The organism is Mesorhizobium loti CJ3sym (genome assembly GCF_000472785.1).
GTDB classification, from domain to species: Bacteria; Pseudomonadota; Alphaproteobacteria; order Rhizobiales; family Rhizobiaceae; genus Mesorhizobium; species Mesorhizobium loti_E.
This window is the reverse complement of record NZ_AXAL01000027.1, coordinates 1-57,671: the sequence shown is the minus strand read 5'-3', so window position 1 is coordinate 57,671 and position 57,671 is coordinate 1. Positions and strand designations below refer to the sequence as shown.

49 protein-coding genes (1 of these 49 running past the window's edge) are annotated in these 57,671 nt (G+C 63.2%); 24 read left to right on the top strand and 25 right to left on the bottom strand.

Going from position 1 to position 57,671, the window contains the following annotated elements; genetic code table 11:
* From A3A9_RS0129545 to A3A9_RS0129525, 5 genes are all read right to left on the bottom strand, one after another.
* A protein-coding gene (locus A3A9_RS0129545; RefSeq protein ID WP_027061855.1) for a sarcosine oxidase subunit alpha family protein crosses the window boundary here: on the bottom strand, positions 1-2,287 show its 5' portion. The gene continues 599 nt to the left of window position 1, outside the view; only the first 2,287 of its 2,886 coding nucleotides appear in the window; the start codon lies at positions 2,285-2,287; its stop codon lies beyond the left edge, outside the window.
* Positions 2,284-2,550: a sarcosine oxidase subunit delta gene (locus A3A9_RS0129540; RefSeq protein ID WP_027061854.1), complete on the bottom strand. Its 267-nt coding sequence runs from the start codon at positions 2,548-2,550 to the stop codon at positions 2,284-2,286. The genes A3A9_RS0129545 and A3A9_RS0129540 overlap by 4 nt, the downstream gene beginning before the upstream one ends.
* A gap of 21 nt (positions 2,551-2,571) precedes the next feature.
* Complete coding sequence (locus tag A3A9_RS0129535; protein ID WP_027061853.1) at positions 2,572-3,825, bottom strand: sarcosine oxidase subunit beta; 1,254 nt, start codon at positions 3,823-3,825, stop codon at positions 2,572-2,574.
* Positions 3,826-3,862: 37 nt separating this feature from the next.
* Entirely contained in the window at positions 3,863-6,274 is a 2,412-nt protein-coding gene (locus A3A9_RS0129530; RefSeq protein ID WP_027061852.1) for a GcvT family protein, read from the bottom strand.
* A 167-nt stretch (positions 6,275-6,441) separates the two neighbouring features.
* Positions 6,442-7,101, bottom strand: coding sequence for a TetR/AcrR family transcriptional regulator (locus A3A9_RS0129525; protein ID WP_033838866.1), 660 nt, complete (start codon positions 7,099-7,101; stop codon positions 6,442-6,444).
* Between the two features lie 274 nt (positions 7,102-7,375).
* Here A3A9_RS0129525 and A3A9_RS0129520 point away from each other — a divergent pair, with 274 nt between their 5' ends.
* From A3A9_RS0129520 to A3A9_RS41375, 3 genes are all read left to right on the top strand, one after another.
* Complete coding sequence (locus A3A9_RS0129520) at positions 7,376-8,815, top strand: aldehyde dehydrogenase family protein (RefSeq protein ID WP_027061850.1); 1,440 nt, start codon at positions 7,376-7,378, stop codon at positions 8,813-8,815.
* Positions 8,816-8,869: 54 nt separating this feature from the next.
* On the top strand, positions 8,870-9,445 hold the full coding sequence (locus A3A9_RS0129515; protein WP_027061849.1) for a DUF1349 domain-containing protein: 576 nt from the start codon (positions 8,870-8,872) through the stop codon (positions 9,443-9,445).
* A gap of 78 nt (positions 9,446-9,523) precedes the next feature.
* Complete coding sequence (locus A3A9_RS41375) at positions 9,524-10,414, top strand: hypothetical protein (RefSeq protein ID WP_245279151.1); 891 nt, start codon at positions 9,524-9,526, stop codon at positions 10,412-10,414.
* 83 nt (positions 10,415-10,497) lie between these two features.
* On the opposite strand, the gene A3A9_RS0129505 is transcribed toward A3A9_RS41375, so the two are convergent.
* The 6 genes from A3A9_RS0129505 to A3A9_RS0129480 all read right to left on the bottom strand — a co-directional run bounded on the left by A3A9_RS0129505 (position 10,498) and on the right by A3A9_RS0129480 (position 18,820).
* Positions 10,498-12,072, bottom strand: a complete 1,575-nt coding sequence (locus tag A3A9_RS0129505; protein ID WP_027061848.1) for a glycosyltransferase — start codon at positions 12,070-12,072, stop codon at positions 10,498-10,500.
* A 25-nt stretch (positions 12,073-12,097) separates the two neighbouring features.
* Complete coding sequence (locus tag A3A9_RS39695) at positions 12,098-13,279, bottom strand: glycosyltransferase (RefSeq protein ID WP_245279150.1); 1,182 nt, start codon at positions 13,277-13,279, stop codon at positions 12,098-12,100.
* 254 nt (positions 13,280-13,533) lie between these two features.
* Positions 13,534-15,063 (bottom strand): mercuric reductase, encoded by a 1,530-nt coding sequence (locus A3A9_RS0129495; protein WP_027061847.1) that lies wholly within the window; start codon positions 15,061-15,063, stop codon positions 13,534-13,536.
* Positions 15,053-16,402 carry a glucoamylase family protein gene (locus A3A9_RS0129490; RefSeq protein WP_027061846.1) on the bottom strand — a complete coding sequence of 450 codons (1,350 nt, stop codon included), beginning with the start codon at positions 16,400-16,402 and terminating at the stop codon, positions 15,053-15,055. Before A3A9_RS0129490 ends, A3A9_RS0129495 begins: the two co-directional genes overlap by 11 nt.
* Complete coding sequence (locus tag A3A9_RS0129485) at positions 16,395-17,834, bottom strand: GH39 family glycosyl hydrolase (RefSeq protein ID WP_063827797.1); 1,440 nt, start codon at positions 17,832-17,834, stop codon at positions 16,395-16,397. Before A3A9_RS0129485 ends, A3A9_RS0129490 begins: the two co-directional genes overlap by 8 nt.
* A 176-nt stretch (positions 17,835-18,010) precedes the next feature.
* Complete coding sequence (locus tag A3A9_RS0129480) at positions 18,011-18,820, bottom strand: IclR family transcriptional regulator (RefSeq protein ID WP_027061844.1); 810 nt, start codon at positions 18,818-18,820, stop codon at positions 18,011-18,013.
* Positions 18,821-19,006: 186 nt separating this feature from the next.
* Here A3A9_RS0129480 and A3A9_RS0129475 point away from each other — a divergent pair, with 186 nt between their 5' ends.
* From A3A9_RS0129475 to A3A9_RS0129450, 6 genes are read left to right on the top strand one after another with little or no spacing between them, the layout of a single operon-like run.
* Positions 19,007-20,020 carry an ABC transporter permease gene (locus A3A9_RS0129475; protein WP_027061843.1) on the top strand — a complete coding sequence of 338 codons (1,014 nt, stop codon included), beginning with the start codon at positions 19,007-19,009 and terminating at the stop codon, positions 20,018-20,020.
* Positions 20,020-20,862: an ABC transporter permease gene (locus A3A9_RS0129470; protein ID WP_082222275.1), complete on the top strand. Its 843-nt coding sequence runs from the start codon at positions 20,020-20,022 to the stop codon at positions 20,860-20,862. Before A3A9_RS0129475 ends, A3A9_RS0129470 begins: the two co-directional genes overlap by 1 nt.
* A gap of 23 nt (positions 20,863-20,885) precedes the next feature.
* Positions 20,886-21,941, top strand: coding sequence for an ABC transporter ATP-binding protein (locus A3A9_RS39690; protein ID WP_051371261.1), 1,056 nt, complete (start codon positions 20,886-20,888; stop codon positions 21,939-21,941).
* Positions 21,938-22,969: an ABC transporter ATP-binding protein gene (locus A3A9_RS0129460; protein WP_051371243.1), complete on the top strand. Its 1,032-nt coding sequence runs from the start codon at positions 21,938-21,940 to the stop codon at positions 22,967-22,969. The genes A3A9_RS39690 and A3A9_RS0129460 overlap by 4 nt, the downstream gene beginning before the upstream one ends.
* A 37-nt stretch (positions 22,970-23,006) precedes the next feature.
* Complete coding sequence (locus A3A9_RS0129455) at positions 23,007-24,278, top strand: CaiB/BaiF CoA transferase family protein (RefSeq protein WP_027061840.1); 1,272 nt, start codon at positions 23,007-23,009, stop codon at positions 24,276-24,278.
* Positions 24,279-24,296: 18 nt separating this feature from the next.
* Positions 24,297-25,733, top strand: a complete 1,437-nt coding sequence (locus tag A3A9_RS0129450) for an NAD-dependent succinate-semialdehyde dehydrogenase (RefSeq protein ID WP_027061839.1) — start codon at positions 24,297-24,299, stop codon at positions 25,731-25,733.
* Positions 25,734-25,775: 42 nt separating this feature from the next.
* Here the strand turns inward: A3A9_RS0129450 and A3A9_RS0129445 are convergent, their stop codons facing one another.
* Both A3A9_RS0129445 and otnK read right to left on the bottom strand, forming a co-directional pair.
* On the bottom strand, positions 25,776-26,408 hold the full coding sequence (locus A3A9_RS0129445) for a class II aldolase/adducin family protein (RefSeq protein WP_027061838.1): 633 nt from the start codon (positions 26,406-26,408) through the stop codon (positions 25,776-25,778).
* Positions 26,408-27,784 (bottom strand): 3-oxo-tetronate kinase, encoded by a 1,377-nt coding sequence (gene otnK, locus A3A9_RS39685; RefSeq protein WP_051371241.1) that lies wholly within the window; start codon positions 27,782-27,784, stop codon positions 26,408-26,410. The genes A3A9_RS0129445 and otnK overlap by 1 nt, the downstream gene beginning before the upstream one ends.
* Before the next feature lie 116 nt (positions 27,785-27,900).
* On the opposite strand from otnK, the gene A3A9_RS0129435 reads away from it, so the two are divergent.
* On the top strand, positions 27,901-28,638 hold the full coding sequence (locus A3A9_RS0129435; protein ID WP_027061837.1) for a GntR family transcriptional regulator: 738 nt from the start codon (positions 27,901-27,903) through the stop codon (positions 28,636-28,638).
* Positions 28,639-28,672: 34 nt separating this feature from the next.
* Here the strand turns inward: A3A9_RS0129435 and A3A9_RS0129430 are convergent, their stop codons facing one another.
* The 3 genes from A3A9_RS0129430 to A3A9_RS0129420 all read right to left on the bottom strand — a co-directional run bounded on the left by A3A9_RS0129430 (position 28,673) and on the right by A3A9_RS0129420 (position 33,841).
* Positions 28,673-29,902, bottom strand: coding sequence for an aminotransferase class III-fold pyridoxal phosphate-dependent enzyme (locus A3A9_RS0129430; protein WP_082222277.1), 1,230 nt, complete (start codon positions 29,900-29,902; stop codon positions 28,673-28,675).
* A gap of 117 nt (positions 29,903-30,019) precedes the next feature.
* Positions 30,020-31,582 carry an ABC transporter substrate-binding protein gene (locus tag A3A9_RS0129425; RefSeq protein ID WP_051371257.1) on the bottom strand — a complete coding sequence of 521 codons (1,563 nt, stop codon included), beginning with the start codon at positions 31,580-31,582 and terminating at the stop codon, positions 30,020-30,022.
* 78 nt (positions 31,583-31,660) lie between these two features.
* Positions 31,661-33,841: an alpha-ketoacid dehydrogenase subunit alpha/beta gene (locus A3A9_RS0129420; protein WP_027061834.1), complete on the bottom strand. Its 2,181-nt coding sequence runs from the start codon at positions 33,839-33,841 to the stop codon at positions 31,661-31,663.
* A gap of 281 nt (positions 33,842-34,122) precedes the next feature.
* On the opposite strand from A3A9_RS0129420, the gene A3A9_RS0129415 reads away from it, so the two are divergent.
* Both A3A9_RS0129415 and A3A9_RS0129410 read left to right on the top strand, forming a co-directional pair.
* Entirely contained in the window at positions 34,123-34,401 is a 279-nt protein-coding gene (locus A3A9_RS0129415; RefSeq protein ID WP_027061833.1) for a type II toxin-antitoxin system ParD family antitoxin, read from the top strand.
* The gene (locus A3A9_RS0129410; RefSeq protein WP_027061832.1) at positions 34,398-34,697 is read left to right on the top strand and encodes a type II toxin-antitoxin system RelE/ParE family toxin; all 300 of its coding nucleotides are present in this window, start codon (positions 34,398-34,400) and stop codon (positions 34,695-34,697) included. The genes A3A9_RS0129415 and A3A9_RS0129410 overlap by 4 nt, the downstream gene beginning before the upstream one ends.
* 8 nt (positions 34,698-34,705) lie before the next feature.
* Here A3A9_RS0129410 and A3A9_RS0129405 read toward each other — a convergent pair whose 3' ends face one another.
* Positions 34,706-35,485 carry a helix-turn-helix domain-containing protein gene (locus A3A9_RS0129405; protein ID WP_027061831.1) on the bottom strand — a complete coding sequence of 260 codons (780 nt, stop codon included), beginning with the start codon at positions 35,483-35,485 and terminating at the stop codon, positions 34,706-34,708.
* Between the two features lie 142 nt (positions 35,486-35,627).
* Between A3A9_RS0129405 and A3A9_RS0129400 the strand changes: the two genes are divergently transcribed.
* The 6 genes from A3A9_RS0129400 to A3A9_RS39680 all read left to right on the top strand — a co-directional run bounded on the left by A3A9_RS0129400 (position 35,628) and on the right by A3A9_RS39680 (position 44,010).
* On the top strand, positions 35,628-37,757 hold the full coding sequence (locus tag A3A9_RS0129400) for a hydantoinase/oxoprolinase family protein (protein WP_027061830.1): 2,130 nt from the start codon (positions 35,628-35,630) through the stop codon (positions 37,755-37,757).
* A 13-nt stretch (positions 37,758-37,770) separates the two neighbouring features.
* Complete coding sequence (locus A3A9_RS0129395) at positions 37,771-39,975, top strand: hydantoinase B/oxoprolinase family protein (RefSeq protein WP_027061829.1); 2,205 nt, start codon at positions 37,771-37,773, stop codon at positions 39,973-39,975.
* A complete protein-coding gene (locus tag A3A9_RS0129390; protein WP_027061828.1) occupies positions 39,972-40,457 on the top strand; it encodes an acetone carboxylase subunit gamma in 486 nt (161 codons plus the stop codon). The genes A3A9_RS0129395 and A3A9_RS0129390 overlap by 4 nt, the downstream gene beginning before the upstream one ends.
* Positions 40,458-40,556: 99 nt before the next feature.
* Entirely contained in the window at positions 40,557-41,384 is an 828-nt protein-coding gene (locus A3A9_RS0129385) for an SDR family NAD(P)-dependent oxidoreductase (protein ID WP_027061827.1), read from the top strand.
* A gap of 337 nt (positions 41,385-41,721) precedes the next feature.
* Positions 41,722-43,035 carry an O-antigen ligase family protein gene (locus tag A3A9_RS0129380; protein WP_027061826.1) on the top strand — a complete coding sequence of 438 codons (1,314 nt, stop codon included), beginning with the start codon at positions 41,722-41,724 and terminating at the stop codon, positions 43,033-43,035.
* A gap of 264 nt (positions 43,036-43,299) precedes the next feature.
* Positions 43,300-44,010 carry a hypothetical protein gene (locus tag A3A9_RS39680; protein ID WP_152536200.1) on the top strand — a complete coding sequence of 237 codons (711 nt, stop codon included), beginning with the start codon at positions 43,300-43,302 and terminating at the stop codon, positions 44,008-44,010.
* 93 nt (positions 44,011-44,103) lie between these two features.
* On the opposite strand, the gene A3A9_RS0129370 is transcribed toward A3A9_RS39680, so the two are convergent.
* Complete coding sequence (locus A3A9_RS0129370) at positions 44,104-45,363, bottom strand: polysaccharide biosynthesis/export family protein (RefSeq protein ID WP_027061825.1); 1,260 nt, start codon at positions 45,361-45,363, stop codon at positions 44,104-44,106.
* An 84-nt stretch (positions 45,364-45,447) separates the two neighbouring features.
* Complete coding sequence (locus A3A9_RS0129365; RefSeq protein WP_027061824.1) at positions 45,448-46,125, bottom strand: sugar transferase; 678 nt, start codon at positions 46,123-46,125, stop codon at positions 45,448-45,450.
* 602 nt (positions 46,126-46,727) lie between these two features.
* Here A3A9_RS0129365 and A3A9_RS0129360 point away from each other — a divergent pair.
* Positions 46,728-47,003 (top strand): hypothetical protein, encoded by a 276-nt coding sequence (locus A3A9_RS0129360; protein WP_027061823.1) that lies wholly within the window; start codon positions 46,728-46,730, stop codon positions 47,001-47,003.
* A 24-nt stretch (positions 47,004-47,027) separates the two neighbouring features.
* Here A3A9_RS0129360 and A3A9_RS0129355 read toward each other — a convergent pair whose 3' ends face one another.
* The 6 genes from A3A9_RS0129355 to A3A9_RS43075 form a co-directional block, all read right to left on the bottom strand.
* Positions 47,028-48,869: an ABC transporter ATP-binding protein gene (locus tag A3A9_RS0129355; RefSeq protein WP_033838864.1), complete on the bottom strand. Its 1,842-nt coding sequence runs from the start codon at positions 48,867-48,869 to the stop codon at positions 47,028-47,030.
* 8 nt (positions 48,870-48,877) lie between these two features.
* Positions 48,878-49,894 carry a serine kinase gene (locus A3A9_RS0129350; protein ID WP_027061821.1) on the bottom strand — a complete coding sequence of 339 codons (1,017 nt, stop codon included), beginning with the start codon at positions 49,892-49,894 and terminating at the stop codon, positions 48,878-48,880.
* Positions 49,891-51,813 carry a lasso peptide isopeptide bond-forming cyclase gene (locus A3A9_RS0129345; RefSeq protein WP_027061820.1) on the bottom strand — a complete coding sequence of 641 codons (1,923 nt, stop codon included), beginning with the start codon at positions 51,811-51,813 and terminating at the stop codon, positions 49,891-49,893. The genes A3A9_RS0129350 and A3A9_RS0129345 overlap by 4 nt, the downstream gene beginning before the upstream one ends.
* Positions 51,810-52,220 carry a lasso peptide biosynthesis B2 protein gene (locus A3A9_RS0129340; protein WP_245279149.1) on the bottom strand — a complete coding sequence of 137 codons (411 nt, stop codon included), beginning with the start codon at positions 52,218-52,220 and terminating at the stop codon, positions 51,810-51,812. Before A3A9_RS0129340 ends, A3A9_RS0129345 begins: the two co-directional genes overlap by 4 nt.
* Before the next feature lie 91 nt (positions 52,221-52,311).
* Positions 52,312-52,611, bottom strand: a complete 300-nt coding sequence (locus A3A9_RS0129335) for a PqqD family protein (RefSeq protein WP_027061818.1) — start codon at positions 52,609-52,611, stop codon at positions 52,312-52,314.
* A 134-nt stretch (positions 52,612-52,745) separates the two neighbouring features.
* Positions 52,746-52,898 carry a lasso peptide gene (locus A3A9_RS43075; protein ID WP_010913078.1) on the bottom strand — a complete coding sequence of 51 codons (153 nt, stop codon included), beginning with the start codon at positions 52,896-52,898 and terminating at the stop codon, positions 52,746-52,748.
* A 518-nt stretch (positions 52,899-53,416) separates the two neighbouring features.
* Here A3A9_RS43075 and A3A9_RS0129325 point away from each other — a divergent pair.
* The 5 genes from A3A9_RS0129325 to A3A9_RS39675 all read left to right on the top strand — a co-directional run.
* The gene (locus A3A9_RS0129325; protein WP_027061817.1) at positions 53,417-54,547 is read left to right on the top strand and encodes a nucleotidyltransferase family protein; all 1,131 of its coding nucleotides are present in this window, start codon (positions 53,417-53,419) and stop codon (positions 54,545-54,547) included.
* 64 nt (positions 54,548-54,611) lie between these two features.
* Complete coding sequence (locus tag A3A9_RS0129320) at positions 54,612-55,634, top strand: glycosyltransferase family 2 protein (protein ID WP_027061816.1); 1,023 nt, start codon at positions 54,612-54,614, stop codon at positions 55,632-55,634.
* Between the two features lie 289 nt (positions 55,635-55,923).
* On the top strand, positions 55,924-56,325 hold the full coding sequence (locus A3A9_RS0129315; protein ID WP_027061815.1) for a hypothetical protein: 402 nt from the start codon (positions 55,924-55,926) through the stop codon (positions 56,323-56,325).
* 150 nt (positions 56,326-56,475) lie between these two features.
* Positions 56,476-57,357, top strand: a complete 882-nt coding sequence (locus A3A9_RS0129310; RefSeq protein WP_027061814.1) for a family 16 glycosylhydrolase — start codon at positions 56,476-56,478, stop codon at positions 57,355-57,357.
* 49 nt (positions 57,358-57,406) lie between these two features.
* A partial coding sequence (locus tag A3A9_RS39675) for a 3-hydroxyacyl-CoA dehydrogenase NAD-binding domain-containing protein (RefSeq protein WP_033838863.1) occupies positions 57,407-57,671 on the top strand: 265 nt, incomplete at its 3' end.

The following is a 57,671-nucleotide window of genomic DNA, read 5'->3' as shown; positions in this document are numbered from 1 at the left end:
TGCCGTGGCCCACCGTCATATGTGGCAGGGCGGCATCGTCGAGCGACAGGCCGAGCCCAACTGCTTCGAGCAGCTTCCGCGCATTCGGCCCGGAAACGGTCAGCGTTGCCATCTCTGACGTTGCGTTGTGGATGTATACCGCATCGCGGCCGAAGCGATCCTGGCGCCATTCCTCCAACCGGGCGTGCACAGCAGTGACATGCGAGGACGAGCACGACACGACGAAGCGATGCTCGTCCAATCGCACCAGAACGCCGTCATCGAAGACCACGCCGTTCTCCGACAGCATGAAGCCGTACCGGCAGCGGCCCGGTTTCAGCGTCGACATGGTGTTGTAGTAGAGGAAATCGACGAATTCGGCGGCCTTCGGGCCGATCACCTCTATCTTGCCCAGCGTCGAACCGTCGAACAGCGCGACGGATTTGCGCGCGCGCAACGCTTCGTCCTGGATGGCGCGTTCCGCATCGGCGTCGCGACCACCATAGTGAGCCGGCCGCAGCCAGCCGCCATACTCCTGGAACACGGCGCCGCTGGAGCGGTGCACATTCTCCAGCGGCAGCCGCCGCACCGGCGCCATCAGTTCACCGACGCGCGCGCCGGCAAAGCTTGCCAATGGCACCGGCGTGAAGGGCGGGCGGTAGGTGGTGGTGCCGACCTCCGGCACCGTGCGGCCGGTAATCCCGGCCATCAGCGCCAGGCCGGGCAGGTTGGAGGTCTTGCCTTGGTCGGTCGCCATGCCAAGCGTCGTGTAGCGCTTCAGATGTTCGACGGAGACGAAGTTTTCGCGGGCCGCCAGTTCGATATCCTTCACGGTCACGTCGTTCTGGTAGTCGATCCAGATGCGCCCCTTCGAGCCGGGTAGCGGCCATGCCGCTGCCATGCCGCCCGTCGCCTCGGGCCCGGTGCTGCGCGGCACGGCTGCCTTCGTCTGGCCGAGCGATGCAACAGCTTTCTCCGAGCCCGCAAACACCTCCGACAAGGAGACTGCGCCGGCCGCAGCGCCAGCGACCGAAATGCCGTCGACAGGATCGCCCGGCAGGAAGGCAGCACGCGCCTCGCTCCATGTGAGCTTGCCCTTGGCCTGGCCGAACAGATGAATGGTCGGTGTACAGCCGCCCGAGACCAGCACGCAATCGGCGTCGAGCCTGGTGCCGTCATCCAGCGTTACGCCCCCGACGCGCAGTTTGCCGTTGGCGGCGGCAAGCGCCCGTCCTTTGACAAGCCGCACCTTGGCTGGCGTGTCGGGCGTGCCGTCACGCCTGATATCGACCAGCGTGACATCGGCTCCGGCCTCCGCGAGCGCGCTCGCAACCTCATAGGCGCTATCATTGTTGGTCGCGACGACGATGCGGCGGCCGACGAGCACGGCATGGCGCCTGAGATAGGCAAGCGCTGCATCCGCCGACAGGATGCCCGGCAGGTCGTTGTTGGCGAAGGGCAGCGGCCGCTCGATGGCGCCGGTCGCCAGCACGATCTGGCGTGGCCTGACCCGCCACAGCGTGTCGCGCCGGCGGTCGAGATGACGCTGGTTCAGCCCGACAAGATTGTGGTCGTAAATGCCGAAGGCGGTGGTCGAAGGCAGGATCAGATGGCCACCGGCGGCAAGCTCCGCAACCGTCTCCTCGATCCAGACGGCCGCCGGCTTGCCGTCGATCTCACCAGCGCGGTGGCCGAGCGATCCGCCCGGGTTCCGCTGATCGTCCACCAGCGTGACGGACAGGCCGGCGCCGGCCGCCATCCTGGCCGCCGCCAGTCCGGCCGGCCCTGCGCCCACCACCAGCACGTCGCAATGATGGTTGATCTGGTCCGCCGTACCCGGCGAGGTCCAGTCGGTGTCGACCTTGCCCAGCCCGGCCATGGCGCGGATGCGCGGCTCGAACATATGCCAGTCCGGCCACATGAAGGTCTTGTAGTAGAACGCCGCCGGAATGAAGCGCGAGAAACGATCGAGGAAGGCGTTGCGGTCGGCCAGCGCATTGGGCGTGGCGTTGACGCTTTTCGCCACCAGCCCGTCGCGAGCGGGCTCGGTCGTGGCCCGCGTGTTCGGCGTCGCCTGTGGGCCGCCGACATCGACCAGTGCGTTCGGCTCCTCGACGCCGGCACCCCAGATGCCGCGCGGCCGGTGGTATTTGAAGCTGCGGCCGACGACCGCGACATCGTTGGCCAGCAGCGCCGAAGCAATGGTATCGCCGGCAAAACCCTGCACAGTCGTGCCGTCAAAGTTGAAGCGGATCGGGCGTGAGCGGTCGATGGCGCTGCCGCCTGTGGTGAGACGCGAGGCGGTCACGCGGCGTGCTCCCCGCCAAGGGCTGCCGAGGACAGCACCTTGTGCGTGACAGTGTCGCGTTCCATGACGAAGAACTCACCACAAGTCATGTGGACCCAGATTTCATGCGCGCTGCCCTTCGGATTGCCGCGCAGGTAGAGATATCCGGCCCAGCGGTCGATAGGCACGTCCGCTCCATCGGGCCTGGCATTGCCCGCATCACCGCCATAGTGGAATTCGGTCTCGTCGCGCGGGCCGCAGAACGGGCAAGGGAAGAGCTGCATGATTGCCTCGGGTTCTCTGTCTCAGTGCGCGATGCCGGAGCCGGCCGCTTCGTCGATCAGCCGCCCGGTGGCGAAGCGATCGAGATCAAAGGGACGGCTGATGTCGTTGTGCTTGCCGGTCGCCAGCAGGTTCGCCAGCAGCGTGCCGCCGGCGGGAATGGCCTTGAAGCCACCCGTGCCCCAGCCGCAATTGAGGAACAGGTTGGGCAGCGGCGAGGGACCGATGATCGGCGAGGAGTCCGGCACGACATCGACAATGCCCGCCCATTGCCGCATCAGTTTCAACTGGCCGAAGATCGGAAACATTTCCAGCAGGCCGGCGATCACCGTCTCCAGCGTCGGCAGATTGCCGCGCTGCGCATAGGACGGGATGCGGTCGAGCCCGCCGCCGATGACGATCTCGCCCTTGTCGGACTGGCTGACATAGACGCCGGTGCCGGGTGACAACACCACCGTATCGAGGATTGGCTTGACCGGCTCGGACACGCAGGCCTGCAGCGCATAGGAATTGATCGGCAGCCGGAAGCCGGCCTTGGCGGCAAGCACCGAGGAATGTCCGGCTACCGCCATGCCGATACGGTCCGCGCGGATCGTGCCGCGCGTCGTCTGGACACCGCGGCAGCGACCGCCCTCGATGACGAAATCGGTGATCTCGCAATTCTGGATGATGTCGACGCCAAGCCGGCTCGCCGCCCGTGCATACCCCCAGGCGACCGCGTCGTGGCGCGCTGTTCCGGCGCGGCCCTGCCAGATGCCGCCGAAGACGGGGAAACGTGCATCCGGGGAGAAATTATAGATCGGCGCCACGCGCCGCACATCCTCGGGCGAGAACAGCTCGGCATCGATGCCATTGATCTGCATCGCGTTGACGGTGCGAGCGCCCACTTCCATCTCGGCGGTGGAATGGCAAAGATTGACCATGCCGCGCTGCGACAGCATGACGTTGTAGTTCAGATCCTTCGACAGGCCCTCATAGAGCCGGTGCGCCAGCCCGTAGAGTTCGACGCTTTCCGGATAATAATAGTTGGAGCGCACCACGGTGGTGTTTCGGCCGGTGTTGCCGCCGCCGATCCAGCCTTTTTCCAGCACGGCGACCCTGGCGATGCCATGGTTCCTGGCCAGGTAATAGGCCGTCGCCAGCCCATGGCCGCCGCCGCCGATGACGATCGCGTCATAGGCCGGCTTCGGCTCGGGCGAGCGCCAGGCCTGCTTCCAGCCGGTTTGGCCGGCCAGGCCCTCCTTGAACAACGACAGTGCGGAATAGCGTCGGGTCATGGCATGGTCTTCCGCGGGGTGGCACCGGTTCGATGGGTCATGCCCGCATCGCCTTGCCCGCTGGATCGTAAGGCGACGAAGCGATGACGCGCGCACCTCTTTCGACGCCGACGATATGGGTTGTCAACTCGGTATCGATACCGGCCGCATCGCGATCGACCAGCGCCATGGCAAGGCTTTTGCCGACCGTGTGGCCATAACCGCCGGAGGTGACGAAGCCGGCAAGCTTGCCTCTGCTCCAGACAGGCTCGTAGCCGCTGGCGTCGGCATCCATGGCGTTAACTTCGAGCGTCACCAGCGTTCGCCTCGAGCCGGCCTTTTGCTCTTTCAGAGCGGCCTCGCGGCCGATGAAGTCACCCTTGTCCAAGGCGATCCAGCGGTCCATGCCGGTCTCATCAGGCGTATAATCCTGCGTGAACTCGCGCGACCAGATGCCAAAACTCTTTTCGAGCCGCAGCGAATTGACCGCGCCAAAACCGTATTCGGCAATGCCGAGGTCGCTGCCTGCCGCAAGCAGCGCGCGGCGGAGGCCCGCATGCTCATTGGCCTGGCAATGGATCTCGTAGCCGAGCTCACCGATGACCGAGAGCCGCCCGACCTTGGCCCGCACGAGGCCAACATCCAGCGTCCCGCAGGCGAGGAAGCCGAAGGCTTGGTGCGAGACATCCTGATGCGTCAGCCTTTCGAGCAGACGGCGCGCATTGGGGCCGGCGAGCGAAAAGCCGCCGACCGCGTCCGAAATGTCGCGCACGGCAACGCCGTCGGCGAGATGCTGTTCGAACCAGCGCATGTGCCATTGCCGCAGATAATAGGACCCCATGATCCACCAGGAGCCATCGCCCCAGTTGAAGACGGTGAGATCGCCCTTGAGCTTGCCGTTCTCGCCCAGCATCGGCGCGAGTTTTGCTCGGCCCGGCCTGGGCAAGGCACAGGCAAGCAGCCCGTCGAGCCAGGCTGCCGCCTGCGGCCCGCTGATCTCGTAGCGTGAGAAGGCTGATATATCGAGCAGGCCGACGCCTTCGCGCACCTTGCGGCATTCCTGGGCGACGATCTCGAAGGCGTTGGAGCGCTTCAGCGTCGGTGTTTCGACGAAACCTTGCGGCGCGAAATAAAGCGGCACTTCCATGCCCCAGGAACTGCCCCAGCGGGCGCCGGCCGCATCCATGGCGTCATGCGCGCCTCCGGTCTTCAGCGGACGCCCCGCCGGCAATTGCTCGTTGGGGTAACTCATGACGAAGCGGCGCGAATAGAACTGCCCGGTCGTCTGTTTGATGTATTCGCGGTTGGAGGCGAAGTCGCCGTAGCGGGCAATGTCCATGCCGTAGACGTTGGCCTCCGGCTCGCCATGGATCATCCACTCGGCCAGCGACTTGCCGACGCCGCCGCCTTGCAGGAAGCCGGCCATGACGCCGCAGGCCACCCAGTAATTGGGAACGCCGCGCACCGGGCCAACCAGCGGATTGCCGTCCGGCGAGAAGGTGAAGGCGCCGTTCACCCAGCGCTTGATGCCGGCTGTTTCCAGGCAGGGGTAGCGGCTGAAGCCGAGCGCCAGTTCGTCGGCGATGCGATCAGTGTCTTCCTGGATCAGTTCGATGCCGTAGTCCCACGGCGCGCCGTCCATGTTCCAGTGCTTGTGGTTGATCTCGTAGATGCCGAGCAGCAGGCCCTTCTGCTCCTGGCGCATGTAGGTGAAGCCTTCGAGGTCGACGATCAGCGGCAGTTCCCGGTCGAGCGCCTGGATCTCGGGCAGCGCCTCGGTGACGAGATAATGATGCTCCATCGGCGAAACGGGCAGGTCGATGCCGGCCATGCGGCCGACCTGCTTGGCCCACAGGCCGCCGGCATTGACGACGTGCTCGGCAACCACAGTGCCCTTCTCGGTGACCACGTCCCAGCTGCCGTCGGCGCGGCGGTTGAGCTCCAGCACGTGATTGTGCTCGATGATGTCGGCACCGCGTTTCCGTGCCGCCTTGGCATAAGCATGGACGACGCCCGAAGGGTCGATATGGCCTTCGCGCGCGGCATAGAGGCCGCCCAGCATGCCGTCGGTGTTGAGGATCGGGCAGCGCTGCTTGATCTCGTCGACGCCGACCAGATGGACATCGTCTATGCCCATGGTCTGAAAAATGCGGTAGGAGGCCTTCAACCATTCCCATCGCTCCGGTGCCGACGCAACCGAGATCCCGCCGGTCATGTGCATGCCGATGTTCTGGCCGGATTCCTCTTCGACCTCCGACAGCAGATCGATCGTATAGGCCTGCAGCGCAGCGATGTTGGGGTCGGCATTGAGCGCATGAAAGCCGCCGGCCGCGTGCCAGCTCGACCCCGCGGTCAGCACCTCGCGTTCGATCAGCGCGACATCGCTCCAGCCGAACTTCGCCAGATGATAGAGCACCGAGGCCCCAACCACGCCGCCGCCGATAACGATCGCCCTGTATTGCGATTTCATTCTGCCGCACTCCGTCAGATCATGACGGCGCACCCTAACGGCATTGTACATATGTGTCTAGTACGTTGCAGAGTTGACCCAGACGAGGCGGACCTGCTGGTTGCGGTGTGGGCGCCAAACGTATGTTGTTGGGAAAACCGTGAGGCTAATCCGGCCGATTGCCGCGTCTACCGTTTGCCGGAAAGCGTTTTCTCGACGTAGCGGGCGAAGTCCTCGACATCTTCTGCCGGAGGCTCCTGGCCGGTGAAGCTGCGCAGATACGAGGCGACCTGGGCCAAGCGGGTGCTCATCGGTTCGTTGAGCTCGAGCGAGTAATAGCCGATCTGCATGAAATAGAGGACGCGGGCGCGCACGAACGCGTCTTCTTCCTCATAGCCATGGCGCATATACATGTCGCGTATGGCTTTGACGCGCTCTTCGTCGGCATCGTCGAGCGCGCGCCTGATGGCAGGGGAGCGGCGGGCCCAGGCCCGGACCGCGAAGTCCAGCCGGGGGTCGAACAGTCTTTCGTCGACCCAGCATTCGAAAATGCTCATCACGCCGCGGATGACGGTCGCGGAGGGCCGGTTGGCGCGTTCGACGATGAACCTCGTGTTGGTCTGCCGCCAATAGTCAAGCAATTGGTCGAGCAGATCCTGCCGGCTCTTGAAATACCAGTAGAAGCTGGAGCGCGAGACGTCGAGTTGCTGGCCAAGCGTAAGCACACGGACGCGTTCGACACCATCCGAGATGAGTGTTTCAAGCGCCAGCTTCAGCCAGTCTTCACGAGTGGCCTTGATGTTGCCTGTGGCGCCGGCGCGCTGAATCGTCGTTTCGAGAGCTGCCATCAGCACGACGCATGACACGCCGCACCGGGCAAATCAAGGCTATGGACATATCTGTCTAGAGCAATTCGTCTGGGCCTGAACGGCGCCCCGCGAATATTAGCCGGGTTGCTGTCGACCAGGCGCTGGCACCGTCGCACGATTGGCACACGGGTAGGCCCGAGGATTTTTGTCGCGGCTGCTCGACCAGTGTTTGCTTTCCCGCAACGCATTTGTCTGGCAAATACCAATTTAGACAGATGCCGCCGCGCGGCCAATCAGCAGGAAAGACCAGGACATGGCGCAGTTTCGAAAAAACCTCATCGATGGCGAATGGGTCGGCGACGCCGAGTCCCGCAACATCAACCCCTCGGACACCGGCGACGTCGTCGGCGAATATGCCTCGGCAGGCGTGGAGCAGGCCAAGCAGGCGATCGCGGCGGCCAAGGCTGCCTTCCCGGCATGGTCGCGCTCCGGTCCGCTGGCACGCCATGCGGTGCTGAAGAAGGCCTCGGACGAGATCATGGCGCGCAAGGACGAAATTGGCCGGAACCTCGCGCGCGAGGAAGGCAAGACGCTGGCCGAAGGCATTGGCGAGACCATCCGCGCCGCTCAGATATTCGATTTCTTTGCTGGCGAAACATTGCGCCTGTCGGGAGAAGTCGTGCCTAGTGTGCGGCCGGGCGTCGGCGTCGAGATCACGCGCGAAGCGGTCGGCGTGGTCGGCATCATCACGCCGTGGAATTTCCCGATCGCCATTCCGGCCTGGAAGATCGCGCCGGCGCTGGCGCATGGTAACACCATCGTCTTCAAGCCGGCGGAACTCGTTCCAGAGAGCGCCTGGTCCATCGTCGACATCCTGCATCGCGCCGGCCTGCCCAAGGGCGTGCTCAACCTCGTCATGGGCAAGGGCTCTGTTGTCGGCCAGGCGATGCTCGACAGTCCCGATGTCAACGCCATCTCTTTCACCGGCTCGGTCGGCACGGGAAAACGCGTCGCTGCCGCAAGCGTCGAGCACATGCGCAAGTTCCAGCTCGAAATGGGCGGCAAGAATCCGCTGGTCGTGCTCGACGATGCCGATCTTGCGGTCGCCGTCGATTGCGCGCTCAACGGCGCCTTCTTCTCGACGGGCCAGCGTTGCACGGCGTCGTCCAGGCTGATCGTGACCGAAGGTATTCATGACCGTTTCGTCGACGCGCTCAAGGACCGCATGGGCAAGCTGGTGATCGGCGATGCGCTCGACACCCAGACCCAGATCGGCCCGGTGGTTGACGCGACCCAGCTGAAGCAGGACGAGGACTATATCGCCATCGGCGTCAGGGAAGGCGCCACGCTCGCCTTCGGCGGCGAAAGGCTCGACCGCAAGACGCCGGGCTTCTACCTCAGCCCAGCGCTGCTCACCGAGGCCACCAATGCCATGCGCAGCTCGCGCGAGGAGATTTTTGGCCCTGTCGCCAGCGTCATCCGCGTCAAGGATTATGACGAGGCGCTCGCCGTCGCCAACGACACGCCTTTCGGGCTGACCTCGGGCATCTGCACATCGAGCCTGAAGCATGCCACGCATTTCAAGCGCAATTCCGAAGCCGGCATGGTGATGGTCAACCTGCCGACGGCGGGCGTCGATTTCCATGTCCCCTTCGGTGGCCGGAAGGGCTCGAGCTTCGGCCCGCGCGAGCAGGGCCGCTACGCTGCCGAGTTCTACACCACGGTGAAGACCGCCTATACATTTGCGGGATGATCGGGCGCCGGCTCATCGGCCGGCGAGCTTTCACCGGGGAATCGGCACGAGGCAATGGCATTGCAGGATCTGACTTGGCTTAACCCGCCGCCGCATCATGCCATCGACGGCGATGCGGTGCGCGTGCGCACCGGCAAGGAAACCGATTTCTGGCGCGAGACCTTCTACGGTTTCTGGCGTGACAACGGCCACTTCCTGCATCGGCCGGTCGAGGGCGACTTCACCGCCGAAGTCACCGTCAAAGGCGATTACAAGGTGCTCTACGACCAGGCTGGACTGATGATCCGGCTGAGCGAAACGCACTGGGTCAAGGCCGGCATCGAATACACGGACGGCCTCGCCTATTTCTCCGTCGTCGTCACCAACGACACATCGGACTGGTCGCTGGTGGCCATCCATGCCGATCCCAATGGCGTCAGCATCCGCCTGACCCGCCACGGCGAGGCGATCCGCGTCCAGTATCTCGATGCTTCCGACGGCCACTGGAAGCCGGTACGGCTTGCCTATTTCCCGATCTCGAAGACGGTCGATGTCGGCATGATGTGCTGCTCGCCGCAGCGCGAGGGTTTCGAAGTCACGTTCTCCGGATTTTCGGTCGGCCCGCCGATTTCGCGAGAATTACACGACTGAGGCGAACTCTCGCGTGACCTGTGCGAATGGCTCCGCAGGACATTGCAGCCGCGGAGGCGTCTGGGCTAAGCGTTGCCGATGGGCATGAAGCGCTGGTGGGCAAAACGCAAAAAGGCTGTCTTTTCCAAGGCGCTGAGGTTCTTCAGCGTTCCTCCCGTGCTGTGGTCGCAAGGGATCGGGCATTTCTGCGATTTCGCCGGGCCCGACTGGTATCGCTGTACTCCGACCGAATCGGCACAAAGCGAGGCGTTTTTCCGTGACCACTACAGCGGCGCGCACGGCATAGTCTGGGTGCGGCTGAGCAGCTTGGCCAGGGTTCAGCGAAACTGTGACCTTGATACGTTCACCAGGATAGCCCTGCCAACGATCAAGGCTCCTTTCATCCTGATGACCACCGATGGCGATTGTTCGGTGCCGTCGGATCTGGCAAAAGATACCGTGCAGCGGCTTCTCGCCAATCCCTATCTAGTGTGCTGGTACAGCCAGAATTGCGATGGCGGTCATCCCAGGATCAAGCCGTTCCCGATCGGACTGGACCTCCATACGCCACGTTCGCTTATAGCGCCCAGCGGCATGGTGCGGCAGTTGCGGACCTTGCGCGCCGGGCAAGGCAATGCGGATCGTCGTCAGCCCAGGGTGTTCTGCGATTTCAGCGTCAGCAAGGGCTCGAGCCAACGTCGCGAGGTGCTCGAGGCCCTGGACGGATGCCCGCATGTCGATTTCCTGAAAAAGCGAGTGTCGCAGCGCGGGATTTGGGAGCTGTATTCGCAATACCCGCTTGTGGTTTCGACCGTGGGAAACGGCCTCGACTGTCATCGGACATGGGAATTGCTATATCTCGGCTGCATCGTCGTGACCAAGACCTCGCCGCTCGATCCTCTCTACGAAGGCCTGCCTGTCATCATCGTCGATGACTGGCATCAGCTCCGCAGGCGCCGGCGCGTTGGATCGCGCAGGCCTCGCATCTGACCGGGCAGGACTATGTTTGGAACCGTCTGCGCCCGCAAACCTATCTGGAGCCGCTGCGCGAAGAGCTCCGGCAGGCTGCTGCCTCACCACGGAACGTGTAATATCTCCAGCTTCGGCAAGCCTACCGGCCGGATGCCGAGATCGTTGGCGAGCAAGCCAAACGCTTCGGTCTCGATCAGGTCGCGGTAGGGAATTTCGGGGAAGCGCAAGCCGCCGCGATGCAACGCCGCATCGACCAGCAGCATGGTTCCTCCGACCGCATCGAGGCCGACAATGTCGAGATGCCTGACATCGCTGAGATGATAGCGATGTGGTGTCGTCGCCGGAGGCTGATGAAGACCACCGCGGATCTCGCGAAAGTATCGGTAATCCCTGCCCTGGCCCCTGATAATGAAGTTGTTGAGATCGAAGCTGCCGCGGCCGGCGATCTTGACGCAGTTGGGTACCGCGATGCGATGTCCGGCGGCGATCAGCCGGTTCAGCGTATCGCCGGGAAAGCGCCAGACGTCGATATCGATCCACAGCGCCCAGGCGTCATCTGCGTCCAATCCGTGATCGATCAGGTAATTTCGTACCTTGGCAATTGCGCCGCGCCTGGCGCGCTGCATTCTGGGCCTTGCCCTTTTTGCCCTGTCGAAGCTGGTGCCGACCTGTCTTTGCAACAGCACAATGTCGCGATATTTGCCGGCTAATCCTGCTGTTGCAGCGTGTAGCCTTTCCCAGCTGCCGTCCAGGCTGTCGCCTTCGCAGAAAACCAGCTTGATCCTGTCCTTGGGGTAGTCGAGCCCGTCTAGCGCATCGAGAAAAGGCTGGATGAGGTCCGCGGCGTCGCGAAGCGGCACCAGAATGGCGATGTTGCGGCCAGGGGGTGGCGGCGCCGACAGAACCGCCTTGTCGACGCTGGCTTTTGCCGCAGCTTTACTCAGATGAGCGCCGCGCGTCAGATGATATTTTAGCCGGTAGGCTTTGTTGCGAAGTTTGGTCAGCCATGTCGGTGGCGGCTCGGGGGTCCACCATGTGCCCGCCCAGTGATGGATCGAAAGCGCTGTCGTATCGTCGCTGGCCTCGCGCTCCGTGCTCCCGGTCGACGTCACCGGTGCGAACAGGCCCGAGGGATGAATGGCGAAGGCTGCCTGATCGTTGTAGCCGCGCTGCGCGGAGGTCAGCAGGCAAGGGCCGGTCGCGTCGAGCACATCCTTGGCGCCGGCGAGCCCGGGCATCATGGACAAGAGATGCATCCAGAAGGGATGCTGGGGCGGGCTCGCCATTGTCCCGTTGAACAGGAGATAGGGCAGACCCCGGAAATCCGTCTGGACGGCCGCATGCGAGGCCGGCTCCTTGCACAGCACGACACGGTTCTCATTCATGATCAAATCGAAGGGTGCGACGCATTCACAGTCAATGTCGGCGTAGACCCCGCCAAAATGATGCAGCAGCATGTAGCGGGCCGCATCAGAGCGCTGCACGCCGTTCGTATAGCTGCAGAACATCGGCAGGAAATCAGGATAGTGCCCGGCCACGAATTCGAGCAGCATCCGATCGCTCCAGAACATCACCGTCCAGTGCGGATTATGCCGTTTCCAGCTGTCGGCATATGCCTGGAAGCGTGCGGGAACGCTGTCTGTCTTCCATGTCTGGTGCAGGATTGGCGGGATCATCGGCGGCTCATGGGGCGGGAGATTGTCATGTGCCGTCATTCTCCAGTTCAAGCCCGGCACGGATGGCATCGCGGATCGCTTGCGGGCCGAACGTTGCCCATACGGCGTGATGCGCGCGCATGCGCTGTCGTGTCCGGCGCTGGGCGTCGTGACACAGCCCGATGGCCCCATCGGCAAGCCCTTCGTCGGTGGCCGACAAGAGCACCTCGTCGTTCTCGACCAGCTCCAGGCCCTCGGCCGCCAGCGGTGTCGCGATCACCGACACGCCCCAGGCCATCGCCTCCAGGATCTTGATGCGCGTACCGCCGCCCGCTCTGAGCGGGATGATGCTGAGATGGGCGCGGGACAGCAGCGGCGCCACGCTTTCGGGATTTTCGACGAGTTCCACATCAGGCAATCCGGCCAGTGCCCGCACGGTCGCCTTCGGGCCGCGTCCGGCGAGAACAAGCTTGGCGCCGGGCAAAGCCTGCCGGATACGGGGTAATATGGCATGGGCCAATCGCTCTGCGGCGTCGACGTTTGGCGGATAGCCGAGATGGCCGATGAACAGGATCACCGGGAAGCCGCTGTCGGTCGCGGCTTCGGTGGGCAGCGTCTGCGGAATGTCCTCGACATTGGGAATTCCATTGGGAACGACATCGATCGGCACCTTGCGCAGGGAAAGGCCCGTCAGCTTGTCGCGGTCCTGGTTCGAGCAGACCCAGATCCTGTCGACAATGGCGAGTGCCTTTCTTTCGAGACGCCTGATGCCCAGAGATGCCGCGATCGCGGCAAGGCGCGGCCCGGTCGCTTCAGTGCGGCCTATTTGTTGAGCCAGGTCGGACTCGACATTGTGCATGTCGAGGATGAGCTGCCGCACCAGCGGCCGCAACGGCTGCAGCAGCTTGAACAGGCCGATGCTCTCGACCACGACGGTGTCCGGACGAAAGTCTCGAACCAGAGCCTCGAGCCGTGCCAGGGCTGCACGCGAAATGCGATGCTCGGCCCTGATGCGCCACCACCCGATCGAAGCCGTACGGGCCTCGCCCTCGATCGATAGCGCCTCGGCGCGGATCAACGGATCGGGCAGCTTCGCGGCGCTGGCCCGCGGCAGCACCGAGACCAGGCAGGCCGGTCCGAACCCGGCCGCGATCGCGGCATTGCGATAGTTTCTAAGGTCCGCGCCGGAGGTTGGCGGAAAGGCCGGCTCGTGGGACACGATCAGCACGCTGTTCGCTGCTGCGCGCCGGCATGGTAATATCCGGTCGCGCGCCAATGCGGCTCAAGGCGAGCGCCCACGGCGCTGCGTTGCAGGCTCAATCGCAGATGGCATTCACGAGGCCCCCGAAGCCATGGAAATAAGCTTCGACTTGTTTAGACGAATGGCGCTTTCGTCAAGCGCTGGATGATCCCTGGGTCGTCGGATGTGCCCCGCCTGGCGAGACGGTCACAATTCGTGCCGGCAGAATCCGGATGAAAAGATCATCGCCTGGACCAAGCCAGCCAGCGCGCCGCAAGTCGCCTGCGCAAGGAGGTGAACCGGGTTTGCCTGTAGGCATCGCCCGCCATCTTGATGCCTTGCGCCTGCGTCGGGAAGGGATGGATGACATCGGCCAAGGCATGCAATCCCATGCCCGACTTGATGGCGAGCGTCACGGCATTGATCATCTCGCCGGCATGGCTGGCGACGACCGTCGCCCCCAGTATGCGGTCGGATCCCTCCCGGACATGGATCTTGACGAACCCCTCCTCCTCGCCGTCCATCACGGCACGGGCGACATCATGCATCAGCACTGTATAGGTCTTGACCGGGATGCCGTTGCGACGCGCCTCGATCGGATAGAGGCCGACATGGGCGATCTCCGGATCGGTATAGGTGCACCAGGGAACGACGAGCTCACTGAGCTTTTCGTGCCCGCGAAACAGGGCATTGCGCACAACAATGCGCGCCGTCGCCTCGGCGGTATGGGTGAACTTGTATTCGAGACACACATCGCCCGCCGCGTAGATGTGCGGGTTTGTGGTCCTCAGGTGATCGTCCACCTTGATGCCGTTGGCGTCATACGCCACCCCGGCATTTTCCAGGTCGAGATCGTCGACATTGGGCGAACGGCCGACACCGGTGATGATCTCGTCGACGGAAATCGTCGTCGTATCGCCGTCGCGCAGCAGGTCGGCGAGTTTCTTGCCGCGCTCCGTCCGTACCGCCACCACTTCAGTGTTCAGGCGCACCTCGACGCCTTCGCGCGCCAGCGCGTCCGAAAGGATCTGCGCCGCGTCGCGTTCCTCGCCAGGCAGGAACATCGGATCGTTCTGCGCCAGGATGACCTTCGCGCCGAGCAGGCAGAAGGCCTGCGCCGTCTCGCAGCCAAGCGGCCCGCCGCCGATGACCAGCAGCCGTGGGGGGCATTTTGTGAGGTTGAACATGCTCTCATTATCGAGATAGCCGGCCTCGGCAAGTCCCGGAATCGCGGGCCCGCTCGGATGCGCGCCCGTCGCGAGCAATGCCTTCTTGAAATGCAGTGTCTTGTCCGCGACCACCACGCAATCCGGTCCGGCAAAGCGCGCTTCGCCAAAATAAAGGTCGATGCCTTCGGCGGTGATGGCCGCGGCCGAATCGGCGCGGCTGATCCGCTGCCGGATCTGCCGCATCCGCATCATGGCCCGCTCGAAGTCGACATGAAGGCGCTCCGGCGTGTGACCGCCGAAACTCTCGGCATCGCGCATGTCGGCATAGAGCCTGGCCGTGCGGATGATCGACTTCGACGGGACGCCGCCGACATTTGTGCAGGCACCGCCGATCAGCCCGCGTTCGATCAGCGCGACTTTCGCGCCGAGGCGCGCGGCGTCACGCGCCGCGGTCAGCCCGGCCGGCCCGGCGCCGATGACGACGAGATTGTAGGGACCGTCGGGGGTCGGGTTTTTCCAGTGCTGCGGATGCGCGCACCGGACCAGTTCGACGTCGTTGCGATCGACGGGGAAGGCGGCGGCCTTTGACCGTTTACGCGGCATCGCGGCCCCCTGAAGCGGAGCCTGCCGGTTGCGCCAGCCAGCCGCCGGTGAAGCCTGCTTTGCCCAGGCCGCGGCGGATGTGCGGATTGGAGCGCAGCAGCTCCCAGATTAGGCGCGAGCGATGGTTCTCGATCATCATCACCACAATGCCTTGGTCCAGCCCGTAATGACCTTCCGACACCCAGCCGTTGCGGCCGAATTGTCGCCGGTTGGCCAATGTCGGATTGAAGCCGCTCGGCAGCCGGAAATTGTCGATCACCTCGGGATAGCGGTCACCGAGATGGCGCAAGGCGGCCAGGCAAATGTCAGGTGCGAAAGGCAACGACGCCGGATAGGACCATGGTGCGATCGTCCCGTCATCCGGCCCGAACGGTGCGCCGCGCGCGGCATAGCCGGAAAAGCGGTGGCGCCGACGCTCCACGCTGGCGCGGAAGCCGCCCGGCCCGTCGCCAGCCGAAAGCCCCCAAAGGTTCTCGCCATAGCCTTCGAACCCATAAGGGTTGTGGCGGGCATAGTCGCGTTGGAGGTAGGTCGAGCGCCGGCTGTTTTCGAAATAGTCGGAATTCTTCTCGCGCATGAAAGCGTCGCGAATGCCGGCGAAATCGATCCAGGCATGCGAGAACTGATGCATGAACAGCGGCCCGCCATAGAGCACGTCATGGCCGTAGATGTTTTCCCATTGGTAGGTCGCCGTCCAGGCATCGTAACTGTCGTCGGAGGTCGGGCTGTCGGGCGAGGCCATCGACAGCACGTAGAGGATCGTCGCCTCGTTGTAGCCTTCCCAGCCATAGTGCAGGAAACCGCTCTTCGGCTTCCAACCCTGGCGCAAGGTCGCAGTGCTGCCTTGCGCCCATCGCCAGTCGACACGCCGGTAGAGCGTCTCGGCCAGCTGGCGGATTTCGGTTTCCGACTCGTCGTCGCCCGAGAAATGGGAAGCTGCCACCAGCACGCCGGCGATCAGCAGTGCTGTGTCCACCATCGACAGTTCGCAGCGCCAGACGCGCAGGCCAGTCCGCATGTCGAGGAAGTGGTAATAGAAGCCTTTGTGGCCGGTGACCTCTTCACCGCTGCCCTGCGGGCTGGCAGAGAAGAAGCGCAACGCGGCAAGCGTCAGCTTGACCGCCCTCGCACGCGTCATCCAGCCGCGCTCGACTCCGATCGGATAGCAGGACAAGGCGAAGCCGACGACGGCGATGCTGGCCGGCGAATTCGGCCGCGATGTATCGGCAACCAGGCCGTTGTCGGGGTTCACATTCTCCAGGAAATAATCGAAGGCGGCGCGCTGGTAGCGGTCCAGAAGCTCGTCATCGGACAATGCGGCAGGTTCTGTTTTAGGCAAACGATGCAAACTCCAGCCTGATGGACGCGACTCCCAGCGGCGGCACGGTCACATCGAATCCAAGGGTCCGGTCGCGCCAGGCGACCGGTTGTTCCTGCTCCGGCATTGCCGAGGCCGCATGCAATTGCTCGACCATTGCCGGGCTCAGATAATCAGGCTTTCCCTTCGTCGCCCATAGCGCCTTGGCGTTGGCATTTCCCGCATCGATCCGCCGGATGATTGCGGCGGTGGGCATGGGCGCATTCTTGAGTTCGATATGGACGATCTCGTCCGCGATTGGATGCCGCGGCAAGGCGAAATTGGAGATCAGCACGGTCAGCGAATTCCGGTCACGCACGCACCAGCTGTCGACAGTCGGGTGGTTACCTTCCACAGGCAGGATTTCCGCTCCAAGTCCGTGCAACATTTCAAAGGCACGGTAAGCCGGTTTGGCGATGCCGTGAAGGTTCATCAGGCCAAAACCGCCATGAAACGGCACGGAGGGAAAATAGTTCTCCTCGAAAATATCCGAAAACGTCCAGTAGCTATAGCCCTGAACCAGCCCCCTTGCTTCCATCACCGTCTTGACGATGAAGGCGGCGGCATAAGGCTCGTCATGCAGGGGATCGCGCGGGTTCGAAGACGTGCACCATTCGGTGTAATAGAGCGGACGGTCTCCAGCTTGCTGGCGCGCGGTGCGCGCCTGCTCGCGCAACACGCTTCGCGTGCTTACTGAAAGCTGGGTTTCGGTGTCGTCGCCAGGTTGGCCAAAGGCATCGGTTGGGTAGTGGTGGGTGCTGATAAAGTCAGCTGGAAGGCTGTTCTGGGTGCAGTAGGCGATGAACTCGCCGATCCAGGCATTGGCCGCGGTGGCCGGACCGCCGACCTGCAATTGCGTGTCGACGGATTTGATGGCCTTCGCCGTATAGGTATACAGCTTGAAATAGTCTTCCTGCCTGCCGCTGCCGAACGCTTGGAGATTGGGCTCGTTCCAGACCTCGAAGGACCATTGGCGCACCTCCTCCAGGCCGTAGCGGTCAACCCAATGGCCAACGAGTTTGAAGATAAGGGTCGCCCACTGTCCGTAATCCTTCGGCGCACTGACATTGGCGCGGTCGTGGAAGATGATCTGTCCGCTGGACGACAGCATCGTCGGCATGAAGCTCAACTCGACAAAGGGCCGCATGCCGATCGACAGCAGGAAATCGAAGATCTGGTCGGCATTGAAGAACGAATAGAGCGGCTGGTCGTCCTGATCGATGAGCGTACCCATATCGTCATCGAGCAGGCCGTGAAAACGGACATGGCGAAAGCCGAGTTCGTCATGCGCGCGGCGCATCTGCGCCTGCCAGTCCGCACGCAGCGCCAGCGTCGCATGGCCACTGCCGACCGTATGCTCCCAGAAATGCGGGAAGTCCTTGCCTTTGACGCCGAGATCACAGCGAAAGGTCACGCCCGTGGAACTGTCTGAAGGACTATTTGCCTGTCGTATGCACTGCATTGCCAACCATACGCCGACCATGCCGCATTCGTTGCCTGCTCACGCGGATTTGTAGTCGCTGCCTTGCTGTGACGAACCTCTGGGAGACGGCACAACGGAACGATGTCGACGCTGACCGTCCGCCTGGACTATTCGTGATTTCCCTCAAGCTGCTGGCGCAGGGCTTCGACCATCGCCACCAGCGCCGGACCGATTTCGGCATGCGCGCGTTGCTCGGTGATGATCTCGCCGATGCCACCACAGGTGAGGGCGACCAGCGGCGAGCCGTCGCGCGGGCGAAACGGCACGCCGACCGCGTGGATATAGCTGTGCCAGGCGCCGAACGACGTCACATAGCCAAGCCGTGCGTGCTGCGCGATCGCATCCTCGATGGCTGCAATGATCATGGCTGCCTTGTCGGGTTCCGCTTCCTGCAGCCTTTGCACGAGATCGGTGCGTTCCTCCTGTGAAAGTCCCGCCGCGTAGGCCAGCCCCATCGAGGTCTTCCAGATCGGCAAATAGGAGCCCGGATTGAGCCGCAGCGTGACCAGGCTCTCCGACCGGCAATTGGCGAGATAGACCATGTTGAGGCTGTCGCGTGTGCCGATCGCCACGGCAGCGCCTGTCAGGTCGGCCAGCGGCTGCATCAGCGGCCGGGCAATGTGGACGACGGCGCTGGAACTGAGCGCCGAATAACCGAGCGCCACGGTCGCAGGCCCCAGGCTGTAGCGGCCGAGATCCTTGTCGTAGAGGAGGTAGCCGAGCGCGCTCAGCGTATAGGTGATGCGTGAAACCGTGGCCTTGGGCAGGCCGGTGCGCGCGATGATGTCCTGATTGCCGAGCGCGGCGTCACCCGGCCGGAAGGCGCGCAGGATGCCGAGCCCGCGCACCAGCGAGGACGAAAGCTGCGCGCCTTCGCCGTCAAGCTCCGTCTCGTCTCTGGTCGCTCGCTTGCGCACGCTGGCGGTCTTTCTGGCGGAGTGTCCACCTGTCGGGCCGGTCTCTCCGGCGCGGTGCAGTCAAAAATGAAATTAAATTCCATTTATATTGACAGCGGCTTTTGCAGCCTGTCAATATGTCCCCTCGATGGCATCTTCCAGCGCCTTGTGCCATCTTACGAAGCCCGTCCTTGTGAAGGTAGCCACGTGTCCCGCTATATTTTGCGCCGGCTTATCGCCATGCCGTTCCTGGTGCTCGGGATCGTCACCATCGCTTTCCTGATCACCACGGTGACCAAGGGCGATCCGCTGACCGCGATCGTCGCCGAGCAGCAGATGAGCAACCCCGAAGTGGTCGCCGCCGCCAAGGCCCGCTGGGGTCTCGATCGTCCGCTGCCGGAGCGCTATATGATATATCTCGGCAATCTGCTGAGCGGCGACCTCGGCACGTCGTTCATCACCAAGCGCAATGTCGGCACCGACATCCTCTATCGCTTGCCGGCAACGCTCGAACTGGTTTTTGCGGCGATGATCTTCGGCACCACGCTTGGCATCGTGCTTGGCGTGTTGGCCGCCTATTTCCGCAACAGCCTGATCGATCACGGCGCGCGGCTGTTCGCCCTGTTTGGCTCGTCGCTTCCGGTGTTCTGGTCGGGGCTCGGCCTGCTGTTCGTCTTCTCGGTCATGCTGCACTGGCTTCCGGGGCCGGGCAGGGTCGATGCTCGCCTGGCACTGCCACCCGGCATCACCGGTTTCCTCACCATTGATTCGCTGTTGGCCGGCAATCTCACCGTCTTCAAGGACGCGTTGTGGCATCTGCTGCTGCCGGCCTTCGTGCTTGGCTGGACGGTGTCGGGAACCATATCGCGGCTGGTGCGCGCCAACATGCTTGATGTGATGAGCCGCGAATTCGTGCTCACCGCACGCGCCAAGGGGGCAAGCGAGTTCCGTGTCGTCATCGTGCATGCGCTGCGCAACACCATGGTGCCGACCTTGACCGTCATCGGCTATTCCTTCGCCTACCTGATCACCGGCGCGGTGCTGACCGAGACCATCTTTTCCTGGCCGGGCATGGGCTCCTACGCGGTCGAGGCGGCGCGCGCGCTCGATTTCCCGGCGATCATCGGCGTCACCATCGTCGGCGGCCTGGCCTTCCTGGTCACCAACCTCATCACCGACATCCTCTATGTCGTGGCCAATCCGCGGGTGAGGTTGAGCTGATGTCGGCGGTGGTTTCCAAATCCCGTTCCGCCGCCATCCCCGAATGGCTGACCGCGCCGCTTGTCATCGGCACGGTCGTCATCCTGTTCTGGCTGTTCATGACCGTGTTCGCCAATCTGGTCGTGCAGTTCGATCCGCTCGAAATGGTCGCACGTCGCCTGCAGCCGCCGAGCTGGACGCATTGGCTGGGCAGCGATGCGCTTGGCCGCGATGTGCTGGCCCGCACCTTGCACGGCGCGGCGCATTCGCTGCCGATCGCGGTTCTGGTTGTCGTCTCGGCCGTCATCATCGGTTCGTTGCTCGGCGCCATCTCCGGCTTTGTCGGCGGCCTGACGGGTGCGGCGATCATGCGTCTGGTCGACATCACGCTATCCTTCCCGCCAATGCTGCTCGCCATGGCTGTCGCCGCTTCGCTCGGGCCTGGGCTCGGCAATGCGGCCATCGCCATGGTGCTGGTCTGGTGGCCGGTCTACGCCCGTCTCATGCGCGCGCAGGTGCTGGAGGTGAAGGAGCGCGAACATGTCGAGGCAGCGATCGCCGCCGGCGCCCGGCCGCGCCGCGTTCTGTTCACGCACATATTGCCGCTCTGCTGGACCCCGGTGCTGATCAGCGCCACCATGGATCTCGGCCAGGTCGTGCTGCTGGCCGCATCGCTGAGCTTCATCGGCCTCGGCGCCACGCCACCGACGCCCGAATGGGGATCGATGATCTCCGATGGCGCCGTGCATTTCTATCAGTGGTGGATCGCCTTCGGCCCCGGCGTCGCCATCCTCACCATCGTGCTCGGCTTCAACTTCATCGGCGACGGCCTGCGCGACATTCTCGATCCAAGGTCGGACTAACGATGAGCGCACAGGTACTTCCCATGCGCACCGGCGCAGCCGAAAAGCCGGGCGAGCGCGAGCCGCTGCTGTCCATACGCGGCCTGCGGGTCGGGTTCCGCAAGGCCGGCAGCCAATTCGAAGCGGTGCGTGGCATCGACCTCGACGTCGCCAAGGGCGAGGTGGTCGGCATCGTCGGCGAATCCGGCTCGGGCAAATCGGTCGGCATGCTTGCCGCTCTCGGCCTGACCTCTAAGAATGCGGTTGTCACCGGCTCGGTGCGCTTCAAGGGCGAGGAACTGGTCGGCAAGCCGGCGCGCGAAATGCGCAAGATCAGGGGCGCGCGCATCACCATGATCTTTCAGGATCCGCTGTCCTCACTGAACCCGGTGATGACCGTCGGCGCCCAGATCGCCGAGGCGGTCAGGCTGCACCAGCGCGTGACCCGCAAGCAGGCCATGGCGCGCGCGGTAGAATTGCTGAACCTGGTGTCGATCCCGCAGCCGGAACGTCGGGCCAGCCAGTACCCGCATGAATTCTCCGGCGGCATGCGCCAGCGCGCGGTGATCGCCATGGCTGTCGCCAACGATCCCGATTTGTTGATTGCCGACGAGCCGACCACGGCGCTCGACGTCACGGTGCAGGCGCAGATCCTCAACGTGCTGCGCTCGCTGCAGGAGAGGCTCGGCCTTGGCCTGGTGCTGATCACCCATGATCTCGGCGTCGTCGCCGGCCATGCCGACCGCGTCGCGGTCGTCTATTCCGGCCGTGTGGTCGAGCAGGCTGATGTGTCGCAACTGTTCGCCGATCCGCGCCATCCCTACACGCGCGGCCTCATCGCTTCGATCCCCAATCTCGAGGAAAGTCGTGACCGGCTGTTCTCGATCGACGGCTCGCCGCCTGCACTCGGCCGCTTGCCAGGCGGCTGCGCCTTCCATCCGCGCTGCATCCATGCCGAGGCGCGCTGCCGGACCGAAGACCCGCCGCTGCGCGATATCGGTGGCCGGTTCTCGGCCTGCCATTTCGCGACGACCTTGCCGCCCTTCCACAGCGCTGCGCTGGCAGCGGCAAGCCTTGAGACTGGAAGCCTGATCCCATGAGCGCAGCGGAGCAAACTCAAGCCGAAGCCAAGCCGGAAGCAGCGCTTTCGGTGCGTCATCTGGTCAAGGATTTTCCGGTTCGCGGCGGCCTCGTCTTCGACCGCGCGGTTGCCCATGTGCGCGCCGTCGCTGATGTCTCCTTCGACGTGGCACCGGGCGAAACGCTGGGCCTGGTCGGTGAATCGGGTTGCGGCAAGTCGACCCTCGGACGCTGCCTGATGCGGCTGATCGAGCCGACCAGCGGCGAAAGCTGGTTCCGCGGCCAGAATCTTCTGGCGCTCAATCACGAGGACATGCGCCTGATGCGGCGCTACATCCAGCTCGTCTTCCAGGACCCTTACGGGTCGCTGCATCCGCGCATGCGCATCGCCGACAACATCGCCGAGCCGCTGCGCATGAGCGACATGTCGAAGGCGGACCGCCGCGCCCGCGTCGCCGAACTGCTCGAACTGGTGCGGCTCAATCCTGAGCACGGCAAGCGCTACCCGCACGAACTGTCGGGAGGCCAGCGCCAACGCGTCGTCATCGCCCGCGCGCTCGCGCTCAACCCGCAAGTGGTCATCCTCGACGAACCGGTCTCGGCGCTCGACGTCTCGGTGCAAGCCGGCGTGCTCAATTTGCTCAAGGACATCCAGCAGTCCTTCGGCACCTCCTATCTGTTCATCGCCCATGATCTCTCCGTCGTGCGCCACATCTCGCATCAGGTCGCGGTGATGTATCTCGGCAAGATCGTCGAGATCGCACCGGCGGCCGAGCTCTATTCCAGGGCGCTGCACCCCTACACTCAGGCACTTCTGTCGGCGGTGCCGCTCGCCAATCCCGAGAAGGAACGCAAGCGCGAGCGGATCGTGCTGACCGGCGACGTGCCGAGCCCGCTCAATCCGCCCTCCGGCTGCCGCTTCCGCACGCGCTGCTTCAAGGCGCAGGCCATTTGTGCCTCTGTCGAGCCGCCGCTCGATCCGGCGGGTGGTACGCATCGGGTCGCCTGTCATTTCCCGGAGCCCGTCAACACCTTCAGGACCGTCTGACAGGCCGGCACCGAATTTACCCGCGAAGGATTGCGATGTGACTGAAGCCCAGACCAATGATGCCAGCTCGGCGGGTCGTGCACGCCTGCCGCTCGAAGGCATCAAGGTTCTCGATCTCTCGCGTGTGCTGGCTGGTCCTTGGGCGACGATGAGCCTCGCCGATCTCGGCGCCGAAGTCTGGAAGATCGAGAACATCGATGGCGGCGACGACACCCGCGCCTGGTCGGTGCCAAGCTACAAGGGCGTCTCGACCTACTATCTCTGCGCCAATCGCGGCAAGCAGAGCATCGCGCTCGACATGAAGAGCCCGCAAGGCCTGGCGATCGTGCGCGAACTGGCGGCCAAGGCCGACATTGTCGTCGAGAATTTCCGTTCCGGCACCGCCGACCGCCTCGGCGTCGGCTACAGGGAACTCAGCGCTTCCAATCCATGGCTGATCTACTGCTCGATCTCCGGTTACGGCCAGACCGGACCCGATGCCGGCCGGCCCGGCTATGATTTCGTCATGCAGGCCGAGAGCGGCCTGATGGCCATCACCGGCGAGAGTGACGGCGAGCCCATGCGCGTCGGCGTCGCCATCACCGACGTGGTCTGCGGCATGGTCGCGACACAATCGATACTGGCCGCGCTTTACGAGCGCACGACAACCGGCAAGGGCCAGTTCCTCGACCTGTCGCTGATCGACTGTGCGCTCAGCCTCTTGATCAATGTCGGCAGCGGCTACCTCAACACCGGCCGCGAGGTCGCCCGCTACGGCAATGCGCATCCGACGGTCGTCCCCTATCAGATTTTTGAAGCCTCGGACGGCGGCTTCGCGCTGGCCGTTGGCAATGACCGGCAATTCGCGGCATTGTGCGAGCAGGTGGTTGACCTGCCCCATCTGGCGAAAGATCCGCGCTTCATCAAGGCCGGGGCACGCGCCACAAATCGGGAGGCACTGATTCCCGAACTGGTGGAGGTCTTCCGGACCAAGCCGCGTGATCACTGGATGGCCGCCTGTGCGACCGCCAGCGTGCCGGCCGGCACGGTGAAATCGATACCGGAAGTCTTCGACAGCCCGAATGTGCGCGAGCGCGGTCTCATCCAGACCTTGCCGCATCCGCATCTCGGTTCCGTCGCCATGGTGAGGCCGGCGCAAGGGCTTGCCGCGCAACTGACCGCCGGCTTCACGGCGCCGCCCATGCTCGGACAGGACACAGCCGCCATATTGACCGATATCCTCGGCTATAGCCCCGAGACCATCGACCAACTGATCGGCACCGGCGCCATTAGCGTTTACACGCCTGCCGCCGAGCCTGTCCCCGCCTGACCTTTCACGGAGCCCGCAATGTATCCCGACGTCCATCTGCACATCGACGGCTCGTGGCGCCCCGCGCGGGCTGGACGCACCATGCCGATTGTCAATCCTGCGACCGAAGCTGGACTCGGTGCACTCGCCCATGCCGGCATAGACGACCTTGATGAGGCGCTGGCCGCTGCCGCGAAAGGATTCGAGACCTGGCGGGGCGTCTCGCCTTTCGATCGTTCCAAACTTATGCGCAAGGCCGCCAACATCCTGCGCGAGCGCAACGAGCACATCGCCATGCTGATGACGCTCGAACAAGGCAAGCCGATCGCCGAATCGCGCATGGAGGCGCTCGCCGCCGCCGACATCATCGACTGGTTCGCCGAGGAGGCGCGGCGCAGCTACGGTCGCATCGTGCCGGCGCGGCTCGAGGGGGTCAGCCAGTCTGTGATCAAGGAGCCAGTCGGCCCGGTGGCCGCCTTCACGCCGTGGAATTTCCCGCTCAACCAGGCGGTGCGCAAATTGTCGGCCGCGCTCGCCGCCGGTTGCTCGATCATCATCAAGGGACCGGAGGAAACGCCGGCCTCACCAGCGGAGCTGGTGCGTGCCTTCGTCGATGCCGGACTACCCGATGGCGTCTTGAACCTGATCTACGGCACGCCGTCGGAAATCTCGGCCTACCTCATTCCGCATCCGGTGATCCGCAAGATCTCCTTCACCGGCTCGACGCCGGTCGGCAAGCAACTGGCTTCGCTCGCCGGCCTGCACATGAAACGCGCGACGATGGAGCTCGGCGGCCATGCGCCGGTCATCGTCCTGCCCGATGCCGACCTCGACCGCGCCGCGCGCTCGATGGTGGCGTCGAAATTCCGCAATGCCGGCCAGATCTGCGTCGCGCCGACGCGCTTCCTTGTCGCCAACGCTGTCTATGATGATTTCGTCGGCCGCTTCGCCGAGGCGACCCGGCAGATCAAGGTCGGCGATGGCATGGCCGAGGGCACGACCATGGGCCCGCTCGCCAATCCGCGCCGCGTCCAGGCGATGGAGGAGCTGGTTCACGACGCCGTGCAGAAGGGCGCCGAACTCGTCACCGGCGGCAAGCGCATCGGCAACTCCGGCTATTTCTTCGAACCAACCATCCTGTCGAACGTCGGCACCGATGCCCGTGCCATGAACGAGGAGCCGTTCGGGCCGCTGGCATTGATGACGCCGGTAAGCGGACTGGACGAGGCGCTCGCCGAGGCCAATCGGTTGAACTACGGCCTTGCCGCCTATGGCTTCACCCGCTCGGCCGCGAGCGTGGCGAAAATGTCGTCGGGCATCGCCAGCGGTATGGTGTCGATCAACCATTATGGCCTGGCGCTGCCGGAGGTGCCGTTCGGCGGCATCAACGATTCCGGCAACGGCACGGAAGGCGGCGCGGATGCGCTGGAGAGCTATCTGAACTCGAAGTTTGTCTCGCACTTGCAGGTGGAATGACCGGCAGGTCGACTGACCGGCCGGTTCCTTGCCGGCCGCCAGCTACTTCTGCTGCCCATAGGTCTTGTAGCGTCCGCGAATGGCGGCGAGTTCGGTGCCCTCGATCAGCACCGGCGTGCCGGCGCTGCGCGCCAGGAGATATTGCCGTGCCAGGGTTTCGAGCTTGATGGTGCGGATCAGTGCCGTGTCCAGATCGCCGCCAAAGGCGATCATGCCGTGATTGGCGAGCAGGCAGGCGGTACGGTCCTTGAGCGCCGTCACTGTCACCTTGGCCAGATCGCTCGACGCAAACAGCGCGTAGTCCGAACAGCGCACATCGTCGCCGCCGAAGCCTGCCACCATGTAGTGGAACAGCGGCAGCGGTTCGCGCAGGCAGGACAGCGCCACGCAATGGTCGGGGTGGGCATGCACCACGGCGCCGGCCTCCGGGAATGCCTTGTAGATCTCGGCATGCATTTCCCATTCGCTCGATGGCTTGAAGGCGCCGTCCCAGGACCCGTCGAGGCGCATCGCCACCATCTGCTCCGGTCGCAGCTTGCTGGTGGCTATTCCCGTCGGCGTGATCAGCATGCCCTCCGCCGTTCGCACGCTGATGTTACCCGTCGTGCCGACATTCATGCCGCTGGCGTCCAGGGTCTCGGTCGCAGTAATCAGACTGGCGCGTGCGGTATCCATTACGATGCTTTCCCTGGAGTTGGCCCTGTAGTCGATTTTGTCGGCGGCCATGTGTCGATTGCCGGCGCGATGGCGGTTGCCCGTGTCATGTCTTGCAGAACCTCGGCGAAGATATCGGGGCCGCCGAGCTTTCCGGATTTGAGCATCAACGCGAGCGGATCGTTCGGCAGGCCGGGCAGGTCGGCAATGGCGCGCGACAGGCCGGGGCCTTCATAGGCGCCCATCGCTATCTGGGTGATGCCGAGCGCCTTGACCACCGAGCCCGCGGTCTCGCCGCCGGCGACGACCAGCCGCCGCACGCCGAGATCGCGCACCAGAATCTGTGCAATCTCGGCCAGGATTCCTTCCGCCATTGCCGCAACCGCGTCGCGGCCATGCGCCTGCTGAAGCGCTTCGACCGTCGCCTGCGGCGCCGTCGTGGCGATCGCGATCATCGCGTGTGGCAAATGCTGCTCAGCAAAGGCCCGTGCTTGTGCCATGACATCGGCACCAGCGAAGGCACTGGTGAGGTCGATGGTCAACAGCGGATTGTTTTGCGCGAAGCGGTCGAGCTGTTCGATGGTGCGGTCGGCGACACTGCCGGCCAGCACCGCTGCCGGGCCGCTCACAGCCGGCAGGCTGGCCGCAACGAGATCATCACGGTTCACCAGCCCATGCGCCAGCCAGGCTGGTGGCAGGTGCGCGGCGATCGAGGAGTTGCCGGTCATCAGCGGAAGGTCGAAGGCGGCTTGCGCGATCGCCGCCAGGTCGCGCTCGCGCAGCGTATCGGTGACAAGCAAGGTCTCGCCGCGCGCGCCTTTCTCCCGCACGGCGTCGCGGATCGCTTCCGGGCCGGCATCGATGGTGAGCCAGGGCACCAGCCCGGCTCTGCCTTTGCTTTGCGCCTGCAGCACGCGGACCAGATTGGAATCGGTCATCGGCGTCAGCGGATCGAAACGCTTGGGCGATTCGGCCAGCAACTGCATACCGCCGAACATATGCCCCTGGTAGACGGTGCGGCCAGTCTCGCACAGCGCCGGCGTGAACAGCGTCACGCCGCCGCCGAGCCGCTCGAGCAGCGCTTCCGCGCAAGGGCCGATATTGCCGGCCGGCGTTGAATCGAAGGTGGCGCAATATTTGAAGAAGATCTGCCGCGCGCCCGCTTCGAGCAGCCGGTCGGCTGCCTCGATCACCTGGCGCACCGCATCGCCGGCGGCAATGACGCGGGTCTTGAGCAGGATCACATGGGCAAGGTTGCCAGAAGGGATCGGCGCCTCCAACCCGACGGTGCATCCCGTGGCAATGCCGCGCGCCACCAGCATCGACGCCAGCTCGGTGCCGCCGGTCAGATCGTCGGCGATGGCGCCGAGCAGAAGGGAAGGCGTCGACGCGGTCATACGCTTCGGCTCATTTTTGCGTGTCTCATGTCGATGGTCAGGTCGGTCGTGATATCATATACACAGCCCGCTCGACTCAGGCGACGCCTGCGCCCCTGCAAGGACGGAGACTGGATGTGACTGCTTCCATCGCGCCGATCGCGCGCGACAATCTGACGACCCGCGTCTACGAAGAGCTGCGCCGCGCCATGATGGAAGGCCGCTTCTGGCCCGGCCATCGCTTCAAGATCCGCGACCTCGCCGCCAGCCTCGAAGTGTCCGAAACGCCGGTGCGCGAAGCGCTGATGCAGCTGGTGCGCGAAAAGGGCCTGGAGATGGAGGCGGGGCGCTCGATCACCGTCGCCCAGCTGTCGCTCGCCCAGTATCTTGAGCTGCGCAGCATACGTCTGCATCTCGAAGGCATGGCGGGCGCGGCGGCGACGACGCGCATCGAGCCGCGTGAGATCGACCGCCTGGCCGAGGTGCACGAAAAGCTGATCGCCGACGAGGACAATGGCCACTGGTTCGAAGCAGTCCGCGACAATTGGGAATTCCACCACTCGATCTACCAGGCAGCGGGCATGCCGGAACTGCTGGCCATCATCGAGGGCATCTGGCTGCGCAACGGGCCGCTGGTCAACTATCAATACCCAAACGCCAGGCCGACCTATGATGGCCGCCACCGCCATCTCGACATCCTCGAAGCACTGCGGGCACGCGACGAGAATGGCGTGCGCAAGGGCATCCAGCAGGACATGATCGAAGGCGGCCGCCTGCTGGTCAAGGTGCTCGAGCGGCTGAACGACGGCTCGGTCACTTCGGAAGAATTGCGCCGCGCGGCGCAGAACGGCCGCCTGGTCTCGGCGGCCGGCTGAGCGATCTTTTCTCTCCAAACGCACAGGCGCTGGCTCACGCCACTTGCGCCGCTGCGGCCATGCCCGCATCGGCGGCCTGAAGCGCCAGATCAACGTCTTTCGCCGTATGCGCGGCGCTCAGGAACATGTTGTGCCGGGGGTGGAAATAGGCGCCTTCGCGCAAGGCGGCCGAACAGAAGGCGTCTGCTTTCCTGAACTCGGCGTCGCCGTCGAACAGCACCATCGGCATAGACACCGGGCCGGTCTGGCGAAGCGAAAGGCCACGCTTCTTCGCGGCCGCGTCCAGGCCCGTCCTCAACCTCTCACCGGCGGCATTCATGCTGGCGATCGCATTGGTGTCGCGCAGCGTCTTGATGGTGGCGATGGAAGCTGCCATGGCGACGGCGCCATACCAGAACGAGCCCGTCATATAGACCTTGGTCGCGGCTTCTCTGAACCGATCCGTGCCGGTGATGGCGGCGAGCGGATAGCCATTGGCGATCGCCTTGGAGAAGGCAGAAAGGTCGGGCCGCACGCCGAGCGGCTCCCAGCTGCCGGCGAGGTCGATGCGGAATCCGGCCCGCACATCGTCGACGATCAGTGCCGCGTCGGCGGCTGTGGTGAGCTCGCGCGCCCGCTTGGCGAAGGCGGCGGTCGGCAGTTCCTGATCGCGGGCAATGTCGTGCCGGAAGGCGGTGACGACGACCGCGGCAAGATCATTGCCGGCCTGCTCGACGGCGGCCTCCAGGCTGGCGACGTCATTATAGTCGAAATGGATCAGATGGGCGCGATCCTCGGCGGTGACGCCGGCAAGCGAGGGCGTGCACCACGGCACAGCGCCGTGATAGGAGCCGCGCGCCACCAGCACCTTGCGCCGGCCGGTGCCGGCACGTGCGATCGTCACGCAAGCGGTGGTGGCGTCGGTGCCGTTCTTCTGTAGCATCGCCCAGTCGGCATGCGCCACGGTTTCCACCAGCAACTCGGCCAGTTCGACCAGCACTTCACCGGGGCCATTCATGGCGTCACCGAGGCTACGCTGCCGCGCCGCCGCTTCCTCGACCGCCTGGTGGTGATGCCCAAGAATGTTCGGGCCCCAGCTGCACATCAGGTCGATGTATTCGCGCCCGTCGACATCCCACACTCGGCAGCCATCGGCGCGCTCGAAGAATTGCGGATAGGCCGAGCCGAGATAGCGCGTGGCCATATGGCCCCACATGCCGCCCGGAATGACCGAGGCCGCGCGCTCGCGCAGCAACTGGTCCTTGGAGTTGATCAGGGAAGGCATGGCGAAGTCTCCGCTCATTGATATATCATATATTAATTTGAGTGCTGGAAGAACAGGATTTGTCGGTCTTCCCGGGGAGAACGGGAGGCGGTTGGCCGCCTCCCGCAATCTGTTCGCTCAGTGGCTGAGTTCGGCCAGCGGTAGGTTGCAGCAGGCGCTGTAGCGCACCCCCTTGACGTCGGACTTGTAGGCCAGGATCAAGTTCGGGCTGACCAGCGGCAGGATGATCCTGTCCTTGATCATCTCTTCGCCGACCTGGTGCCACAGCTTGGCGGCCTCGTCACCGCTTGCTGCAAGCGCTGCCTTGTAGATGTCCGCTTCCTTCGGGTTGATCACCGATGGGTCACGTTCGGCGCCGGCGCGCCGCGACCATGGGCTGCCCTTGGTCATGGCGAAATAATCGACGTACTGCGAGGTGCCGTAATAGTCCGGCGCGTAGAACACCGCGGTCATCGGGATGCCGTCGCCATTGACGCGCTCGCGCCAGTTGGCGAAGGGGATCGGCTGCAGGTCGAGCTTGATGTTGACCTTGGCGAGATCCTGCTGGACCTTCTGCATCAACAGCGAGAGATCGACGCCGTAGACGTTCATGCCGGGGAAGGCCGCTTCCATCTCGAAGCCGTCGGCATGGCCGGCCTTGGCCAGCAGCGCCTTGGCCTTGTCGAGATCATAAGGCTGCGCCTCGAAACCCGAACCGCCGGGGAAACCGAGCGGGATCGGCGCGCTGATCAGCTGGCCCTCGGAGCCGATGGTGAAGTCGAGGATGCTGGGGCGGTCAAGCGCTAGCGAGATCGCCTCGCGCACGTCAGGCGTCAGCGGAACCTTGTTGGCCTTGGCGCCGGGCGACAGGGCGACATAGATGAAGTTGTAGGACGGCACCGTCTCGACCTTCACATCGCTGCCGGTCATCGTCTTGGCGGTGTCCGGGTCGATCTGCATGGCGATGTCGGCGGTGCCGCTCTGCAGCATCTGCGCCTGTGCCACCGCGTCCTTGGTCTGGCGGATGACGATCTCGCTCAGCGCCGGCGCGGTGCGCCAGTACTTGTCGTTGCGCACCAGGCGCACTTCCGAATTCGGCTCATAGGATTTCAAAACGAACGGTGCGCTGCCGGCCGAATGCGCCAGGAACCAGGCTTCGGCATTGTCGGTGGTCGAGGCGTCCGCGCCGGCCTTGGCGCCGGCTTCCGAAGCGACCTTGCTGTTGACGACGGCAGTATAGGGTGCGGCCGCGATGTTGAGAAATTCCGAGCTCGGCGCCACCATCTTGACGACGACCGTATGCGCGTCCGGGGTCTCGATCGAGGCGACATTGTCCATCAGGAACGAGGCGCTGCCCTTGAGGTTCTTCAGCCGCTCCCATGACCACTTCACGTCCTTGGCCTCGACCGGCGAGCCGTCCGAGAATTTGGCGGCCGGGTCGAGCGTGAAGGTGAAGCTGGTCTGGTCGGCATTGCCTTCCCACTTTGAAGCGAGCAACGGGATCAGCTTGTTGTCCTTGTCCAGTGTCAGCAGCGATTCATAGACGCTGGAATTGTAGATCTGGCAGGTGTCGCAGAAGGCCCGGTGCGGATCGAGCGAGTTGAGGTCGATGTTGCGCGCGATGACCAGCGGCTTCTGGTCCTGCGCGAAGGTCGACGGCGCCCAGAAGGCACTGGTGGCCATAAGCACGGCCGCCAGCATCGTCGCCCTGGTCTTGGCTTTCGGTAGGATATTCATTTCAGTTCTCCCATTTTCTTGTCGGATCGTTGTGGCAATGCGTCAGCTCTGACCACCCACACCGGTGAGCGATCGAAGCGCGGCCTTGAGCTTGTCAGCGCCGCCCAGTGCGGCGCGGTTGAGCGGGGCCGATACGACGGGAGCCGAAAGGCTTCCCGTCACATGCAGGATCTCGTGATCGAGATAGTCGAACACGCGGTCCTGAATCTCCTGTGTCAGTCGTCCGCCAAGCGACAGCCCGCGCTGCACCTGCTCCACGACGGCAACCCGGTTGGTCTTGCGGATCGAGGCTTCCACCAGCTTCCAGTCGAGCCCGGTCGGGTCGAGGCTGCGCAAATCGATGATCTCGGCATCGACGCCGGTCTCCTCCGTCACCTGGCAGGCAACGGACACCATGCTGGCGCTGGTCAGCAGCGTGCAGGCGCTGCCCGCTCTGACGATTTTCGCCTTCCCCAGCCGCACGCAATAGTCGCGGTCTTCGGTCGGGGCGGGCCCTTCGCTCGGGAACAATTCGACATGCTCGATAATGACGACCGGGTCGTCACATTTCAGTGCCGAATTCATCAGGCCGATATAGTCGAAGGGTGTCGTTGGCGCGACGATGCGCCAGCCGGGATAGAGTGCGAACAGGCCGGATGGATCGCCCGAATGCTGCGAGCCGTAGCCAGTGTGCGGCGAGACGCGCACCCGCACTACGATCGGCACCGGGAAGCTGCCGCCGAACATGTGGCGCACCTTGCTGACCGCGTTGAAAAGCTGGTCTGCGGCCACAAGGCAAAAGTCGCCGAACATGATTTCGACGATCGGCCGCAGGCCGCACAGGGCCGCACCCAGCGCCACGCCGACAAAACCGTTTTCGGCGATCGGCATGGCCAGCACGCGTTCGGGCCAGCGCTCCAGCGCGCCCTTGGTGGCGCCCGAGACGCCGCCGCGCAGACGATGCACATCCTCGCCCATGATGATGATGCGCGGGTCCTGCTCCATGGCGCGCGCGATCACTTCGGACACGGCAACCATGAACTTGACCGGCCTGGTCTCGGCCGGCGGTACGTCCTCGATCTCGAGGAAGCGCTCGCCGCTCAGCTCCGACAGGTCGCCACGAATCTGGTTGTCGACTTCATCAGCGTCCGGCCAAAGATAGTCGGGAATGCGCAGCGCGTTGCCGCTCATCTCGGTCAGCGAATCGGCGGCGGTGTCGACCACCTCCCTGACGCGTTGGTCGAGCGTGGCGAGGTCGGAGGCATCGAGAACGCCCATCGTCTTCAGCCGCGCCGCCATCGTGGTGAGCGGATCGCGTGCCTTCCAAATGTCTTCCTCGGCGCGCGTGCGATAGCCGAACTCGCTGCCCGGCCGTGCGCCGCTCTGGTGCAGGAAGCGGTAGCAGAGCGCCTCGACCAGCACCGGGCCGCCATCTTCCTCGATCGTCCGGCGCGCCTCGCGCATGGCGTGATGGACAGCCACCACATCCATGCCGTCGCATTCGATGCCGCGAAAGCCCAGCATCGGTCCGCGCGACGCCAGCCGCGTCTCGCGCGTCTGTTCGTTGACATGGGTGGAGACGGCATAAAAATTGTTTTCGGCGAAGAAGATCACCGGCAGCCGGTAGAGGGCCGCAATGTTCATCGCCTCATAGGCAGGTCCCGCCATCATCGTGCCGTCGCCGAAGAAGGCGACCGAGATGTTGCCGGTGCCGAGCAGCTTGTCGGCCAGCGCATAGCCGGCCGCGTGCGGCAGGTTGCCGCCGATGATGGCGCTGGTGCCCGGAATGCCGGAAGCGTCGTCGCGCATATGCATCGAGCCGCCACGGCCGCCGCAATAGCCTAACTTGAGACCCATGATCTCTGCCATCAGGCCGCGCACCGAACCCTGCATGTCCGGATTGAAGGTGTCGTGGAGAGGATCAAAACCGGTTGGCGTCTGAGCATTGACCAGCTTCGCCAGCACCTGGTGATGGGCGCGATGCGTGCCGTTGATGCGGTCACCGGTGCCGACCATCGACATGGCGCCGACCGCCGTCGCCTCCTGTCCGATGCTCGCATGCGCCGGGCCGTGCACCAGCCCGGCACTGGCAAGGTCGAGCACCTTTTCCTCGAACCGACGGATCAGTAGCATCTGGTGATACCAGCGCACGAGGTTCGAAACCTCGGCGGCGTTCCAGTCAGAATCATCGACGTCGAGCCGCAACCAGGGCGCAGATGGCTGGATCGATGTCTGCTGGACCATTCAGGCTAGTTCCATTCCGATAGATGATATATCAAATATTTTCTCAGTAGATTGTGCCAGGCGATTTTCTGGACATGACACTGGCTTGCTAGGTTCGGCACTTAAATGGAATTAAATTTCATTTTTTGTGCGGAGCCGAGACTAAGCTGGGATGGCGGCGTTCCGCAAGTGGAAATTTTGAGACGATCGGTAAGTCTTTCCAGGTTCGAAAACCGCGTGCAGATTTCAGGTGCAGCCAGGCGTTGGTATGATATAATCACACCAACCTTACAGGAGAAATCATGGCCGCCACTGAAAAACGCACGTTCAGCCTGCCGGCAGAACAGGCAGCTTTCATCGACCGTCTCGTTGAATCGGGAACCTATGCGACCAGCAGCGAAGTGATCCGCGCCGGGCTTCGTGCCCTGCAAGAGCGCGACGCGGCCGTAGAGCGCTGGCTACGCGAGGAAGTCGTGCCGACCTATGACAGATGGAAGGCAGATCCCACGGGCATTTCCGTAGAAGAGATGGCCGAGCGGGCGCGCAAACGCCACCAGGCGCGTTCGCAGGGGGACGCGTGAAGCAACGGGTTGTCATTTATTCCCGCAAGGCCGCCGACGACCTCGACTGGATTTACCACGCCATTGCGGGGGCCAGCAGCGCCATCACGGCTGACGGCTACGATCAACGAATAAGGGCATTCTGCGAACGCCTCGATCACGGCTCGGAGCGGGGCTCGCGTCGGGACGACCTGCGGTCGGGGCTTCGCATTATTGGATTTGAACGCCGCGTCACCGTTGCCTTCATTGTGGAACCCGACCGGGTGGTGATTTTGCGTGTGTTCTATGGCGGCGCCAATTGGGAGGACGAACTCTAAACTCCCAGCTATCGGTCCGCCCGGTGCTGAAAAAACTGCAAAAAAAGTTCCCGCTCGGAGGTGATGTCGAGCTTCTCATAGATGCGCCGGCGGTGGTTCTTGACCGTGCCGACGGTGATGCCGAGCCGCTCGGCGATGTTGGCAGTCGGGTGACCGGCCAAGATCAGTTGCACCAGTTCCCGCTCGCGCAGCGACAGTTCCGGCCACAGGCTCATCGGGATGGTCGGTTCCTGCCGGGGCGAGGCGCCGGGGGCGGTTGGCGCCGAGGTGCGGGAGAACTCGTTTCCACGCGCGGTAATGTCGAGTGCGTGCAAGGCTTCGAATACCGGCAACCGTTCTTCCAATTGAGCGATCTCGTTGTCCTTGAATGAAGCGGTCGAGCGATCGAGGAAAATGCCCAGGCACCAGTCGCCGCCATCGGCCAGCATGATGCCAACCTCGTCGCAGATTTCCGACTGCGCCAGGAAGCCGGCAATGTACTGACCGCGCTTGGCCTCGTCGTCGTCGAGCCGCTTCAGCGGCATGATGCCGAGCCTGCGCTCCCGCCGCCATGAGGCGTAGAACGGGTCGAAGACATAGTAGTTGTCGAGATAGAGCCGGACCATCTCGTCCGAGAAGCGCCGGTGTTTGACGAATTCTGGCGTCTGCGTCGCCGAATAGCGCGTCACCGTGACGAGGTCGTGCTCGATGTCCCCGCCGATCAGGTCGATCAGGCAGTCGACATGCCTGTCCGTGCCGGTGGCGGCGATCGCCCTGGCGAGCGGCGCCCAGATAGTGCCCATGCGCATGCCCTCTTCTCGGCGATCCCGGCCCGACCGTCATTGTGTCTTTAGGCATATGGCGCAAGGCCGCCTCTCGAATCTAGCCTAGCTCCATCCTAGACCAGATACCGAGGCGACCGTGACCCAACCCAATCCCTCTGCCCCGATAATCGGCAATCCGATCGTGATCGGTATCGACGCCGGCGGCACCATGACCGACACGATCCTTGTCGATCAGGACGGCCACTTCAAGATCGGCAAGTCGGCGACCACACCGAAGAACGAAGCCGAGGGCTTCCTCGCATCGGCCGAGGACGCGGCGGATGCCTGGGGAATTTCGCTGGAGTCCCTGTTTTCCGGCGTCAACGTCGTGCTCTATTCCGGCACCGGCATGCTCAACACGCTGTTGTCGCGCACCGGCCGTCGCCTCGGCCTGATCACCACCAAGGGCCTCGAGGACATGATCCTGATGGGCCGCGGCCTGCAGGCCTGGGCCGATTATTCCTATGCCGACCGGCTGCATGCGGTGACGCATCATCATCCCGATCCGCTGGTGCCGCGCCGCCGCACCCATGGCGTCACCGAGCGCATCGACCAGTTCGGCGACATCGTGTTGCCGCTCTACGAGCATGAGGTTTCCGCCGCCGCAAAAAAACTGATCGCCGACAAGGTCGAGGCGATCTGCATCATGACGATCTTCTCGCACGTCAATCCGGTGCACGAAAAGCGCATTGCTGAGATCTGCCGCGAGGAGATCGCCAAGGCTGGCGCCGACATCATCGTCTACACCAGCCACGAGGTTCGCCCGGTCATCCGCGAACAGTCGCGGCTGAACTCGGTGCTGATCGAGGCTTACGCCACCTCGCGCGGCCGCAAGCAGCTTAGGGGTATCGAGGACGTCTCGAAGAAATACGGCTTCAAATATGGCGTGCAGACGCTGCTCTCGTTCGGCGGCTTGACCTCGATCAACCATCCGCGCTTGCATGAAACCATGATCTCAGGTCCGATAGGCGGCATCCTTGGTGCGGCCTATGTCGGCAAGCTGATCGGCAACGACTCGCTGATCTGTTCAGACATGGGTGGTACTTCCTTCGACATGGGCGTCATCTCGCGCGGCCAGACGCGGATCGAGAACGAGCCGCTGATGGACCGTTTCAAGCTCAACGTGCCGACGCTGCATCTCGACACGATTGGCGCCGGCGCCGGCATGATCCTCAAGGTCGACCCGCTGACCAAGAAGGTCTCGCTCGGACCGGAAAGCGCTGGCTCCGACCCCGGCCCGATCTGCTTCGCCAAGGGCGGCACCGAACCGACCATCGCCGATTGCGACGCCATTCTCGGCCGCCTCAACCCGTATTATTTCCTCGGCGGCAAGGTCGTCTTGCAGGTCGAAAAGGCGCGCAAGGCCTTCGAGGAAAAGTGCTCCAGCATCCTTGGCGTTGGGGTCGAGGAGGCTGCCGAAGGCATGATCGAGATGCTGGAGGCCGACGCCAACAACGCACTGCGCCGCGTCATCTCCGGCCAGGGCATCCACCCCTCGGAATTCACGCTGCTCTCCTATGGCGGCTCCGGCCCGCTGCATCTCGCCGGCTGCTCCAGGGGCATCGGCTTCAAGGACATCATCACCTTCCAGTTCGCCGCCGCCTTCTCGGCCTTCGGCTGCACCACCGCTGATTTCATGCGCCGCCACTCGGTGTCGACGCAGCACGACATCGGCGCGCGGGCAAGCGATGACGAACTGCTCGCCTTCGGCAAAAAGGTCACCACAGTCTGGAACGACCTGACCAAGGCAGCGGTCGACGAGATGATCACCGACGGCCATGCGCGCGATAAGATCAAGACCGTGCCGTTCCTGATGATGCGCTACACCGGCCAGCTCGAGGACGTCGAAGTCATGGCGCCGCTTGCCGAGGTCAATTCGGCCGACGACATGCGCAGGGTTATCGACGAGTTCGAGGCGGTCTACGCCAAGGTCAACCATCGCGTGTCGCGCTATGGCGAGGCCGGCTTCACCATCACCGAGCTCGGCCTCATCGCCACCGCCGACAAGGTCAAGCCGGTGCTGCTCAAGCGCCCGCTCGGCAAGTCCGACCCGGCAGCCGCCCACAAGGGCGTGCGCGAAGCCTATATTGGCGGGCGCTGGCACAAGGCCAATCTCTACGAGATGGATCTGCTGCAGCCTGGCCATGAAGTGATCGGCCCGGCCATCATCGAACATCCGGCCACCACGCTCGTCGTTCATCCGCAGGACCGTGTCCATGTCGATGAATGGACGCTGCTGCACTACACCCACGCTTGAGAGGGCGACCGCCATGTTGGACAAACCTGCTTCGGCCCTGCGCCTTCGCGAAAGACTGCTCGATTCCGAGCGGCTGATGGAAGAGACCGGCTGCTATGACGGCATCACGGAACTCACGCTGCGCAACCAGGACCCGCTGAAATTCGAGACGCTGCACACCAAGCTGCGCGCCTATTGCGTCTCGGCCCGCGAAATGGCGCGTCGCATCTCGGCCTCGCCCGGCGTGCGCGAGGTCGGCGAGATGGTGGTCGCCATTTACACACCCGAGGGCGATGCGATTGCGCTCTCCAACGGCATCATGGTGCATGTCCACACGATGAGCCGCTTCATCAAGTGGATGATCAAGAACAATTACGAGGAAAACCCGAAGATCCGCGAAGGCGATATCTTCGCCAACAACGATGCCTTCATCGGCACGGTGCAGGTGCCCGATGTCATGGACGTGGTGCCGATCTTCCATGAAGGCACGCTGGTCGGCTGGGCGGGCGCTGTCTGCCACGAGCTGGAAGCCGGCGGCATCACGCCCGGTGGCGACGTCTGCCTCGCACAGGAGCGCTTCACCGAAGGCCTGTTCGTCTGCGCCGAGAAGATCGGCGAGAATGACGAGATCCGCCGCGACTATGTCATCCGCTGCGAGCGCAATCTGCGCATGCCGATCTACTGGGTGCTCGACGAGAAAGCCAAGGTCGCCTCCTGCATCGACATGCGCGAAAGCGTCCAGCAACTGATCTCCGAGATCGGCCTCGACTACTGGATGAAGGTATCGAAGGAATTCATCGAGGAGGGCCGCCGCGCCCAGCTCGCCCGCACCCGCCAGCTCACCGTTCCCGGCATCTATCGCGGCCACACCTTCTATGGCCACGTCACGGCGGGCAAGCCTGGTTTCCAGCTGCTCGGCGATCCCGACTGGCTCTACAACATCCCGATCGAGATGGAGATCACCACCGACGGCAAGATCACCATGGACTTCGAGGGCACGCAGCCCTGGGGATACCACTCGATGAACTGCACGCCGGCCGGCATGGATGGCGGCATGTTCGTCACCTTGACTCAGCACATGAATTTCGAAGGGCTGGTCAATGACGGCGCCTGGATGGCGACCGAGCTGAAACTGCCGCATGGCACCTGGACCAACCCCGACAACGAGATGGTGGCCACCGCCACGTCGTGGGCGCTGCTGCTGCCGGCCTATGGTGTGTTCCAGCGGCTTTTGTCGCGCGGCTTCGTGGCGCGCGGTTTCGTCGAGGAGGCTTTCGTCGGCCAGGTCAACAGCCCGATGATCGAGATGGGTGGCGAAAGCCAGTACGGCACGCCCTTCGGCATGGCGCATTTTGAATGCGCCGCCGCCGGCTCCGGCGCGCTGGCCATCGCCGATGGCCTCGACACCGCCTATGTCGGCTGGAATCCGGAATCCGACATGGGCAACATCGAGGTCTGGGAACAGTCGATGCCTATGGTCTATATCGGCCGCTCGATCGTGCCGAATTCGGGTGGCGCCGGTAAATATCGCGGCGGCTGCTCTTTTGTCTCGACCTGGCTGATCAACAAGACCTCGCATCTGCGGCTCCACACTTCGGAGCACTCTTCCAGAGTGTTCGACAATGGCGGCATGTGCGGCGGTTATCCTGCGCCGACCTGCCAGAAGCATCGCGCGGTGCGCAACTCCAACATCCACGAACTGGCGGCCAAGGGCGAACCGCTGGCGCATGCGCCCGGCATCGACCCTGACGTCTCCGACTATGAGAAGAATATCGGCGGCGACCATGTCGTGGTCGAAGGCCCTTACATCACCGCGCCGCACAAATCCGGCGACATCTTCAGCCATTTCTACAATGGCGGCGGCGGTTACGGCGACGTGCTGGAGCGCGATCCGATCAAGACGGCCTGGGATGTCGAGAACGGTTTCCTCACCCGCCAGGCGGCCGACCAGGTTTTCGGCATCATTCTGAAGGACGATGCCGAGGGCTATCCGGTTGCCGATATCGACGCCACGGTTAAACGCCGTGCCGAGATACGCAAGCAGCGCCTGGCCAAGGCGATCCCGGTTTCGGACTGGATCGCCGGCGAGCGCGGTCGCGTCGAGAAGGCCGACTTCGCCCCCGAGGTGAAGAAAATGTACACCAGCGCGATCAAGCTGTCCTCGCGCTTCACCAAGGAATTGAGTGATTTCTGGAACGTCGATGCCAAATCGATCTTCATGCCGGGAGCAAAGCCATGACCTCGTACAGCAAGGAAGTCCTTGCCGATCTGGCCGCGGGCCAGCTGCCCTGGCCGCAGACAAAGCGCATCATGAGCGCCTACAAGGATGATGACCGCTTCTTCAAGATGGTCGCCGTCCATCAGGACCGCGTCGCCTGGAAGGACCCGATCCTGCTGCCGGTCTCGGATCATTTGTTCATCTGCCAGAGCGGCGACGAGCGGATCACCCGCTGCGAATGCGGCCACTCCTTCGGCGACTACCGCAAGAACTGGAAGCTCAAGGCCGCGATCATCGTGCGCAACACCGAGGAAGCGTTGCGCGAGATCTATCCCAACAGCGATATCCCCGATCCGCAGTGGATGGAAATCCGCGAATTCATCTGCCCTCAATGCGGCACCATGCACGAGGTCGAAGCGGCCGCACCCGGCTATCCCATCGTGCATGATTTCGAACCCGATCTCGAAGGCTTCTATCGCGAATGGCTGGGCAAACCACTTTAGCGAACTGATTTTGTGAATCTCGTCGCCGGCAAGGTAGCGTTCTTTGCCGGCACCGGCCTATGAATAGCGTGTCGGACGTTGGCATCGGAGACTGGCCACATGACAAACCTTTCCGGCCGCAGCGCGATCGTCACCGGCGGGTTTTCCGGCATGGGCTTCGCCATCGCGGCGGCCCTGGCGCAGGCCGGCGCCAATGTCGCCGTCGGCTCCTACATCGCGCCCGCCGGGGCCGACAAATCCGATGCCGCCTACTATCCCGGCGCTGACGAGATCGAGCGGGTTCGCGCAGCTCTCGCGGCCCACGGCACGAGGGTTCACGCTGCTCATCTCGATGTCCGCGACAGTGAGATCACCAACCTTTTCGTGGCCGAAGCCGAAGCCGCCGTCGGCGCTGCCGACATACTGGTCAACGCCGCCGGCACCACCGCCGAGCAGCCGGTCTGCGGCCATTCCGATGCGCTATGGGACAAGATCGTAGACACCAACCTGACCGGCGCATTCCGCGCTACCCGTGCCGTGCTTCCCGGCATGATCGAGCGTGGCTGGGGGCGCATCGTCAACATCGGCTCGACCGCCGCTTCCGTCGGCTGGAAGGATAACCCCGCCTATTGCGCCTCCAAGGCCGGACTTCTCGGCCTCACCCGCTGCGTGGCTCTGGAAGGGGCCGCACACGGCGTCACCTGCGTCATGATCAGCCCGACCTGGGTCGAGACCGAACTGATGCGCCGCAATGTGGCGCAAGTCGTCGAGCGCGAGGGCAAGGGCCGCAGCGCCCAGGAAGCGATGGCCGAGATCGCCAAAGGCAATCCGCAGCAGCGCATGCTGCAGCCGCAGGAGATCGCCGCTCTGGCGGTATTCCTGTGCTCGGATCTCGCCAAAGGCATCACCATGGAAAACATACAGATCACTGGCGGAGCCCTGTGGTAGCGTGTTCTCTTCGCCTGATCCGAGCGGGCGTGCTGGGTGGGCTACCGGCTGATCTCTCCCCGTTCGCTAGAGCAATTCCAGGAAAAGTGTGAACGGTTTCCCGTTCGGAATCGCGTCAAAACAAAGAGTTAGAGCGGTTTGCCGTTTCCGTAAAACGGCGAACTGCTCTAATGTAAGACAAGGTGACCGGATTTGCCATTGAGCATGCGGTGCGATAGGTTATATTGCACTGCACAATGGAGATGCCCCTTATTGCACGCCCCTGTTCACGGATATGCCGGCCGGCTTGCGGCCGGCCTGGCTTGCCGGCGTTGGGTCGCGTTGACGGGACTCTGAGATGAAGATTCCAAAGTCCCTGCTGGTCGATCCCGAGAAGAACTCGGTCTATGGTGCCTTTGCCGTGGCCGTCTCGATCTGGGCGTTCTCCTATTCGGTGATTTTCGGCCAGGTGCTGATCCTGGCCTACTACGCCGTGTGGCTTCCGCTGATCCTGGTCGACTACCGGCGCTTCCTGCGGCAGCTGTCCAGCGCCTGGCTGCCGCTGCTGTTCGCGGCCTATATCTGCTTCTCCGTCTTCTGGTCGCAGGCACCCGGCGTCACCTCCAGAACCGCGGTCCAGTACCTTTCCCACATTGCCTGCGCCTATGTCGCGGCGCGCACCGTCAGCGTGCGTACGCTGACGCTTGGCGCCCTGATCGGGATATTCTTCGTCCTGCTCTATTCGCTCAAGGTTGGGGCCTATTCCGAGGACGTGCTCGACGGCACCTACAACTTCGTCGGCGCCTTTGCCTCCAAAAACCAGATCGGTTTTGTCGGCTCGCTCGGCATTTATTTCGCCGTGGTGTTCCTCGCTTTCCTGCGGCGTGGCCGGCTGAGCTTCATACTGACGGTGCCTGTCGTGCTGTTGTCGGCCTATGTGCTGGTCGTCTCGCACTCCGCCACTTCGATGGCCTCGATACCGGCGGTGCTGGCGCTGATTGCACTTCTTGCCATGACCAAGCTTTTGTCGCGGCGCTATCGCCGGGTAATCTTCGTGGTCGGCGCCGGTCTGGTCGTCGTGGTGGCCGTTGTTTCGCTCAATCTCGGGCTCATGGACTTCGTACTTGGCCTCTTCGGCAAGGATTCGACGCTCACCGGGCGGACCTATCTGTGGGAACAGGGCTGGAATGCCGCGCAGCGCTCGCCGATTCTCGGCGTCGGCTATGCCGCCTATTGGGTGCAGGGCTTTGCTGAAGCCGAGCGGCTGTGGAACGAATTCTACATCACCACCCGCACCGGCTTCCATTTCCACAACACCTATGTCGAGGCCCTCGTCGAGCTCGGCTTCACCGGCGCGGTGATGGTATCGCTGATCATGCTGCGCACGCTCTACGGCCACGTCGCGACGGTGATCTTCAAGGCATGGCAGGCCGAATCGGTGGTGCTCTTCGGCGTGATGGTGCTGTTGCTCATCCGCTCCTTCGTCGAGGTCGAGATCCTCAATCCCTACATCATGGGCTCCTTCCTGATGTATTTCAGCTACTTCAAGCTGGCGCGGCTGCCGGTCACCCGCACCCGCTGGTCGCCGGCTTTCGAGCCGGCGGATGCTGCAAGGGGCGAGGCCGCCTGGCCCCGGCATATCGGCCGTCCGGCGGCCGCGGATCCGTCGTGAGTTGTCGTTTCACGGGCTGAAGCCAGAACGGGCGCAAGGGCAGCGCATCGCATGATCCGCTTCGACGTGTGTTCGACCCAATCCGGCCATTTCCCCTGAGTTTCTTATGTGCGATCTTCGAGCGTCAGGCAACGAGCGCGCAATGCACGACAAACGGGCGCAAGGGAAATCCTCTTAGGGGCGTTCTGGAAAGACGGCTGGATACGGGATTCAGACAGGTACGTATCCCCTGACGACTTCGCGTATGCCAAGCGAATGGGATACATGTTCGACCCTATCGAGTTGTCGCACGATCAGGTGGTTTCCCAATTTATCGAGGAGCGCGAGCGGGCGGACCTGAAAGCTCTGTCCAATTCCTTCTTGGCAAGCCTTGGCAGTCGGCGGTTGGATTTGAGGTCCGCACTCGGCAGCTATGCCTTTGCCTCGAACTTCCCTCAGCACCAAATTGCCACAACGCCAGCCACGATTGTTCCTTCCGGTGCGCGTCGATGCGATTGGTGCGGTTTCTACGAATTCCAAAACCCCGCCAAATTCGACTTAAACTTATTGAATTTCGGGCGCCATAGATGGGGTGGCGTGGGTCGCGACAATCCAGTCTACGCTTGGCTCGACCTATCTCTTTTTCGCGCGGAGGCACTCCAAAATCCCACGAGCGCCGACAAACAAACAATGCATGAGATACTGAAGACAGTGCGTTCCATGGAGCCTGACGCGACCGCCAGCAGCCTTGAGAAGGCGTTGGCAGGCACTTTCAAGTCTTTCAAGGCAGAGCGACGCGTTCTAATCGAAATCCTCGCCGTTTGCGGTGTGCTTCAGCCAAGAGGCAGAGCAGGTTATTTCGGTGAGTTTACGCTTGATTTTGCGCGCGAGCACACGGGCCAGCACTTCAATGATTGGGGCCATCCAGCAATCTGGTGGCGAGGATCGGACGGTGTTAGCGAGGCTGCGCTTGCGGCGTACTTTCCCGACTTATGAAAATGTCCGCGTCCCATCTAACTCGGCCATTGCCGCAACCAGAGCGGTTCTGCGTTTCCGCGAAACCAAGAACCGCCCAGAGGGATGCGCGATCTACTGGCTGGCCAGCGGTGCCTGCTTAACCTTGATCACGTCGCCGGGCAGCACCGGCGTGTCTTCCTTGGCGGCGATCTCGCTGGTCTTGCCGTCGACATTGCGCACCAGCGAATAGACGAGGGTAGGTTGCTGGTCGTTTGTGATGGCGGCCGTCGTTGCGGGATCGCTGGCCTGGGCGATGAGGCCTTTCTGCATGTTCACCTTCAGCGCGGCCTCATTCAGGTCGGCTTCGGTTTGCTGGCGGCTGGCGGCGAGGCTGGAGCTCAAGGTGTTCTGGGCATCGATGGCGTCCTGCGTCGCCTTGCTGATCGACTGCTTGGCGGTGAGGATGGCTGTCTCATAGTCCAGGATCTTGCCCTGCAGGTCGGTGACGGACTGCTGCGAATCAAGCAGCCGCGAATTGGCGACCAGGCCCTTCTGCGCCAGCGGACCGATGCTGGCGAGTTGCTGCTGCGCAAGGTCGACCTGCTTCTGCTGGTTGACGATTTTCTTTTGCAGCGATTCGATTTCGGCCTGCAGCACGCCCTTGAGATCGTCGAGCGCCTCGAGCTTCAGCTTCAGCGCCTTCTGGTCAGCCGTCAGGATCGTCATCTCGTCGGCGACGATGGTCGGCAGCCTTGGGTCGCCCTCGACCTCCTGCGGCGCTTCGAAGCTCGTCTTGCCGGCCAGGTCGGCATCGATGCGGGCGCGCCTGACGATCAGCCGGACGCGCTGGTCGTCGGAGATATCGTAATTGCCCTTGGCGGTGACCAGGTCCTTGCCGAGCTGGGGGCCGTAGTCGGTGTTGCGCCTGATGCCGCCGGCGACACTGATCGCCTTCAGCACCGTCAGATCCGGCACAAAGGGAAACTGGCCAGGGTTCTGCACTTCGCCCGAAATATAGAACGGCCGGAACTGCGCCATCTCGACCGAGGCTTCGGGCTTGTCCGACAGAGCGAGCTTGTGCTGCAGCGCCTGGCCGATCGCCGCAGCGACTTCCGCCGTGGTCTTGCCGGCCGCCGGCAACTCGCCGACGAAAGGCACCGACAGCGTTCCGCCCGGGCCGACCGTGTATTCGCCGTTCACCGCCGACCAGTCACGGAAAGTGCCTTCCACGGTCTGCCATTCGGCGATGCGGATGGTGAGCTTGTCCTGCGAGCCGAGCTGGTACTCGCCTGATATGGCGATCCGGGGAAGGAAAGCGAGCGACACTGCAAGGCATGTGGCCATGAGCCGGGAGCGGCCGGAAAAGGGGCCGCTGCCAAAGGCTTCGAACATGTCTGTTTTCAACTGAACGTTCCGATCCGTTTTAGCCCCATCGCCCGATGAGCTTGCCGCCGGATGCCTGGTGCCGGCAGCCGGTCAGTAAGAGCCGCGTGACATCCAGACGGCCGGCACGGTCTTGATGATGATGCGCACGTCGCCGAACAGCGACCAATTCTCGACATAGTGGCGATCGAAGGCGACACGGCTGTCGTAGGAGACGTCGTTGCGGCCGCTGACCTGCCACAGGCCGGTCAGGCCGGGCCGCGACTTCAGATAGTACACGGCGGCACTGCCGTAGATTTCCAGCTCGTCGCGCACCACCGGGCGAGGCCCGACAAGGCTCATGTCGCCCTGCAGGATGTTGATGATCTGCGGCAGTTCATCGAGGCTAAGCTTGCGCAACACCGCGCCGACGCGGGTGACACGCGGATCGTTCTTCAGCTTGCGGGTCGCTATCCACTCCGCGTTGGCGTCCGGATTGGTGGCAAGGTAGGCCGCCAACACCTTGTCGCCGTCCGGAACCATGGTGCGGAACTTCAGGCATGGGAAAATCCGTCCGCCGCGCCCGATTCGCCGATGACCGTAGAAAATCGATCCGCCGTCGGAAAATTTGACCAGCAGCGCGATCATGATGAACAGCGGGCTGAGTGCGATCAATCCTGCCAGCGAACCGGCAATATCGAAGCTGCGCTTGATGAGGCCGCCGATCGGCGGCGGAAAGTCGGTGTCAGCCTGCGAAAAGTCCGCCGTGGCCGACTTGGCAATATCCCTCATGCGGAAACTCCATGCGTTGAACGAATGGTTCACCACAAAGATATCAAAAAAATGCTGCAGCGCAACACACAATTTCCCTGCCGGCTGAAATAGTCACGTCATGAATTGACTAAATAATGAGCTCCTTATGCACAAAATTCAGGATAATTAGCAAATTTGTGACAATAACCGGGCAGGAGCGCAAAAATCGGGGCCTCTTTGAGGCGATATTTAGGCGAGAAGCGCTAAGAGCCGTTCGATCTAGCATGATAGTGCTTTAGTGGTGCGCGATACTGGGCAGAAAGCTGATAAAATACTACTCAATATTTCTAGTTTTACTATAGGCACGCGAGCGCTGGAGATAGGATCAAATCCTCTTGCGTGCATTGCACCATGGCGGAGTCGATCGCAAAAGCTCGATCAAAAATATCCGCGGTTGCCCTTGCCGCCTACTGCTCGCCTTAATAGAATTGCAAATTATACCTGTCAGAGTAGCGACAGGTAGAAAAGGCTGGAAGCAACCGGCCGAGAGTGGGCGACCTTAACAAGCTCACATCACAAGGGACGGCGCTCGGGTGGGGCAATCGTTAAACATACCCGAGCCGGATTATGGGCTGTTGGGTATGGCGCTTCCAAAATTCATCGTTGGGATGATTTTCGCTCTTGCGATCGTCGTCGCCTGGTCCTGGCTGGGCGGCGCTTCGATAGGCACGACACTGCTGCGTGTCATCATCTGCGCCGTGGTCATCCAGGCCGGCTATTTCGTCATCGTCTATGCCATGATCGCCAGGAGCGCACCGACGCCGGCCGACATGGCGCGCGAAGCTGAAAGAAAGCTGAGCGCGCCCGACGTGACCGAAGGCGAGAAGTTGGGCAATGCACGGCGCAGCCTGCACTAGTTTCCACGGGGATATGACCTGGCTTCAGGCCACATTGGCGGGTTCGGTTTCCGACTGTTCTCCCGACAGCATCATGGACAGCCGGCTCGCCGGCTTCGCCTTCAGCCGTTGATACTGCCCAACTTCCACGACACGGCCGTCTTCCATCGCCACCACCCAGTCGGCGAAGGCGATCATCGATGGCCGGTGCGCAATGGTCAGTATGGTCATCGTGCCGCGCAATCCGTCGATCGACCGGGCTATCAGTGACTGGTTCTGCCAGTCGAGTGCGCTGGTCGCCTCGTCGAGGATGAGCAGCGACGGCTTGCGCAGCAGCGCACGCGCCAGCGCGATGCGCTGGCGTTCACCGCCCGAGAGCCGTACGCCACGGTCACCGACCACCGTATCCAGCCGATGATCGAGCCGTTCGACGAATTCGCCGGCATGAGCGGCACGCAGCGCCGTCCACAAATCGTCGTCGCTGGCTTGCGGCGCGGCAAGACGTAGGTTCGCCGCGATCGTGTCATGCAGCAGGAACACGTCCTGCGGCACATAGGCGACCTGGTTGCGCCAGCGCCGGCGATTGCTGGCATCGATCTCGACGCCGTCGACAAGGATCTTGCCGGTGGTCGGCTCGAGCAGGCCAAGCAGCATGTCGGCGATCGTGCTCTTGCCCGATCCCGAGGGCCCGATCAGGGCGGTGACCTTGCCCGAGGGAAGGCCGAAGGTGATATCGCTCACCACCGCCTTGCCGGCGCCGTCGTAGTCGAAGGAGACGCCACGAATGTTCAGTCCGGTATCGAGCGACAGCTTTTGCGAATCTTCCGATTCGGCATGGCCCGGCTCGCGCTCGGCGTCGAAACGGGCCTGCAGGCTGCGCATGGCCGTATAGGCGGGCAGGTTGATCAGCACCTGCTGGGCCTGCGTCTGCATGTCCATGAAGCGCGGCGCGATGCGCATGAAAACCAGCAGCAGCACGACAATCTCGGCCAGCGACAGGTTGAAGCGGACCAGCGCCACATAGATGAACAGGCTCAAGCCGACGACGCTCGCCACCTGGAACACGGCGGTGCCGATCGAGCTGTTGCTGACATAGTTGATGTTGTCGGCCTTCATCTTTTCGAGCGTTGCCTGCAGCTGCGCGAAATAGCTGGCCTCGACATTCAGGCTCTTGGCCACCTTGATGCCACCGAGGAACTCCGAGACCGTGCGGTACTGATCCTGGCGATTGGTCGTCAGGACCCGGCCAAAGGCGGTGGCGCGCGCGCGAAACGGCTGCAGCGCTATGAACATCACGATGCCGATGACGATGGCAAACGCCGTCATGACAGGCGAGATGAACATCGAGATCACGAGATAGCCTACCAAAAGCACTGATATCTGCACCAGCATGAGCAGCGAGAAGGCGGCGCCCTGGACGCGGTCGATGTCGCCGGTCAGGGCATGGTCGAGATCCGAGCTGCGCATGCGCGAGAACACGCCCCAGCGCGCCTTGCCGATGCTTTCGAACAGGTTCATGCGCAAGCGGTTGATGAAATCAAAGAGAAGCCTGGCCATGTAGACCGACTTGAAGCGGTTGAACGCGGCCTGCACGGCAACAAGCCCGACCAGCGCGCACAGCACCGTCGTCAGCTGCAGCGTTCCGTCCGGCACCAGCCAGCGCACAAAATCATTGTTCGGCAACCGCACCGCGAAATCCTGGTCGGCGCGCCCGACCAGGTGCAGCAGCGGCACCAAAAGCAGGATGGAAATGCCTTCCGTCAGGCTGCCGAGGATCAGGAACAGCAGCGCCGTCCAGGTTCGCCGGCCGCCAATCTGGGCAATGACGGCGCCGAGCGCGGCGACATCGCGAAACAGCGACAGACGGAGGATTGAAGGCTTCGCCATGATTGCGCTCACCGCTGCCGACAGCCAGCCGCCAGATCCTTGGCTGCCAGACTCCCGGCCGCCAGATCGGTTTCGACCAACTCCACGGCCTCGCCAATCCTGTCGAGGCCGGCCGGAACTTCCAGCCGGAACACGCCGACATGGTTAGCGATTGCTGAACATTGGCGAAAATGCAGCGCCGCGAAATTGCCCGACAGCGCCGCGCGGCCGAACCGCGTCACGTAGGAAAATTTGATGATCGCCGGCAAGGCGGCGATGCCGGGCAAGGCCGTAACCGCGGCTCTTTGGCCGCGCTCGAGGACATAGATCCTGGTCGCCGGCACTGTGCCGCCGGAGAAGGCGCCGTGCAGGCGATGTTGCATCTTCTCGATCGCCGGATGCACCTGCGGCCGTACCTCCGCTTGCCCCAGCGAGATCGCGGCCGCGGCGTCGGCGGCAAGTTTGATCTGCGGAAAGCCCGGAACGATCATCGGCGCGTCCGGTTTGGCGAGATCGAGCGCCACGACATCGTCGGTAAGCAGATCATGCCCGGCCTGGATCAGAGCGCTTGCCGTTGTCGATTTGCCCGCGCCCTTGTCGCCCATGAAGATGGCGCCCTTGCCGGCCACCGCAATGGCGCTGGCATGCAGGACGAGCAGGCCACGCTGGTGCAGCAACAGCGCCAACACCGGTCCCAGCAACGGGAAGGCGAGCAGCGCGTCGTCGACGCCGGGCGCTGGCTCGATGTCGATGCGGCTGAAATCGCTGATCAGGAAGGCGCCAACGGCATGCCACGCCAGATATTGCCGGTCCGGCTCGAAGCGGAAGATCGTCGCGGCCTCGGGCGAAGGCTTCGGCATGTCGATCGTGCCGATGGCGATCAGGATATCGGGCGCCGCCGGTTCCGCCGGCTCTAGTTCGGGCAACGCCACGTCGGACGCGACGGTCAGGCCATAGGCCCGGTAGTAACGCCGCTCCTGCACCATCCTGCCATGGGGAGGAGCATCGCCAACGTAGGTGGCGAGCGGCTGGTTGCGAGGCATCATGCGGGGCTCCCGCTGTGCTGGACCTGCCGCAGCCAAAGCGACAGTGAAGCCGAACGCCAGACATACTGGACATCGAGCGGCGCTGCCTGATCGGGTTGACGCAGCAGCCGCGCATAGGCGGCGCTCACCTGTGGCAGGTTGACATAGGGCGCGATGCGATCGGCATCCGAGACCAGCAATTGTTCCAGCAGGTCGCGATGGTTGCGCACCATGCCGTTGACGAGATTGGCGGTGAAATCGATCTTGGTGCGCCGCCACTGGACTTCCGCCGGCAGGATGCCTTCCATGGCGCGGCGCAGCACATAGCGGCCAAAGCCGTGGCTGAGTTTTTCCTCGCCCGGCAGCGCCAGGCAGAATTCGACCAGCGGCTTGTCCCAGAAGGGATAGCGCGGTTCGACGCCGAAATTGGCCGCCGCCTTGTCGAGCACCTCGAACGAGTGCGGTACGTAGCCGTTGGACAGGATCCAGCGATGGCTGAGCGCGTCGCTGGCCTGGACGCCGGGCGGCATGTAGCCGGCCCGATGGAAGCGGTCGATAAGTTCGGTCCGCCTGGCCAGGTCCGGATTGACCAGGTCGCGCCAGCTGCGGCCGCGCTGCATTTGCGTGGGCTTGCGTATCTTGTTGAGAACCCGATTCGCCATCTGTCTCGCCTTGGCGATCCGCCAGGCTGGTCCGTAAAGGGTCAGGAACTGGAAATAGAGGCCAAACGTGCTGTCGCCATAGGTGTTGGAGGCGCTGCGGACCTCGCGCCAAAGGTCCAGCCACCTGCCGCCATTGGCAAGCTCGTGCAGATGGCCATGTCCCGGGGAAACGACCTCGTCGCCGCCATGGCCGTCGAGCAGCACCTTGATGCCCTTGGCGCCCGCCGTCCGGTAGATGCCGCGGGTGAGCGTCAGGCCCGGCGCCAGGAAGGTGCCTTCCTGCTCTTCAAGGACCCGCTCGAATTCCGCAAAGGGTGCGTAATTGCCGACAGGGATCAGCGTCGGGTCGGTCTTCTGCTGATCGAGCACGGCATCGATGAAGGGGCGCTCGTCCATGGGCGAGCCCTTGTCGAAAATCAGCGAGAAGGTCGGCAGCTTCGGTTCCCGATCGGCTGCTTTCTGCAGGCTGGCGACACAGGCGATCGACGAGGAATCGAGGCCGCCGCTCAGCATCGCGCCGGTCGACTGGCTTCCGCGCATACGGTTGCGCACCGATTGCGAGAACAGATGGCCGAATTCCTCCGCCGCATTCGACCGCAGCGGTCGCGCCGACGGCTCGATCTGCCAATATCGGCGCAGCACCACCTGTTGTGCGGTGACGGTGAGGCTGTGGCGCGCCGGCAGGCTGAAGATATCGCTGTAGGCGGTGGATTGCGGGTCGTCGGGCAGTCCGGCCAGGAACCCCGAAATACGGTGCTCGCTGATGCGTGCACCGACCCCGTCGAGGCCAAGCATCGGCCCGATCTCGGAGGCGAAGGCAAAGCGCCGGTCCGCCGCGTGGTAGTAGAATGGCTTGACCCCGAAATGGTCGCGCGCGCAAAACAACAGCTGCCGCTCGGCATCCCAGATTGCAAAGGCGAAATCGCCTTGCAGATGCACTGGGCTGGCTTCGCCCCAGCGCAGATAGGCCCGCATCAGCAACGTCGCGTCCGCAACCGACCTGTCGCGCATGCCCAGACGCGCCATCAGCTCGTCGCGATTGTCCAGCCGGCAATCGGCTGTGATGGCGAGCTTGCCGCCGGCCATGGTCAGCGGGCCGGGGCCGGCTTCATCCGTGGTGTTGAGCCAGGCGTGGCCAAGGGCTACGCCGGCATCCAGCCACCATGAATTTCCGTCGGGGCCGCGATGGCGCATGCGGGCCAGCATCTGCTGGATGTCGGCCGCCGCATCCGCTGGCGCGGGGCCTTGTCGCAGCAGGATTCCGGCCACGCCGCTCATCGGCTGCCGTGGTCGACCAGATGCGCGAAACCATCGATGGAGCCGCCAAGCACGACATGGTTGTCGCTGACCAACCAGGCATGCGCCTTCAACTGCTCGCCCGTGCCACGTTCGATGCCAATGCGGATGTTGGAAGCATTGCCCTGGCGCGCGAGAATGTATTGGCCCGAAAGCGCCTGGGTAAGGCAAGAGGCGCGCGGCACGAACCGTGCGGCCGCGGCAACCCCCCAGGCGACGAGCCGCAGCTCGCCCATGCTAGCGCACTGGTGGGCGTTGAGCCGGGTCACCATGCCGCGAACGCGATTGTACGAGAACAAGGTCAGTCCCAGCCGCACAGTGGCGACCACCAGCAGGCAGTGGCAAAGGAAGAGTGCTTCCGAGCCGCTCAGGGAGAGAACCCTGGCCAAGCCCAGCTTGCGGGGTCGACGGTTCGCTGGCCTCGGACGTCTTTCCGCCGCAGGTCTTTGCCGCGAAACCACGGCCTTTTGCGGAACCGGCCTAGACAAGTGCCTCATGGTGCAGCCTCGCAAGTCCGTTTTCGGCCAGGCCTTTCAGCAAGGCGTCGACGTCGGCCTTGCAGCGCTCGGCGTCGACATTGTATCGCGCAAGCACGGCGCCCCGGATATCGGCGATCGACTTCGGCTCCTGGATCAGCTCCCAGATGAACGCGCCGACGCCGTTGAGGCTGTAATAAATATTGGATTTAAGATTGAGGAGCGCGAGGCCTTCACCGAAGTCGCAAGCCACGGCGTCCTTCGTGGCGCTCACATTATCGCGCTCGGATGGGTCCCAGTTCATCCAAAACCTCGTTTGAAACACACGGTCTACGCGTCGTCAGTTCACAAGGGAAAGTCGGGGATTTTCATCCCCGGCTCCATTCACGGTCTTCAATCCTGGAGGCCCAACGTCACTCCTCCAGAACCAGGCTAGTCTCAGGAGAACGTCAGATCGCCAATCGGGGTGTGCGCCGGAAACGACGCGTCGATTGCCGTGCTGCCGCCACCACCCTGGGTGATGGTTTCAATCGAACCATGTACCGTCAGGCTGGGCGTTTCGTACTCATGCTTTTCAACATTCTGTTCCATTTTACTCTCCAATGAGGACTGGAAACGGCCTGTCGAGTGCCGTCAGCACTTTCATGCTGCGCTGCAATAGCTGCATGGCACCATTTATGAGTCAAGCCTGATTTACCTCTGGTTAATCAATTACGGGTTGCGGGCGTCACCATGCGTGTGCGAACTGCTCAAAATTCTGCCTCTATTGGGCTTAAACCGGGTGCAGTTGGGTCTCGCAGTTGGCGATTCTTTAAGCAATTGATTTTGCTTGCATAAAAAGTTGTTAGGGTTGGCGCTTTTTTAGGCGGCGCTAAAAAGACGGAATTGTTGTTAGCCGAGCGTCCTGATGGTCGGCCAAAGTGCCTCGATAGGGCTGGTATTTCAATCGCATATCTCGCTGCTTTTGGGAAAGGGAGGCAAACGCTCTGGTTGTAAAATTTCGCACTGCGAAAGGAAACGCTTTACGGCGCCGAGGTTTTTGAGGATGCTTTGCTTCGCACTTGCAGCATACGCGCCGCGTGAACCGCTTTTTGGAGACTGTGCGCTCAATGGCCTTGCCGGAAAGTTCCTATGAACGACTGCGCGCAGCTGATTGCGCCGACGAGATAGCCTATGTGCAGGCCTGCCTGCGGTTGTATTTCACCAACCCGGCGGCCTCGGCCGGCGATGTGTCGCCGCCGAACCTTTCCGCCGCCGCGATCGCCGACATCGTCAGGCTGAACAAGGTCGCCACCTTCGTTCTGAAGGCGCTGTTGCGTGCGCCGGCGGGCGACAGGCCGGCCGAACTCTTCCAGTGGCTCGACATCTATCGCCGACGCACGGTTTCGATGAATGCCGCCTGCCTCATGGATTCGATGGAGATTCATCAGGCGCTGTGCGACAGGCAGATCGATTTCGTCTTTCTCAAAGGTCCGTTCCAGCAGCATCTGCTTTATGACGACCATTTCATGAAGCCTTCCGGCGATGTCGACATCCTGGTTTCCCCCGCCGGGTTTTCCAGGGCACGCGATGCGCTGCGCTCGATCGGCTACGAGGTCGCTGGCAAGTCGCGCTCGGTCTGGTGGGTTCGTTTCCTCGGCGAGCAGCACATGATTCGCGGCAATGGGTCGAAAGCGTCCACCGTCGACCTCCACCATCGCCTCCAGCAGCCGGGCTCGCCCAGTCCGCGCGACGCTGACGGGTTTTTGCGACGCAAACTGCTGGTCGAGATCACCGGCGTCGAAGTGCCATTCACCTCGGCCGCCGACACGCTCATGTTGTCCTGCATCAGCGTTGCCAAGGCCCTGTTCAACCGCGAACCCTGCGCCGGCTATGTCTGCGACATCAGGGCCAGCGCCAACCGTCTCGACGAGGCCGATCAGCGCCGTGTGCTCGATGCGGCGGTAAGCCAGGGGCTGGACGATACGCTGCTGCTCGGCCTGCGCGCCGCCGATGTGCTGCTGGGCGGCACCGGCACGCTTTTGTCGGAGCGGGCCAAGCCGATCCTGTCGCGCATCGGCAATGAGGATTTGCTCAACATGGTCGTCGCGCCATGGCTGTCGTCGCTGCGATGGCCCCAGCGGCGAACGGTGTTGTGGGAATTGTGCGGCAGGGCTCCGGTCCGCTATCTCGCTGAAGCCGGCTGGGCGGCGTCGGCGGACATCAGCCGCCGCATCTTCGAGCGGCCGGCCAGTCCGTGATGGCGGCGGTGTCAAAATACGTACAGGGCGAGGGCATATCGGAACCTGTGCAAGAGGCAAATCCATGTCGATGACGAAATCCGAGGTCTGCGTGATCATCGCGGCCAAAAATGCGGGGCGCACGATCGCGGTCGCCATCGCATCCGCGTTGCGCGAACCTGAGGTGGCTGAGGTCGTCGTCGTCGACGACGGCTCCACCGACAATACCGCTGAGGTCGCCCGCTCCGCCGACGACGGCAATAGCCGGCTCAAGGTTATGCGCCTCGACGTCAATCGTGGCCCCTCTTTCGCCCGCAATGCCGCGATCGCTGGTTCTAAAGCGCCGTTCATCAGCATTCTGGACGCCGATGACTTCTTCCTGGAGGGCCGGTTTCGCACCCTGTTTGCCGGCGCCGATTGGGATTTCGCGGCCGACAACATCATGCTCATCAGGGACGACGCGACGAGCGACGCGACGAAAATCGTCGCCCCGGATTTTGCCGCCGATCCGGAATTCCTCGACTTCGAGCGCTTCGTCGAGGGCAACATCTCCCGGCGTAGCGTGCAAAGAGGCGAGCTTGGCTTCCTGAAGCCCGTGATCAGCCGTGCCTTCCTCGACCGGCACCGATTGCGCTACGACGAGAGCCTGCGGCTGGGTGAGGATTACGAACTCTACGCCCGCGCGGTCGCCCACGGGGCAAGGTTCAAGGTCATCCGCTCCTGCGGCTATGGCGCAATCGTGCGTGCTGATTCGCTCAGCGGCCGCCACAAGACGCAGGACCTGAAGCGCTTGGCCGATGCGGATCTGGCCCTGCTGGCGATCGACAGCCTGCCGGAAGGCTCCAAAGCGGTGCTGCGGCGGCACGAGCGGCATGTGCGCGACAAATATCGGCTGCGCAATTTCCTCGACGTGAAGGCCGAGCGCGGGCTGGCTTCGGCGGCCGCCTATGCCTTTGCAAGTCAATCCAACCTGGTCCCCATCGTCCAGGGCGTGGCGTCCGACAAGCTCGCGGCGCTGTTTCGTCGCGTTGGCCTTGTCTCCGGGCACAAGCATGTGCCTCCGCTGCGTTTCCTGATGGCCGGGACCAGTGCCGGCAAGGAGCGGTAGGGCGCTGGGAATGCCCGGTTTACCCGCCAGCAAACAAGCTCACCGCGCAAACCATTTCCATCGGATTTATGAGTTTACGAAATGGGAGGTTGCCTCATCGCTCCGACGATGGCAGTCTATGTTGCGGTGCAGCAAATTGGACGACCAACCGAACTGGCCCCCGATCGGATTGGTCCGAAGTCTCTCCCGTCAGCGGAGTTGGACGACGCGGTACGAGTTTTTCAGCCCCGGTTGCGGGGATCGGCCAGGTGTCCGGCAGGCAAGCCGGCGATGACAGGAATCTAAGCCCATGGCCTCGATATTCGGCTTCAGATCAAGGGATCCGGCCCGCGACCGGCAGGCCGACATTGCGCGCCTCGATCGGCTGGCGAAGCTGTTCGAGCAGATCGCAGCCGAGATCGAGGCTGAGAGAACCGGCCTGGAGAGCCGCTACCGCAAGACGGCGACCAACGCGGCCTTCCTCGTCGAAGCCATGGAAAACGGCTCGGCCTCGCAGAAGCGGTCATCCGAAGTCAGCGCGCTGACAGAGTCGATCCTGAATTGCGAGCGCCGCATCGCGGCGCTGTCGCGCCAGAACGGCATGATGAAAGAGCTTCGTCATTCGCTGGATATGGTTTTCGACGAGAACGGGAGCTCCGATTCGGCAGCCGCGGTCGACTTCGGCAGGCCTGCGGGCACCCGCCGGGCGTGACCGTGAAGGCGCGGGAACTGCTGCAAAGATGTGATGCGAGACAGGAAGGGACTTCGGGAGGGTCAAAGAGGAGGTCAAGGTTGGCCCGTTTGGAAGCGGTTCAAACGTCGACTTTGGGTTGGGGACACACAGCACAAAGGTGAGTTTGGTATGAATTCGGATCCGAAAACCACGTCCACGACAGCAATTGACGCATCGCCCTTCGCGCATCTGACCCGGCAAACGGGCCTGCGGCGGTTGGGTTTGATAGGCGCGCTCTTGCTGTCCGCTCTTGGCAGCCTCCCGGCGGCTCCCGCCCATGCACAGGATATCCAGTCCGCCCCCTCTTTCGTCGATGATTTCAAGAGCTTCGATCGGTCGCGCTGGTATGTGTCCGACGGCTGGAACAACGGCAGCCACCAGAATTGCACCTGGTCGAAGGGACAGGTCAGCCTGACCGACGGGGTGCTGGCGCTTGGCTTCGAAAAGCAGCAACTGAAAGATCGAGAATTTACCTGCGGCGAGATCCAGACCAAGCAGCGCTTCGGTTATGGCACCTATGAGGCGCGGCTGAAGACCGACACCGGTCCCGGCCTCAATGCGGCGTTCTTCTCCTATATCGGCCCGTCCGACAAGCAGCCCTGGGACGAGATCGATTTCGAGATCCTGACCAAGGACACCTCCAAGGTGCAGGTCAACGCCTATATCGACGGCAAGGGCAAGAACGAGAAGCTGGTCGATGTGCCGGGCGGTACCGACAAGGCCTTCAACGACTACGCCTTCGTCTGGGAAAAGGATAGTCTGCGCTGGTACGTCAACGGCCAGCTGGTGAACACCATCACCGATCCGACAAAACTGCCCAGCCATGCGCAGAAGATATTCTTCAGCCTTTGGGGCAGCGACACCATGAAGGGCTGGATGGGCGCGTTCGCCGATCCTGGCCGCAAGCTTTCGCTGCAGGTCGAACGCGTTGCCTTCACCGCGCTTGGCGAGCCATGTCAGTTTCCAGAATCGCTCGTATGCAGCGTAAAAGAGTTGGGAAAGACGAATTGAACCGGCCGGACCGAAAACGGATCACGGCCCTGGACAGGAATGAAACCGAATGAACTTGACGGTGTTTGGAATTGGCTATGTCGGCCTCGTGCAGGCGGCGGTGCTTGCCGAGGTTGGCCACCAGGTTGTTTGCGTCGACATCGACGCGAGCAAGGTGGAACGGCTCAACCAGGGCTTCGTCCCGATTTTCGAGCCAGGCCTTGAGAGCCTCGTCAAGGAAAACCACGCCGCCGGTCGTATCAAGTTCACCACTGATGCCGCCGCTGCCGTCAGGCACGGCGAAATCCAGATGATCGCGGTCGGCACGCCGCCCG

Coding starts and splice junctions, on each gene's coding strand:
- A3A9_RS0129540 (WP_027061854.1), bottom strand. CDS start 2,550: ATGCAGCTCTTCCCTTGCCCGTTCTGCGGCCCGCGCGACGAGACCGAA.
- A3A9_RS0129535 (WP_027061853.1), bottom strand. CDS start 3,825: ATGACCCGACGCTATTCCGCACTGTCGTTGTTCAAGGAGGGCCTGGCC.
- A3A9_RS0129530 (WP_027061852.1), bottom strand. CDS start 6,274: ATGAAATCGCAATACAGGGCGATCGTTATCGGCGGCGGCGTGGTTGGG.
- A3A9_RS0129525 (WP_033838866.1), bottom strand. CDS start 7,101: ATGGCAGCTCTCGAAACGACGATTCAGCGCGCCGGCGCCACAGGCAAC.
- A3A9_RS0129520 (WP_027061850.1), top strand. CDS start 7,376: ATGGCGCAGTTTCGAAAAAACCTCATCGATGGCGAATGGGTCGGCGAC.
- A3A9_RS0129515 (WP_027061849.1), top strand. CDS start 8,870: ATGGCATTGCAGGATCTGACTTGGCTTAACCCGCCGCCGCATCATGCC.
- A3A9_RS41375 (WP_245279151.1), top strand. CDS start 9,524: ATGGGCATGAAGCGCTGGTGGGCAAAACGCAAAAAGGCTGTCTTTTCC.
- A3A9_RS0129505 (WP_027061848.1), bottom strand. CDS start 12,072: ATGATCCCGCCAATCCTGCACCAGACATGGAAGACAGACAGCGTTCCC.
- A3A9_RS0129495 (WP_027061847.1), bottom strand. CDS start 15,063: ATGCCGCGTAAACGGTCAAAGGCCGCCGCCTTCCCCGTCGATCGCAAC.
- A3A9_RS0129470 (WP_082222275.1), top strand. CDS start 20,020: ATGTCGGCGGTGGTTTCCAAATCCCGTTCCGCCGCCATCCCCGAATGG.
- A3A9_RS39690 (WP_051371261.1), top strand. CDS start 20,886: ATGCGCACCGGCGCAGCCGAAAAGCCGGGCGAGCGCGAGCCGCTGCTG.
- A3A9_RS0129460 (WP_051371243.1), top strand. CDS start 21,938: ATGAGCGCAGCGGAGCAAACTCAAGCCGAAGCCAAGCCGGAAGCAGCG.
- A3A9_RS0129450 (WP_027061839.1), top strand. CDS start 24,297: ATGTATCCCGACGTCCATCTGCACATCGACGGCTCGTGGCGCCCCGCG.
- A3A9_RS0129445 (WP_027061838.1), bottom strand. CDS start 26,408: ATGGATACCGCACGCGCCAGTCTGATTACTGCGACCGAGACCCTGGAC.
- otnK (WP_051371241.1), bottom strand. CDS start 27,784: ATGACCGCGTCGACGCCTTCCCTTCTGCTCGGCGCCATCGCCGACGAT.
- A3A9_RS0129430 (WP_082222277.1), bottom strand. CDS start 29,902: ATGCCTTCCCTGATCAACTCCAAGGACCAGTTGCTGCGCGAGCGCGCG.
- A3A9_RS0129425 (WP_051371257.1), bottom strand. CDS start 31,582: ATGCTGGCGGCCGTGCTTATGGCCACCAGTGCCTTCTGGGCGCCGTCG.
- A3A9_RS0129420 (WP_027061834.1), bottom strand. CDS start 33,841: ATGGTCCAGCAGACATCGATCCAGCCATCTGCGCCCTGGTTGCGGCTC.
- A3A9_RS0129415 (WP_027061833.1), top strand. CDS start 34,123: ATGGCCGCCACTGAAAAACGCACGTTCAGCCTGCCGGCAGAACAGGCA.
- A3A9_RS0129405 (WP_027061831.1), bottom strand. CDS start 35,485: ATGCGCATGGGCACTATCTGGGCGCCGCTCGCCAGGGCGATCGCCGCC.
- A3A9_RS0129395 (WP_027061829.1), top strand. CDS start 37,771: ATGTTGGACAAACCTGCTTCGGCCCTGCGCCTTCGCGAAAGACTGCTC.
- A3A9_RS0129390 (WP_027061828.1), top strand. CDS start 39,972: ATGACCTCGTACAGCAAGGAAGTCCTTGCCGATCTGGCCGCGGGCCAG.
- A3A9_RS0129385 (WP_027061827.1), top strand. CDS start 40,557: ATGACAAACCTTTCCGGCCGCAGCGCGATCGTCACCGGCGGGTTTTCC.
- A3A9_RS0129380 (WP_027061826.1), top strand. CDS start 41,722: ATGAAGATTCCAAAGTCCCTGCTGGTCGATCCCGAGAAGAACTCGGTC.
- A3A9_RS39680 (WP_152536200.1), top strand. CDS start 43,300: ATGTTCGACCCTATCGAGTTGTCGCACGATCAGGTGGTTTCCCAATTT.
- A3A9_RS0129370 (WP_027061825.1), bottom strand. CDS start 45,363: ATGTTCGAAGCCTTTGGCAGCGGCCCCTTTTCCGGCCGCTCCCGGCTC.
- A3A9_RS0129365 (WP_027061824.1), bottom strand. CDS start 46,125: ATGAGGGATATTGCCAAGTCGGCCACGGCGGACTTTTCGCAGGCTGAC.
- A3A9_RS0129360 (WP_027061823.1), top strand. CDS start 46,728: ATGGCGCTTCCAAAATTCATCGTTGGGATGATTTTCGCTCTTGCGATC.
- A3A9_RS0129355 (WP_033838864.1), bottom strand. CDS start 48,869: ATGGCGAAGCCTTCAATCCTCCGTCTGTCGCTGTTTCGCGATGTCGCC.
- A3A9_RS0129350 (WP_027061821.1), bottom strand. CDS start 49,894: ATGATGCCTCGCAACCAGCCGCTCGCCACCTACGTTGGCGATGCTCCT.
- A3A9_RS0129345 (WP_027061820.1), bottom strand. CDS start 51,813: ATGAGCGGCGTGGCCGGAATCCTGCTGCGACAAGGCCCCGCGCCAGCG.
- A3A9_RS0129335 (WP_027061818.1), bottom strand. CDS start 52,611: ATGAACTGGGACCCATCCGAGCGCGATAATGTGAGCGCCACGAAGGAC.
- A3A9_RS43075 (WP_010913078.1), bottom strand. CDS start 52,898: ATGGAACAGAATGTTGAAAAGCATGAGTACGAAACGCCCAGCCTGACG.
- A3A9_RS0129325 (WP_027061817.1), top strand. CDS start 53,417: ATGGCCTTGCCGGAAAGTTCCTATGAACGACTGCGCGCAGCTGATTGC.
- A3A9_RS0129320 (WP_027061816.1), top strand. CDS start 54,612: ATGTCGATGACGAAATCCGAGGTCTGCGTGATCATCGCGGCCAAAAAT.
- A3A9_RS0129315 (WP_027061815.1), top strand. CDS start 55,924: ATGGCCTCGATATTCGGCTTCAGATCAAGGGATCCGGCCCGCGACCGG.
- A3A9_RS0129310 (WP_027061814.1), top strand. CDS start 56,476: ATGAATTCGGATCCGAAAACCACGTCCACGACAGCAATTGACGCATCG.